Source organism: Acidobacteriota bacterium (genome assembly GCA_016208495.1).
Taxonomy (GTDB): Bacteria; Acidobacteriota; Blastocatellia; order Chloracidobacteriales; family Chloracidobacteriaceae; genus JACQXX01.
Window position 1 is genome coordinate 1 of sequence record JACQXX010000072.1, and the last position, 57,671, is coordinate 57,671.

General features: G+C 51.7%; 41 protein-coding genes and 1 tRNA gene (1 of these 42 running past the window's edge). 26 read left to right on the forward strand and 16 right to left on the reverse strand.

Translation table 11 applies throughout. From position 1 onward, the window contains the following. Nucleotides 1-118: 118 nt before the first annotated feature. The 7 genes from HY774_14095 to HY774_14125 all read left to right on the forward strand — a co-directional run bounded on the left by HY774_14095 (nucleotide 119) and on the right by HY774_14125 (nucleotide 10,095). Complete coding sequence (locus HY774_14095) at nucleotides 119-1,096, forward strand: alpha-ketoacid dehydrogenase subunit beta (GenBank protein MBI4749615.1); 978 nt, start codon at nucleotides 119-121, stop codon at nucleotides 1,094-1,096. Between the two features lie 142 nt (nucleotides 1,097-1,238). Beyond that, nucleotides 1,239-2,648 (forward strand): 2-oxo acid dehydrogenase subunit E2, encoded by a 1,410-nt coding sequence (locus HY774_14100; protein MBI4749616.1) that lies wholly within the window; start codon nucleotides 1,239-1,241, stop codon nucleotides 2,646-2,648. Between the two features lie 201 nt (nucleotides 2,649-2,849). Further along, on the forward strand, nucleotides 2,850-4,382 hold the full coding sequence (locus HY774_14105) for an HU family DNA-binding protein (GenBank protein MBI4749617.1): 1,533 nt from the start codon (nucleotides 2,850-2,852) through the stop codon (nucleotides 4,380-4,382). Further along, entirely contained in the window at nucleotides 4,379-6,862 is a 2,484-nt protein-coding gene (locus HY774_14110; GenBank protein MBI4749618.1) for a glycosyltransferase family 39 protein, read from the forward strand. The genes HY774_14105 and HY774_14110 overlap by 4 nt, the downstream gene beginning before the upstream one ends. Before the next feature lie 209 nt (nucleotides 6,863-7,071). Continuing rightward, nucleotides 7,072-8,496, forward strand: coding sequence for a phosphoglucomutase/phosphomannomutase family protein (locus HY774_14115; protein ID MBI4749619.1), 1,425 nt, complete (start codon nucleotides 7,072-7,074; stop codon nucleotides 8,494-8,496). Nucleotides 8,497-9,259: 763 nt separating this feature from the next. After that, nucleotides 9,260-9,646, forward strand: coding sequence for a VOC family protein (locus tag HY774_14120; protein MBI4749620.1), 387 nt, complete (start codon nucleotides 9,260-9,262; stop codon nucleotides 9,644-9,646). A gap of 107 nt (nucleotides 9,647-9,753) precedes the next feature. After that, complete coding sequence (locus HY774_14125; protein MBI4749621.1) at nucleotides 9,754-10,095, forward strand: hypothetical protein; 342 nt, start codon at nucleotides 9,754-9,756, stop codon at nucleotides 10,093-10,095. Nucleotides 10,096-10,161: 66 nt separating this feature from the next. On the opposite strand, the gene HY774_14130 is transcribed toward HY774_14125, so the two are convergent. The 3 genes from HY774_14130 to HY774_14140 all read right to left on the reverse strand — a co-directional run bounded on the left by HY774_14130 (nucleotide 10,162) and on the right by HY774_14140 (nucleotide 15,666). Beyond that, nucleotides 10,162-12,000: a lysophospholipid acyltransferase family protein gene (locus tag HY774_14130; GenBank protein MBI4749622.1), complete on the reverse strand. Its 1,839-nt coding sequence runs from the start codon at nucleotides 11,998-12,000 to the stop codon at nucleotides 10,162-10,164. A 216-nt stretch (nucleotides 12,001-12,216) separates the two neighbouring features. Continuing rightward, on the reverse strand, nucleotides 12,217-12,828 hold the full coding sequence (locus HY774_14135) for a DUF1517 domain-containing protein (GenBank protein MBI4749623.1): 612 nt from the start codon (nucleotides 12,826-12,828) through the stop codon (nucleotides 12,217-12,219). 276 nt (nucleotides 12,829-13,104) lie between these two features. Next, a complete protein-coding gene (locus tag HY774_14140) occupies nucleotides 13,105-15,666 on the reverse strand; it encodes a PD40 domain-containing protein (protein MBI4749624.1) in 2,562 nt (853 codons plus the stop codon). A 439-nt stretch (nucleotides 15,667-16,105) separates the two neighbouring features. Between HY774_14140 and HY774_14145 the strand changes: the two genes are divergently transcribed. Beyond that, nucleotides 16,106-17,392, forward strand: a complete 1,287-nt coding sequence (locus HY774_14145; GenBank protein ID MBI4749625.1) for a hypothetical protein — start codon at nucleotides 16,106-16,108, stop codon at nucleotides 17,390-17,392. Nucleotides 17,393-17,507: 115 nt separating this feature from the next. On the opposite strand, the gene HY774_14150 is transcribed toward HY774_14145, so the two are convergent. Together HY774_14150 and HY774_14155 are read right to left on the reverse strand one after the other, a co-directional pair. Then, nucleotides 17,508-18,902: a hypothetical protein gene (locus HY774_14150; GenBank protein MBI4749626.1), complete on the reverse strand. Its 1,395-nt coding sequence runs from the start codon at nucleotides 18,900-18,902 to the stop codon at nucleotides 17,508-17,510. Then, entirely contained in the window at nucleotides 18,902-20,176 is a 1,275-nt protein-coding gene (locus tag HY774_14155; GenBank protein MBI4749627.1) for a glutathionylspermidine synthase family protein, read from the reverse strand. Before HY774_14155 ends, HY774_14150 begins: the two co-directional genes overlap by 1 nt. Nucleotides 20,177-20,443: 267 nt before the next feature. Here HY774_14155 and HY774_14160 point away from each other — a divergent pair, with 267 nt between their 5' ends. Beyond that, a complete protein-coding gene (locus HY774_14160; protein MBI4749628.1) occupies nucleotides 20,444-21,979 on the forward strand; it encodes a hypothetical protein in 1,536 nt (511 codons plus the stop codon). 49 nt (nucleotides 21,980-22,028) lie between these two features. Here HY774_14160 and HY774_14165 read toward each other — a convergent pair whose 3' ends face one another. Both HY774_14165 and HY774_14170 read right to left on the reverse strand, forming a co-directional pair. Next, the gene (locus tag HY774_14165; GenBank protein MBI4749629.1) at nucleotides 22,029-22,196 is read right to left on the reverse strand and encodes a hypothetical protein; all 168 of its coding nucleotides are present in this window, start codon (nucleotides 22,194-22,196) and stop codon (nucleotides 22,029-22,031) included. A gap of 279 nt (nucleotides 22,197-22,475) precedes the next feature. After that, nucleotides 22,476-23,063 carry a hypothetical protein gene (locus tag HY774_14170; protein MBI4749630.1) on the reverse strand — a complete coding sequence of 196 codons (588 nt, stop codon included), beginning with the start codon at nucleotides 23,061-23,063 and terminating at the stop codon, nucleotides 22,476-22,478. Nucleotides 23,064-23,510: 447 nt separating this feature from the next. On the opposite strand from HY774_14170, the gene HY774_14175 reads away from it, so the two are divergent. After that, nucleotides 23,511-25,856 carry a VWA domain-containing protein gene (locus HY774_14175; protein ID MBI4749631.1) on the forward strand — a complete coding sequence of 782 codons (2,346 nt, stop codon included), beginning with the start codon at nucleotides 23,511-23,513 and terminating at the stop codon, nucleotides 25,854-25,856. Between the two features lie 603 nt (nucleotides 25,857-26,459). Here HY774_14175 and HY774_14180 read toward each other — a convergent pair. The 3 genes from HY774_14180 to HY774_14190 all read right to left on the reverse strand — a co-directional run bounded on the left by HY774_14180 (nucleotide 26,460) and on the right by HY774_14190 (nucleotide 29,857). Then, nucleotides 26,460-27,218: a hypothetical protein gene (locus HY774_14180; protein ID MBI4749632.1), complete on the reverse strand. Its 759-nt coding sequence runs from the start codon at nucleotides 27,216-27,218 to the stop codon at nucleotides 26,460-26,462. Between the two features lie 23 nt (nucleotides 27,219-27,241). After that, nucleotides 27,242-27,826, reverse strand: a complete 585-nt coding sequence (locus HY774_14185; GenBank protein ID MBI4749633.1) for a hypothetical protein — start codon at nucleotides 27,824-27,826, stop codon at nucleotides 27,242-27,244. A 552-nt stretch (nucleotides 27,827-28,378) separates the two neighbouring features. Further along, complete coding sequence (locus HY774_14190) at nucleotides 28,379-29,857, reverse strand: tetratricopeptide repeat protein (GenBank protein MBI4749634.1); 1,479 nt, start codon at nucleotides 29,855-29,857, stop codon at nucleotides 28,379-28,381. Nucleotides 29,858-30,057: 200 nt separating this feature from the next. Between HY774_14190 and HY774_14195 the strand changes: the two genes are divergently transcribed. The 5 genes from HY774_14195 to HY774_14215 all read left to right on the forward strand — a co-directional run bounded on the left by HY774_14195 (nucleotide 30,058) and on the right by HY774_14215 (nucleotide 34,037). Beyond that, a complete protein-coding gene (locus HY774_14195; GenBank protein MBI4749635.1) occupies nucleotides 30,058-30,663 on the forward strand; it encodes a hypothetical protein in 606 nt (201 codons plus the stop codon). A 302-nt stretch (nucleotides 30,664-30,965) separates the two neighbouring features. Further along, nucleotides 30,966-31,043, forward strand: a tRNA-Pro gene (locus tag HY774_14200). 44 nt (nucleotides 31,044-31,087) lie between these two features. Continuing rightward, a complete protein-coding gene (locus HY774_14205; GenBank protein ID MBI4749636.1) occupies nucleotides 31,088-31,750 on the forward strand; it encodes a VTT domain-containing protein in 663 nt (220 codons plus the stop codon). A gap of 175 nt (nucleotides 31,751-31,925) precedes the next feature. Next, on the forward strand, nucleotides 31,926-32,870 hold the full coding sequence (locus HY774_14210; protein ID MBI4749637.1) for a hypothetical protein: 945 nt from the start codon (nucleotides 31,926-31,928) through the stop codon (nucleotides 32,868-32,870). A gap of 117 nt (nucleotides 32,871-32,987) precedes the next feature. Next, nucleotides 32,988-34,037: an isocitrate dehydrogenase (NAD(+)) gene (locus tag HY774_14215; protein MBI4749638.1), complete on the forward strand. Its 1,050-nt coding sequence runs from the start codon at nucleotides 32,988-32,990 to the stop codon at nucleotides 34,035-34,037. A gap of 144 nt (nucleotides 34,038-34,181) precedes the next feature. On the opposite strand, the gene tsaE is transcribed toward HY774_14215, so the two are convergent. From tsaE to larE, 4 genes are all read right to left on the reverse strand, one after another. Further along, nucleotides 34,182-34,661, reverse strand: a complete 480-nt coding sequence (tsaE, locus tag HY774_14220; protein MBI4749639.1) for a tRNA (adenosine(37)-N6)-threonylcarbamoyltransferase complex ATPase subunit type 1 TsaE — start codon at nucleotides 34,659-34,661, stop codon at nucleotides 34,182-34,184. A gap of 143 nt (nucleotides 34,662-34,804) precedes the next feature. Beyond that, nucleotides 34,805-36,922 carry an OmpA family protein gene (locus HY774_14225; GenBank protein ID MBI4749640.1) on the reverse strand — a complete coding sequence of 706 codons (2,118 nt, stop codon included), beginning with the start codon at nucleotides 36,920-36,922 and terminating at the stop codon, nucleotides 34,805-34,807. 452 nt (nucleotides 36,923-37,374) lie between these two features. Then, a complete protein-coding gene (locus tag HY774_14230; protein MBI4749641.1) occupies nucleotides 37,375-38,655 on the reverse strand; it encodes a Glu/Leu/Phe/Val dehydrogenase in 1,281 nt (426 codons plus the stop codon). 178 nt (nucleotides 38,656-38,833) lie between these two features. Then, nucleotides 38,834-39,730, reverse strand: a complete 897-nt coding sequence (larE, locus tag HY774_14235; protein ID MBI4749642.1) for an ATP-dependent sacrificial sulfur transferase LarE — start codon at nucleotides 39,728-39,730, stop codon at nucleotides 38,834-38,836. Nucleotides 39,731-40,149: 419 nt separating this feature from the next. On the opposite strand from larE, the gene HY774_14240 reads away from it, so the two are divergent. Both HY774_14240 and ansA read left to right on the forward strand, forming a co-directional pair. Continuing rightward, a complete protein-coding gene (locus tag HY774_14240) occupies nucleotides 40,150-41,343 on the forward strand; it encodes an energy transducer TonB (GenBank protein MBI4749643.1) in 1,194 nt (397 codons plus the stop codon). Nucleotides 41,344-41,513: 170 nt separating this feature from the next. Beyond that, nucleotides 41,514-42,563, forward strand: a complete 1,050-nt coding sequence (gene ansA / locus HY774_14245) for an asparaginase (protein MBI4749644.1) — start codon at nucleotides 41,514-41,516, stop codon at nucleotides 42,561-42,563. Between the two features lie 65 nt (nucleotides 42,564-42,628). Here the strand turns inward: ansA and HY774_14250 are convergent, their stop codons facing one another. Together HY774_14250 and HY774_14255 are read right to left on the reverse strand one after the other, a co-directional pair. Continuing rightward, complete coding sequence (locus HY774_14250; GenBank protein ID MBI4749645.1) at nucleotides 42,629-43,438, reverse strand: Mov34/MPN/PAD-1 family protein; 810 nt, start codon at nucleotides 43,436-43,438, stop codon at nucleotides 42,629-42,631. A 72-nt stretch (nucleotides 43,439-43,510) separates the two neighbouring features. Continuing rightward, nucleotides 43,511-44,068 carry a hypothetical protein gene (locus HY774_14255; protein MBI4749646.1) on the reverse strand — a complete coding sequence of 186 codons (558 nt, stop codon included), beginning with the start codon at nucleotides 44,066-44,068 and terminating at the stop codon, nucleotides 43,511-43,513. Between the two features lie 417 nt (nucleotides 44,069-44,485). Here HY774_14255 and ubiE point away from each other — a divergent pair, with 417 nt between their 5' ends. The 9 genes from ubiE to HY774_14300 form a co-directional block, all read left to right on the forward strand. After that, nucleotides 44,486-45,289, forward strand: a complete 804-nt coding sequence (gene ubiE / locus HY774_14260; protein MBI4749647.1) for a bifunctional demethylmenaquinone methyltransferase/2-methoxy-6-polyprenyl-1,4-benzoquinol methylase UbiE — start codon at nucleotides 44,486-44,488, stop codon at nucleotides 45,287-45,289. Nucleotides 45,290-45,723: 434 nt separating this feature from the next. Next, nucleotides 45,724-46,968 (forward strand): HlyD family efflux transporter periplasmic adaptor subunit, encoded by a 1,245-nt coding sequence (locus HY774_14265; protein ID MBI4749648.1) that lies wholly within the window; start codon nucleotides 45,724-45,726, stop codon nucleotides 46,966-46,968. 375 nt (nucleotides 46,969-47,343) lie between these two features. Further along, the gene (locus HY774_14270) at nucleotides 47,344-48,009 is read left to right on the forward strand and encodes an ABC transporter ATP-binding protein (GenBank protein MBI4749649.1); all 666 of its coding nucleotides are present in this window, start codon (nucleotides 47,344-47,346) and stop codon (nucleotides 48,007-48,009) included. A 95-nt stretch (nucleotides 48,010-48,104) separates the two neighbouring features. After that, nucleotides 48,105-49,343 carry an ABC transporter permease gene (locus HY774_14275; protein ID MBI4749650.1) on the forward strand — a complete coding sequence of 413 codons (1,239 nt, stop codon included), beginning with the start codon at nucleotides 48,105-48,107 and terminating at the stop codon, nucleotides 49,341-49,343. After that, on the forward strand, nucleotides 49,340-50,536 hold the full coding sequence (locus tag HY774_14280) for an ABC transporter permease (protein MBI4749651.1): 1,197 nt from the start codon (nucleotides 49,340-49,342) through the stop codon (nucleotides 50,534-50,536). The genes HY774_14275 and HY774_14280 overlap by 4 nt, the downstream gene beginning before the upstream one ends. A 104-nt stretch (nucleotides 50,537-50,640) precedes the next feature. After that, nucleotides 50,641-52,011, forward strand: a complete 1,371-nt coding sequence (locus HY774_14285; GenBank protein MBI4749652.1) for a sigma-54-dependent Fis family transcriptional regulator — start codon at nucleotides 50,641-50,643, stop codon at nucleotides 52,009-52,011. A 235-nt stretch (nucleotides 52,012-52,246) separates the two neighbouring features. Beyond that, nucleotides 52,247-53,566 (forward strand): PAS domain-containing protein, encoded by a 1,320-nt coding sequence (locus HY774_14290; protein MBI4749653.1) that lies wholly within the window; start codon nucleotides 52,247-52,249, stop codon nucleotides 53,564-53,566. Nucleotides 53,567-53,917: 351 nt separating this feature from the next. Then, nucleotides 53,918-56,416, forward strand: coding sequence for a pentapeptide repeat-containing protein (locus HY774_14295; GenBank protein MBI4749654.1), 2,499 nt, complete (start codon nucleotides 53,918-53,920; stop codon nucleotides 56,414-56,416). A gap of 180 nt (nucleotides 56,417-56,596) precedes the next feature. Continuing rightward, nucleotides 56,597-57,671 carry the 5' portion of a VWA domain-containing protein gene (locus HY774_14300; GenBank protein MBI4749655.1) on the forward strand. It continues 557 nt past the right edge of the window, so the window shows 1,075 of its 1,632 coding nt (coding positions 1-1,075); it begins with the start codon at nucleotides 56,597-56,599; the stop codon falls past the right edge of the window.

Sequence of the window (57,671 nt, forward strand, 5' to 3'; positions counted from 1 at the left end):
CTGACTACTGACTACTGACTACTGACTACTGACTACTGACTACTGACTACTGACTACTGACTACTGACTACTGACTACTGACGAAGCAAAAACCAAGCACTCATAACCTCTAAACTCTATGGCCCTAACAACTTATCTTGAAGCAATCCGACAGGGAATTTTTGAAGAAATGCGACGCGACTCCAGTGTGTTTTGTCTTGGGGAAGACGTCGCTGTGTATGGTGGGGCGTTCAAGGTCACGGCTGGACTGCTGGAAGAATTTGGTCCAGACCGGATGATTGACACGCCGATTGCCGAAGCCGCCATTGTCGGCGCCGCTTGTGGCGCCGCCCTGATGGGCATGCGTCCCATTGCTGAAATGCAGTTCATTGACTTCATTTCGTGTGGATTTGACATGCTGACCAACTATGCGGCGACCAGTCGCTATCGCCAGGGACTGGGGATCCCGATTGTGGTGCGCGGCCCATGTGGCGCCGGTGTGAGAGGTGGCCCGTTCCACTCGCTCAACCCGGAAGCCTTTTTTATGAACACGCCAGGGTTGAAAATGGTGACTCCGGCCACCGCGTATGATGCCAAAGGGCTGATCAAAGCGGCGGTTCGGGATGATGATCCGGTGCTGTTTTTTGAGCACAAATTTTTATACCGGCGCATCAAGGAGGATCTCCCCGAAGAGGAATATATCGTTCCGATTGGGAAAGCGCTGACCCGTCGGGAAGGCGAGGATCTGTCAATCATTACCTATGGATCAATGGTCCACACGGCACTCGAAGCCGCCCAAATCCTGCAGGCAGAAGATGATCTGGAAGTCGAAGTTGTTGATCTCCGGTCATTGCTGCCATATGACAAAGAGGCCATTCTGGCAACAGTCAAGAAGACCAATAAAGTGATTTTGCTGCATGAGGCAACGCTGACCGGCGGGATTGCGGGTGAGTTTGCTGCCTTTATTGCTGAACACGCCTTTGAATATCTTGATGGCCCGATTGTCCGCATTGGGTCAATTGACACGCCAACACCTTATAGCCCCCCATTGGAAGATTTCTTTTTACCGAATGTTCCAAAAGTGGTGGCGGCAGCCCGAAAGCTGGCAGCTTACTAGGCAAAAGAAACAGGGCTGAGGGCTTGGGGCTGAGGGCTGAGGAACCAATAACTTTCGAAGAATCAGGCACCAGAACCCACGCACTCGCCCAGGCATTTTTTCACGTCTGTTTTCAATCATCGTTGTAGAAAGGTGAACCGCAATGAGTACTGATGTCGTGATGCCTCAGATGGGCGAATCCATCGCCGAAGGCACGATTGTGAAGTGGATTAAAAAGATCGGCGACAGCGTCGAGCGCGATGAACCAATTTTTGAAATTTCAACCGATAAAGTTGACGCTGAAATTCCATCCCCGGTGGCGGGTGTGCTGCTGGAAATCCTGGTGACCGAAGGCCAGACTGTGCCGATTAACACAGTTGTCGCTCGACTCGGTGATGCCTCTGAAGTTGGTGCCGCGGCACCCGCCGCGGCACCGGAACCGGCCCCAGCGGTGGAACCAGTGGCCGCTCCGGAACCAGCACCAGTTGTGATCGAAGCGCCGCCAGCTCCGGTCGTGGCTGAAGCGTCACCCGCTGCCCCGGTTGCTGAACCAGCCGAAGAGGAAGAAGATGTCGCCACCAGCGAAGAACAGCGCAAGGTGAAATCCTCACCGCTGGTTCGCAAAATTGCGCGTGAACACGGCGTTGATTTGACCCAGGTCACCGGCACCGGTTTGGGGGGGCGGGTGTCAAAAGAAGATATCCTGGCCTTTGTTGAGAGCCGGAAAGCTCCGGTTGCGGCACCTCCAGCCCCAGCCCCGGTTGTCGTGGCCCCGCCGCCACCCGTCATCGTGGCGCCGCCAGTTGTGGTGGCTCCGCCACCGCCGCCGCCCGCTCCAGCCGTCGTTTCTACCCCAACGGCTTATGGCGCCAGTGACCGGGTCGAAGTGGTGCCAATGTCACCGATGCGCAAGAAGATCGCCGAGCATATGATTCACAGCCGGCGGACTTCAGCCCACGTGCAGTCATTCTTTGAAGTTGACATGACGAATGTGGTCAAAATGCGCGAGCGCAATAAAGACAAGTTTGAGCAGCGCAATGGCACCAAGCTGACCATGACGACCTTTATTGTCAAAGCGGCGGTCGAAGGGTTGAAAGCCTTCCCGATTATGAATTCGTCGGTTGACGGCGATTACATCATCTATAAGAAGGACATCAACATCGGGGTGGCCGTGGCGTTGGATTGGGGGTTGATCGTTCCCGTGATCAAACATGCCGAGGAGAAAAACCTGCTCGGAATTGCCCGCACCCTCAACGATCTGGCTCATCGGGCCCGCAATAAACAACTCAAGCCGGATGAAGTCGCCGGCGGCACCTTTACCATCACCAATCCTGGAATTTATGGAAGTTTGATGGGCGCGCCGATTATCAATCAACCGCAGGTGGCCATCATGGGCGTTGGCGCCATCAACAAGCGTCCAGTCGTGATCAACGACGACGCCATTGTGATTCGGTCAATGGCCTATTTCTCAATTTCGTTTGATCATCGGGTAATTGATGGCGCTGTGGCCGATCAATTTATGGCCCACGTCAAAAAGACCCTGGAAAGCTTCCAGACAACTGAGCTTGAGTAACATCCAGCCAGGGGCTGAAACCAAGGGATGAGGGATGAAGGATGAGGGATGAAAGAAAGCAAATTCTTAGCCCTCAGCCCTAATCCCTCAGCCCCAAGTCTTCAGCCCCAAGCCTTCAGCCCCAAGGTCTTCAGCCCAGACACCGCACGTTTGATCCTTCCTCGATCCACACCACGCAATTTGTTCCTTCGAAGGTGGCTTATGTCAAAGCGACTTCATCAGGAAAAAGTATCGAAATCGGAATCACCCGCCAACCGGGTGACGCTGGCGGACTTCGAAGACCAGCTCACCCACCTTGGATTTTCTCCTGACGTGGCGCATCAGGTGTGCCAGTCATTTATGGAAGGACTCCGGAAGTCGTTGGTGCGGGGTGAGGAAGTGAAGCTCCGAGGATTCGGCAATTTCCGTCGAATGCGCCGAAAGCGAAAGGGAAGTGATCCCACAGCCGACGGTGGCGTCGCTGATCGCTATGCGTATTCCGTAAAATTTCGACCCAGTCGGCGGCTGATTGGGTTGCTGTATGGGAAGGACATTCCAGAAACCGGGGTTTTTCTCTCCCTTGACGAAGCCCTGCTCCAGTTTCTGGACCAACCCTCACCGAAACCAGAATCACCGAAACCGCCAAAGAAAAAACCAGTCAAGAAACTGGCGGCAGTTGACCCGGACAATGTTCCGCAGTTGCTGCCCAACATTACCCTGGTCCCGGCCCACGTCAGCGCACTCAATCGAACCGGCGAGATTGTTTTTGAACTCCCTTCGGTGGTTGAGTTTCCGGAACCTGATCCGGAGGCGGGGATGCCGCTGATTGAATTTAATCTTCCTCCTGGATTGAGTCCTGAGATTGATACTTCGTTTGAAGTTGAGTCCACGCTCAGACTTGGATCCCCACCCCCACCGCCAGGTTTTGTCGCCCCATCGTCCCCATTGCCCTCCATCGAAGAATTTACCGAGCCCGTGGTTGAAGATGACGAAGAACCGCGTGACCGGTCCCGGATGCCCCCCACGCCTGATGATTTGGAAGCCGCGGAAGGGATGGATTTCGAAACCCACTATGATTTGGGGATTTCCTACAAAGAAATGGGGTTGTACGATCAATCCGTTCGCGAACTCCATCGGGCGATTCAAAAAGTACCTCCGACTGATGAAGCCGGACGATATATGAGCTGTTGCACACTCCTCGGAATGTGTTACCGCGAAAAGCAGATGTATCTTCAGTCGGTGGATTGGTTCCAGCATGCCCTGACGCTGACGAAACCGGCTGATGCCAGTTATCTGGCCCTGCAGTATGAGCTTGGATTGACCTATGACCTGGCCGGTCAGACGTTTAATGCCCTGGCCGCCTTTTCTGAGGTGTATGCCCTGGACGTGAATTTTCGCGAGGTGGCCGAGAAGGTCCGATTCCTGCAAAACGAAGTGATTGTGCGGGCCGAGCGGATGCAAAAAATGATCCCGATTCATATTCGGGCCATTGCGTCCTCTGGCCAGCGAATTGACGAAGACACCTGGATTGTGAACATCAGCCGGCGTGGCGCCGGATTAAAAACAAATATCGAGCACGAATCCGGGTCCCTGATCGAAGTTGAATTTACTCAGGCTGGAAAGCGACACCTTGGGAAGGTTGTCTGGTGCGCTCCGTCAAAGGATCAGGACAGTTCCTATCGCATGGGAATTACCTTGATTACCGACGCAGAACTTGGTGTTGAGGATTGGCCTCGACCGATAGCACAGGGATGATTCAATCCAAAATGAATGGTGACGGTCATTTGGAACAACTTGACGGACAAACATCCGACACTGAGATGACAGTTGGCCAGCGGGCTGGCATGGGGAAGGGTCTGTCCCGAAGTGCGGGTGATCCATCCCGAAAAAGCAAACAGCAGGCCGATACCCTGGCTTCAATTTTGCTAGTGGTGGTGGTGGCAGTCTTTGTTTTTTTTATCACCCGTCGGCTGGAAACCATTTTGTCACCACTCGATGATGAATCAATGATTTTGCAATCGGCTCATAGTTTGTGGGGGGCGACTGGTGCCGGTGAGATGGTTTCCAGGCTTGGTTCCGGGACAAGCGAAAAATTATGGCTGGCGTTGCCGGGGCTATCAGTGTGCCTGGCGGTTTTTGGAAAGATTTGGGGGACCGGTCTTGAGCAAGCCCGGACCTTTAACGTCGTGGCTGCCTGTCTGGTCCTGACTGCTGTGTTTTTGATTGGACGCAAGCTGCACAGCCGTGCCGCCGGCCTGATTGCTGTTTTTATACTGGCGTTTGATGCCAATTTTTTCCACACTGCCCGCTTTCTGACGACCGATTTCCCCACGCTGGCCTGTACCTTAGCTGCCTTTTACTTTCATTTGCGATCTCAGTCGGCGGCAAAACCGGAGCGTGAATGGGCATGGGGGATCGGTGCCGGAATTCTCCTCATTCTGGCCCTCCTGATGCAGGTAGGGGCGGTATATGTCGTGGTGTTGATCCTGGCCTGGTCACTGGTGGAGCAAGGGACTGGGATTTTTCGCAGCCGTTCATTGGGTGCGTTGAGTATGGGGGCGGGAGCACTGGCTTTGCCGTGCGGCCTTTACCTGTGGGGCCATTATTCCGAATTAACAACCCAGTGGCATCCGGAAACGCTCTATTTCCGTGGGTTTGGAATCACGAATATCTTCAAAAACCTGTCAGGTGAGCACCTGCGATATGATCAGTGGGAAAGCGGAGTGTTAAAAATTGCCACGGAAGGTTTTTGGGCGGTCGGGTTGTTTCAATTGTTGATTGTCTTGAGCCTGGCATATTTGACTGTTCGCGTGGTGGTGGCCTTTACCCGCTCTCACGGGTGGCAGGAATTCACGGAAATGTTGCAGAGCATGACGCCCGAGGGTCAGACAATGGCCCAGGATCGGTCCCAGTTTTTTCACTTGGGACCCGATGAGCCGCGATACACCGGCTCGTTGCTCCGCTCGATGGCCCGTCAGGGAGGCTGGCGTCGCAAATTAACCGTTGCCCTTCACGAATTGGAAGAAGATTCCCGCCCGGTGACCACCTGGCTGGATGCACTTGGGGCGCCGTCTCATCCTGCCTGGCGTGCGTCACGAGCCGGTCTGCTCCTGATCTCAGTGCTCAGCGTGCTCTTCTTTGCCTTATTTGATGCCCAGAAAAGCGCCTTTCATCTGCCGTTTATCACCGTGTGGCTGGCCCTCTGTTGCGGCGTCGGGATTGTGGATGGAATTCGATGGGGCGTCGAACAACGGAAACGAAGCGCCCGACGGGTGCTCATGGGGCTTGGAGCACTGTTGCTGGTGATCATCCCAACGATTGGGTATGTCGGTTCGGCTTCCAGAGTCGTGTGGCGGTTTTACCGCTGGTCACGAACCTTTGAACCGGCCCCTTACGCAGATGTCACCCAGGTTTTGCGCACGATTGTTCCTCAGAATTTGCTGGTGGTGAGCCGTCCCGTTCACTGGTTATCCTTTCCGGATAATCCCAATTATGTCTGGGCCAGCAAAAAGGTCTGGAAAGACCAGGATATCACGAGCCTTCCATGTGTGTTGGTGGTGGATGACGAATTTATTGAGCGGGAAAATTTTAACCGGCTGTTTGCCAAGCAGGTCCCCAATTTCACCTTGCTGGCCGAACTGAGCGATACGCTGTATGGGAATATCAAGGTGTATTACACCGGTCTGGATGGCCGGTTTCAAAATCATACACCGGCGCACTACTACTTTATGGGCGGCTTTCATAAAGGGTATGCCCGAAAGGGATATTACAGCGAAGAACAGCGCCAGTCGGCCAAGGTGATTTGGCTGGCGGGGCCACCCGAACTGGAACGACTGGCCAGGGCTGGTACTCCGCCGGAAGCCAAGCCACCGTCGGTTCACCGGGATAACGAGCGGTCGTCTCTGCGCATCGTCACTGATCTATCGCTGTATAACACTCGGGTTCGCATTCCGATCCAAACTCAATTAAAGCCTTTTACTTTGTATCGGTTGCAAACAGCAGTCCGCGTGGCGGAGGGCGGTTGCCTGGTTGGTCCGCGAGATCAAACCGGACTGTGGCTGGCCGAGCCTCTGGCTGTTGGACCTGGGGAACAATATGTCCCAGTTGATATTGTGTTTGCCACCAATGCCCGTGGCGATGGCGAAATTGCCGTGAGCAACCGCCGCAACGTGCCTGGGAAATCATTGATTTACCTCAGTCAGGTTGAAATCAGAGAAATTGGAAAACGACCCTGATGGATGACAGGGTGACAGGGTGACAGGGTGACAGGGTGACAAGGTGACAGAATGACAGGGTGACAAGGTGACAGGGTGACAAGGTGATATTCTTCATTCTTTTGAAAACCCTGAACCCCAAACCCCGAACCCCGAACCCTGAACCCCGAACCTGAACCCCGAACCCCGAACCCTAAACCCCAAACCCTAAACCCCAAACCCCAGAGCTTATGACAATCAAATTTGGAACCGACGGCTGGCGCGGGCGCATCGCGCAGGAATTTACATTTGAAAACGTGGAAATTGTGGCTCAGGCCACGGCTGAGCAGTTTCTGGCGGATAACCCAACCCAATCGGAACAACTGGTTTTTGTTGGGCATGACCGCCGATTTTTGGGTGAAGATTTTGCCGCCCGAGTGGCCGAAGTGATGGTCGCGAATGGCTTTCGGGTGAAACTCTACGATACTGATGTCCCGACACCAATGGTTTCGTATGATTGCCACCACTTCAATGCTCGGGGTGGTGTGATCATTACGGCAAGTCACAACCCGCCCGAATTTTCCGGATTTAAAATCAAATTACCGTTTGGCGGATCAGCCTTGCCAGCCTATACCAATCAGGTCGAAGCCCGGCTTGGGGACAACCCTCCAAAACGGGTGTTGCTGCGCGAAGCCCTGGCCGATGGTCGGATCGAGCGGGTTCCGCCGTCTGAAGCCTATATCAAACGGGTGCCGGAAATTGTTGATCTGGAACAGTTAAAAGCCCAGGATCTGGAAGTGATTGTTGATTCAATGCATGGCACGGGCGGGCATTATTTGGAAAACTTCCTGAGTGGCGGAAAGCTCCGAGTGACAACCATTCGCGGAGACCGGGATGTCTACTTTGGCGGCATCCATCCAGAGCCGATGATGCCCCAACTCCAACCACTGGCCGATGAAATCGTCCGCCGAGGGGCCTTTGTCGGGCTGGCCACTGATGGAGATGCTGACCGGGTTGGTGCGGTGGATAATCTCGGAAACTATATGAACACCCACCGGTTGCTCGCGATTTTGACCCTCTATCTGGTGCGAAAGCGGAAGATGACCGGCGGTGTGGTGCGCACTATTTCACAAAGTGTGATCGTCAAACGGATTGCCGAAAAGTATGGACTGCCGCTCTACGAAGTCCCTGTCGGGTTTAAACACGTGGCCGAATTGATGCTCACTCACGACATTTTATGTGGCGGCGAAGAATCCAATGGACTTGGCTGCAAACTCCACATTCCGGAGCGTGATGGAATCTTCAGTGCCTTGTTGTGCTTTGAAGCCATGGTGGCATTTGGCAAAACTCCGTCCGAACTGGTGGCTGATATTCAGCAAGAATTTGGGACTTTTGAGTATGAGCGCATTGATGTGAAGGTAGACCACATTGAACAAGCCCATCGGATTTTGGCCCTGTTACGCAGCGACCCACCAACCTCGGTGGCGGGCTTCCCCGTGACTGAAGTCTCGCAACTGGACGGCGTGAAGATGATTTTGGAAGATGAAAGCTGGCTGCTCTTCCGGGGTTCGGGCACCGAGCCGATGCTGCGGGTTTATAGCGAAGCCACCAGCCGCGAAAAGCTGGAACAACTGCTTGGCTTTGGCCGGGAATTTGTCCGAAATAATCTGAAATAAAGAATGAAAAAAGTGGTTAGGGAGGGTTAAAAAACAACTTCCCGATTTTCATTTGGGTCGAAGCCATTTTCTTTTGAGTTCGGTGGTACTTTCCCTGACAAAAGCTCAGAACCCATTGAAGTCTTTGAATTTCTTTTTCGTGTATTTCGTGTATTTCGTGGTTTCCTGTTCTGAAATTGGATCTCTCCGGGTGACTTTCGATAAAAACGGGAAGTTGTATTTTTACAGTCCCTTAGTGGTGCGAATGAAGGGTTGGCAACAAGGACAGTTTTGAATCCGCGAAGCGGGTGACATTCTTAAAGCCTCGGGTGGAATAAGCGTCAGCGAATGGAATCCGTGGCGTCTATTACCGGGCAACGTACACTGGGCCGGGGAGGCATTCATTATTGCTGATTCTGTTTTCCACGGATTCCGCTACGCTCCACCCGAGGCTTTCACTCTTTCGCCCAGTTCCTGGGCTGAGACCCAAAAACGGCTTCAACTCTTAACTGGCACCACTAACCACTAACCACATTCTTCATTTTCTCTATACAAAATTGTATTACTGTGTTATTGTTTCGCGCGCTTAACCAGTAGCGCTCTCAACTGGTTCACATCCCAACAATTTCATCGTTCCAGGCCGAACTTTTGTTCTTGTAATACCATTTTGGAATGAAGCGGTCGTATTAGAAAACAGTCAAGTCATTCAATAAAATGAACTTAGTGAACTACTGACTACTGACTACTGACTACTGACTACAAACTGGTATAAGGAGACGTGTCTATGCCGCGAATTTGCCATTTTGAAATCCATGCCGAAAACCCCGAGCGAGCCATCACTTTTTACACCAGCGTGTTTGGCTGGAAATTCCAGCAGTGGGGAGACCAACCGTACTGGTTGATTGAAACCGGACCCAAAGGGCAATCAGGCATTGATGGTGGATTACTGCCCCGCCACGGAGCGCCGCCGGTTGGCGGTGAGCCTGTGAATGCCTTTGTCTGCACGGTTGATGTTGATAACCTGGATGCGTATAGTGCCAAAGTAACCGAACACGGTGCCACTCTGGCCGTCCCAAAAATGCCGATCCCGACGGTTGGCTGGCTGGCTTATTATAAAGACACCGAAGGCAATATTTTCGGGATGATGCAATCTGACCCCGAAGCCAAATAACCAGGCCAAACCACGGAACCAGGAAAAACTCCAGTTCTTCTTTTGAAAAGAGAGGGGCTAACCCTGGGAGATGGTGTTTCCTCTGGTTCTTTCTTGTGAAGCTGGAAATGTTTGTCTCAGATCCATTGGATATTGTTCCCTCTGGCCAGCGATGGGCAACTGCCCGGCTGGTCCGCAAAGGATTGTTGTTTCGTGAAGTGCAGGTGATGACCCAGGAAGGCGAATTTTTGGTCACCTATGATGGGCGCGGGGCAGGATATGAATCAGTCTCCATCAACCAGTGTTTGGCCCAGCGCCAATCTTCGATGGCCTGGTTCGCTCCGGAGTTCTTTTTTACCCTTGGAATGTCAAAAGCAATGCTCAAGGTGAGGGTCTGGCCATGGCTGGGCTTTCGCTCATTTAAGCTCTGGATTGATGGTGAATGTGTGTATGGGGAAGGCTGGGAGTGACAGGTGACAAAATGACAAGGTGACAGAATGACACAGTGACTGATTGACAAGGAACGCCGGTTTTCTTCATTCAACCACGTTGTCATTTTTTGCACTGTGATACTGCAAGAATGCCTGGGTCTCTTGTTTTCCAAGATACCGTTCCAGGTTTCGGCGAGGCGTTTGGGTGAGATCAACCAGAATCAATCCATCCAGTGCCTGATGAAAGCCTGGATCAACATTAAATCCGAGGAGCTTGCCACCCAGCTTTAAATACTGACGGACCAGAACTGGAACTCCCTTGTGATCAGGTTCAAGCTGGCTGATAAAGTCTGAAACAACATCAAGTGAACTCCCGATGGACTCAGCCCAAACAGCAAAATTTGAATTGCTGGTGATGGGTCGAAACGGATGTCGCGGCTGTATCAGGGGGAAAATTTCTGGGAGGCTTTCATGTCGGGTCAGGTAGTGAACCAGCATCTGGCGCGATATTTCAGTGTAGTCCTGACTCATACTGACAGCGCCAAGCAGATATTTGTACTGTGGATTCTGGCAAACAAACGCCCCAATCCCTTTCCAGAGCAGGAGTAACGGACTGAACGATTTCTGGTATTCCGGACGGACAAACGACCGGCCAAGCTCCAGCGCCTGAGGGAAATGCTGAAACAAGGTTTTTGAAAATCGAAACAGCGTCGAGGTGTACAGGCCCTTCACGCCCTTTGATTCAAGAATCTGATCAACTCTGGCCAGACGGTACGCGCCAACAACCTCGGATGTCCTTTGATTCCAGATAAATAAATGCGTGTAATGCTGGTCAAACCAATCCAGATCGAGTGCCAGTCCGGTGCCTTCGCCAGTCAGCCGAAACGTGAGTTCACGCAACCGGCCAATTTCTTGCATCACCCTGGGAATTTGGGCGAAAGGGGCCACATAGACGGCAAGTTCACCCGATTCGGCCAGCTTTTGGGATGTGTCAAGTTGATCAACTTCCAGGGCAAGCTGATCAGGAGCGAAACACTGGTTGGAAACTGGCCTGGGCTGGTGCTGAAACAACGACCACTGACTCAGTCCGGTGATCGAAGCCGGACGGAGTTGGTGTTTGAGGTGATAGGTCCGAAATCGAAGGTATTCAATCAGTTGCGAATCAGTTTCAAATCGGGTCAGGTGGTCAAATCCAATTGGTTTACCAATGGTGAACGATACTTCCGATTTTTGTTTGTTGAGGCATTCCCGTGGAAGGAGCAAGGTTCGGAGCCGCGGATGAGCCAATCCAGCCACTTGAAACAGTCCTGAATTGCGGCCTTCAAAAAAAACTGGGACGACTCCCGCTTCTGATTTGCGAACCAATCGGGCAATGGTTGGGCTCCAGGGCGGGTCTAAAACGGACCGCTGGTCAAGTGTGAGGTGCGAGACTTCACCCGCCGGGAACACAATCAACGCACCTCCATCCCGGACCCATTGAATCGCCTGCCGAAGCGGCGCCAGGTTGTGACGTGGAGAATCTGTCGATCCAAAAGGATCAACAAAAATGCAGTGTGACCGAATTGGGGCAAAAGTACTGAGCAATGAATTGGCCATCAATTTGGCATCTGGCCGCTGCTCAAAAACCTGGCTGCACAAAATCATGCCTTCAATGACACCAAAGGGATGGTTGGCGACAATCACCAGCGGGCCCGAAGGTAAAACTACAGATTGGGCCGAAGTGGCCTGATACTGAATCTTGAGCTGTGACAGTGCCTGATCGAAAAAATCTTTGGCGGAAACTTCAGGAGTGGCGGTCAGAATATGCTGGTAGTGATCAAAAATCTGATCCAGCGCAAGGACTTTTTTAAACAAACCACTCAGTGCGGGGGGCACGAGTGTGGAAACAGGTGGTGAGGGGAAGGCTTCAATTCGGGAAGCAAAGCTTGATGGGCGACTGCTCACAGGCAAGATCCTCCGGCTTGGGCATTCAACTTTGAAACCAATGCCGAGTGTGACCTGAAAGCGTTACACCTCTGAGGCTGAACCTTTAAGTTTGTGTGAGGTTGGTGTTACGGAATGAAGAATGAAAAAAATATTTAGTGGTTAGTGGTTAGTGGTTAGAACTCAATACTTTCCAAGAACCAGGAACCAACCGCTAACCACATTCTTCATTCTTCGTCAGGTGATGACGCGCAGATAGCTCCAGCCGCCGGTCAAAAGGTCTTCTTCAGAAAGACCGTCTTCGGCGCTGCCAGGAATGACAAAAACACCGTCGGCCAGAATGGTTTCAGGATCTAAGTACAACAATCCATCGAGCAAACTGCGGAGGGTTTCGCGCCGCCAGTAGAGTGTTTCTTCTGAAACATTCGCTGGTGGGTAGGGCTCGGTGAGGTGGAAAATCAGCGTCACCGCAACATAGTCTTTGGACTTTGAGAGGCGGCGCATGCCGTCTACGTCGTGGTCGAGTTCTTCGTGTTCAGTCGCGGTGTTGGCGGAAAGCTCAGTCGCCCAGGTATTAAATTCGGTTTCAGATTCCGTGTGGTCAGTTTTGTAATCCCAGAAAAGCTGGCTCCAATAGGGCTCCTGTTCCATCAGGAGTGCGATAATGCGTTTGATGTATCGCCGTTTCGCTTCAACATCTTCCAGCGTTCCATCCGGATCAGAAATCACACGGGCGAATTTGGCCCGGAGGGTGTCTTCGCCAAAGGCGCGAATCACGACTTGAATGCCAAGAAAGTAGCTTTGTTCGCCACCGCCAAAAATACGAGAAAACCAGGATCGTCGAGTCATAATTTTGAGGGTTCAGGGTTCAGGGTTCAGGGTTCAGGGAAAATACAACTCTTTCAGCGAGTTCGCCTTTTTACCACAGCGGCCATAGTGGTTCACAGCGGCAAATTGAGTTTCCATGGATGACTTTCACCATTTGGAGATTTCCCAGGTGACGCTTTTTCCTGAGCCGGATGATTGATCAGGCTCAGGAAAAGCTGCCAGACAGGTTGGAGGTTGAATAGGGCTTGCCGAAAATTGACGTTTTGATCAAGATCTGAATTGGCAAACCTTTTAGAATCAAAGAATACCTGGACTTCGAAATTGACCGATGGAACTACCCGTTCCACCCAGCAATTGACCTGTCCCTGCCGGTAACGGGAGAGCCAGAAGGCGATTGTTCCCTGTATCGCTGACAAACAGAATGCTGGTGTTGGCCAGTGGTCCAGTGATAAAGAAAGCTGGTTTGATACCTTCGGGGAGTCGCACCTGATTCAAGCCATTGCCAGTGCTGGCCAGGATGGTGGCTGTTCCTCCGCCAGACGGGATCATCTGAATCCGGTTATTCATCGTGTCGGCGACATAGATATTGCCGGCAAAGTCGGTGGCAACGCCTTTCGGACCTCTCACCTGACCGGGTGAAGTCCCTGCGATGGCAATAATGGTAGCCGTGGGCGAGGTGGTTGGGGTGGAGATTCGCTGAATTCGGTTGTTGATTGTGTCGGCAACAATCAGGTCACCGGTAATTGTGATGGTCAAGCCTGACGGTCCCCGGACCTGACCGGTAGCGCTTCCTGATGCTGCCACGACCAATGGAATGCCCGGTGTCCCTCCAATAAAACAGAGCACCCGGTTGTTGCCAGTGTCGGCGACAAAACAATTACCTTCAGCATCCAGTACCACTCCCTGAGGGGCCTTGACCTGAGATGAACTGGTGAGAACTGACCAGCTTTGTCCGCCATCGGTTGATTTCTGAACCCGATTGTTCCCCGTGTCAGCAACAAAAATGGTGAGGCCATCGGGACTGATGGCTGTACTCTTGGGATTTCGGAATTTTCCAGGTGTTGATCCGACGCCAAAGCCGACCAGTGAGAAGTTCTGACCATCAAAGCTCTGAACCCGATTGTTAAGCGTGTCAGCAACCAGCAGGCCATTATTGGAAGCTTCAGTGAAGGATGCTGAGAGGGAGACAAAAACATCAGATCCAGGGTTGAGGTGGTTGAATATCAGATTGGTTGCATTGCCTGAAAAGGCCGCCGCCCGGCCATCGCTGCTGATAGTGGGTGGGCGGAAGCCACCACTGTCGCTATCACCCGTGATCAAAGGGGATGCGGTGGTGTGAGAAACAAGGGTTGTTTCACCCACGAGCCGGTCAAAAATGAAAATATCCGACACCCCGTTTACATCGGTTAACCCGGATACCAGATCTGTTGCCTGGCTCCGAAAAACAATAAACTGCCCGGAAGCGCTGACACCTGGTCCATCTGACTGGAAATTTCCTGTTGTTGTCATCGAACCGTTTGAACCGCTGACCAGTCGAGTTGTTCCCGCAATCAGGTCAAACAAAAAGATATCGGTAAAACCATTCGGGTCGGTTTGGCCAGTGACAAGATTGGTTGCCTGGGATTGAAAGACGATAAACTGCCCGGTAGCGCTGATGACTGGCATTTCAGAGGATCCATCTCCAGTCATGGTTGTTGATCCGTTGACTCCACTGACCAGCCGTAGCAGCCCATTGGTTTGGTTAAATACAAACACATCATTTCCAACCAGGTTGAAATCTGTCTGTCCAGTAACCAGGTTGTCAGCCGTGCTTTGGAAGGCAATAAATTTTCCATCAGCACTAATGACCGGGTTGAGTGAGCTTCCATTTCCGGTTGTGGTTGGTGACGCCGGCACATGACTGGCCAGTTGGGTAAGTCCAGTCGTTTGGTTGAAGACAAAGATATCGAAACTTCCAATGGAATCAATTTGCCCAGTGACGAGGTCATCAGCGAGGCTTTCAAAGGTAATGATATTTCCATCAGCACTGATAGATGGATTTTGGGAAACTGCATTTCCGGTCACTGTGCTTGACCCTCCCGCGCTGCTTACCAGGCGGGTTGTCCCTGTATTCAGGTTAAAAAGAAATACGTCATTGCCAAAGGTATCACTCTGTCCAACCACAAGATTGGTGGAAGAGCTTTCAAAGGCAATGAATTGCCCGCCAGCACTTATAACTGCCTGTGGGCCGGAGCCTGCATCACCAGTGAGCGTGGTTGATCCATTGACACCGCTGACGAGGCGTGTGGCACCTGTTATCTGGTCAAACAGGAACACATCATAGTTGGCGTTTGTATCGGTTTGGTTGGTGACCAGATTGGTGCTGGTGCTGTAAAAGACGATATAGCGTCCGTCAGCGCTTTGGGACAACCCAATTGAGTCGCCGTCGCCAGTGGTAGTTACAGAACCATTGATTCCACTTGCGAGCCTGGTTGTATTGGTAACACGATCATAAATAAACACATCATTGGAATTGTTGGTGTCTATCTGACCAGGAACCAGGTTTGTCGCAAGGCTTGAAAAGATCGTAAACCGACCATCCTGGTTCAAGGTGGTTTTTCCTACCAAACCACTGTCGCCGATTGCCACCATTCCAGCCGTTGCCGCTGAGGCAATCATCACTGAAGTGTTAATGTGGGACTGAGGTTGGATCGTGAGCCGATTTTTGGTTTCAACCGAGCCAGTCTTTACGGTGATTTGGGGGAATGCTCCAGCTTGAGCAATGCCAAAAAAGCTGAACTGTCCAGTTACAAATTGAAAAAGAACTCCAATTGTCAAAGCACAAAACAGGCTCTGACGGAAATGTTTGTCAAAGTACATACAGATTCCTCAAAAATTTTCTATTTTTTGCGAACCGGCGAACCATACACCCGAGGAAACGGAATAACCGTTTACAACACTCCAGCCGAGATCCAGCCCAATACAGGTTTTTCTGCTCCAGGCATTATTTTGCAAGAGCAAAAGCACTGGCAGACAGGTTCTGGTCAAAAGATTGGAAGCTAGTTTTCAGGAACGGGTTCGATGGGATACTGGCTGGAGTTAAGAGGATGGAAAGAAAAATTTTTCCAACGGTGACACAACTACGGGGCAGAAAATACAATTGGATGACTTGATTGGTCAGAAACTCTGGATGATGGTGTGCTGGCAAAAAAGAATGACCGCCGTCAGTTATTGAAAGCAACAAAATCGCTGACCAAAAGTGGTTAAGGATGTCGTTGTGCCTGTAAATCCACAACTGAATCGAAAAGGAATGTAGCCTATGAACCCCAAACACCTGATTTGGATTGGAATTGGATTGAGCCTGGTCGTGGGGCTGACATTTGGCACGCCAACTGAATGTGCATCGCCTGGAAAACCATGGAAACAAACAAATTCTGCCTGGACAGTGGTACCCGATACCGGGTTTTCAGTTCCTGGAGCGACCCCCAATGTGGGCTGGGTTGATAACCAGGTGTGGCTGGTTGTTGGGACACGGGAAGGGCAGCGGCTGTACCGGTCAACTGACGGCACCAATAAAACCCAGGCTGAACCCATTGGTGGGCTGAATGTTTCGCTCACCGGCACCGATTTTGTCCCGACTGAAACCGTGCCTCGGGAAGCCGCCGATGGCACCAACGAACTGTATGTACTGGGGCTTGGGCGACCAGAGACGAACTCGGCTGTTCTGTTTCGGTTGCGTGACACTGGGCAGGGGCAGTTTGTCAGGTCACCGGAAGCCGCCGTGTATCGGGGTTCTGAGGCTGATAAAAATTTTATCGGAGTTCCAGACGTCTATCCGGCCCCAGATGGCTCGCTCCGGCTGGTTTATGTGGCGCGAGGTTCGTCAGTGAATTCCAACACCGCGCTTTCCACCGATGGCGGTGCCTCATTTCAATTCGAATTCAATAACCCATTTCAAGACTATGGATTGCCGTTGTCAGCCCAGACCAACAACGTGGATCCCGCCGTGGTCAAACTGGCCAGCGGCAGCTATCTGGCCGTCACGATGCGGGCGACCAAATTGTATCTGTTCAGCAGTTTGAACGGGCGCGAGTTCACGCCCGTGGATATGCCTGCACTTGAAGGCTCACTCTTTGGCAGTGCCTCGCTGGGGTTTTTTGACCCGACACTGGTGCAACTTCCGGATGGGAAAGTTCTGATGTTTGTCACCCTGGGAGATTTTCGGTCGCCGGGAAATGAAAAAGTGGTGCGATTTGTCCTGACTCAAAATCAGTCCAGTTCCTTGCCGCCACAGGTTCAGGTCCTTTCGCCCAACGGCGGCGAGAAAGTCAGGGCGGGGCAAAGCCTGCAAATTCAGTGGCAGGCAACCGATGACACGGTGCTTGCCAGCCACGACATCATGCTTTCGACGGATGCCGGCGCCAGTTTCCCAACCGTGCTGGTCAGTGGGTTACCAGCCGATGCACGTGAATTTGTATTTGTCGTTCCTACCAATCAGTCGAAGACCAAAACCGCCCGCATCCGGGTTGTTTCAGTGGATACCGACGGGAATCGCGGTCAGGATGAAAGCGACGGGAATTTTCGGATTGCGAAAAAACGGGGCTGAAGAAGGCGGGCTTGGGGCTGAAGACTCGCAAGCTCGGGGCTGAAGAGGTTGGGTCAGTATTCAACCCGTTTTCTTCAGCCCCCAGCCCTGAGCCCGAAGTCTTCAGCCCTCATCCTCAGCTTCCCGAATATCCGCCCCGTCCAAACGAGCCGGACCGGTTGGGTGAATAATATCCAGAGCGTCCAGCCCTGGTTCCAGCCAGTCCGCCTGATGGGTTGACGCGAACGGTGGTTCGTCCAAACCCGCTTGGTTTGGCTCTCCCAACCCCATAATTTGACCCAAGTCGTGAGCCGGCAAACATGGTGGGTCGCCGAACCGGCGCATATGTCGGCGGGGCGACCGGTGGGCGAAGGTTCGGTGTCGCTCGTGGCAACGTCCGGGCGTAGGCTGGCGTGGGTACATACAATGGATAGACCAGGAAAAAGAACCCGTGGCTGGTCGGCGCGCCGCCATAGTAATAATGCCGTTCTGCCACGGTTTGTTTTGACCCATCCGGCAGTTGTTTGACCACCTGTTCGTCAAGCGGGGTGAAATCAGACAGCGGCAACATGGCGATGGTCAGTCCGTTGTCTTTGAAGTCCACAAACTCTTCGTTCAGGTCGTCAAGTTCCGTGGTTCGGGTTCGGTCCGGCGTGAGATAGACCAGCGATTTGATGCCGTTTTCCTTTAACTTCTGGGCTGACGGCACTTTGGCCAGATAGCGATTGTCAAACTGGGTGTCGGCGTCTTTGTAGGGGGCCAGCCGGTTGGAATCGAGCAAAAACACCACCGGAGCATCTGCCGGAAGTGCCGCCTGTTTGGTCTGGATTTCCCTGGCGTAATAGAGCATCGCACCCAGAGTTTCGTGCGAAGGGGTGACTCCAAGTGGATGCGGAAAATTGTCAAACGTCGTCACCAGGCGGGCTTTGTCGGCCAGTCCGGCGCCAAATGCGACGGCATCCCGTCCCGGCAGGTCGGCAATCAGGGCCGTTTCATTTCGGTTTTGGGCGTTTTCCAGAAAATCCTTCCCGATGGTTTGACCGCGCTGGTAGCTTTCTTCCATGTCGGGAGTTGAAATCGGGTGCAACTGCCCCCGGAGCGTGTCAAATTTGAGCGACTGGATCAGCGTCGGCACAAAAAACGGCGCCCAGGCTGGCGACGCTGGTTGAAAAGCGCCCAGCATGGCATTGAAGTCAAGATAGTGCTTCCACTCCTCGGTTTTGAGTGAGTCCTGGAGCTGGATTCCCGTCAAGGTCAATGGTTTATCTTCCGAGCCAAGATTCCAGCCATGTTTTTGCTGCAATGCCAGCGAGTCATCATCAATTTCACTGGTGTCATCACGAAGCAGCCAGTACGCTCCAACTCCCGTCAGCCCCAGTGCGGCAACGCTGCCACCAATGATGAATTTTCGACGTGAGGTGGACCACCAGCCTTGTGATTGACCGTCAGGAAGTTGCTGGCGGCGGCGAAAAACTCGACCAAAGGCTCCTGGTCCGGATGAAGATTGATTGTCGTCTGCCACGATTGACATTACTCCTCTGGGGAAAGAAACGTTGGCACTGTCAAAGCTGAGTATTCAGTGCTTTGGGATGAGAGTCTTGTAAAATACCCACTGGCGCTGCCTCCGATCAAGTACACTCCGTAGTTTGGGATCCGTCCCAGATCATCGCACTGTGCCTCAAAAAACCGCTGGGCCACAAAATGCTGAGGAATTGCCAGATCCAGCGACCTTTGCCAGGTTTCGGGTGACACAAACGGCCCGCAAATCGTTTCGGCGCCTTCACAGCCATAATCACTTTTCAGAACCCATTGCGATTGTTCTTTCCGAAGTCGGTCAATCGAAAAATAGCTCAGCCGATGGGTTTCCGGCAGGTAGGTCCGGATCCACGCCTGAGCCGTTTCTGAAAAGAGCGACCGGTATTCCCAAAAGAACGCCAGTGAGAGTTTATTTTGGGTGATGACCGAGCCGAGCGGATTGACCAGCGTGACTTCGCCAGCCATTTCAGCCGAAATGAGCATTCCAAGCGGTTCAAACAGCGGTTCCGGGTCGGGGAAGTCTTCGGCATCAGCCCACACGGGGTCCCGTTCACCCCACCAGTCGGTTTTGTAATGTCGGATGATCAGGTCAACCGGATGCCCCAGAACTTCAAGTCCACGCCGGGTTCGGCGTAGATTAAACGGAGAGCCAGTGACGACGTTGATCCCGGCGGCCTGGAGCCAGCGCGTATAGAGCAGAATCATTGACAGGTCTTCAGTCAGTTCGGTTGGATAGATAATTGCGACCGATGACAGAGGCTGGTCGGTGCGTTTGGCGTGGCTTTCACGCAGCATCCGCAGAAAGCTGGCTTCAAACCGGGTATTGGGATCAATCACCGTACCGTGGGCAGCGTGCAAAAGTTGATTGAGCAAGACGGCTTCGGGTTCGCCGGAGGGGGTATCGCTGTTGAGTTCACAACATTGAATTTGGCCGTTGGGGAGCACAAACAAATCGGCGCGGGCAATGCCGTGCCAGAGTCCGCCGGATGATTCCCACATGGCCTGCTGAAATGGGGTCAGTTCATAGAAATCACTCATTAAGGTTGGGCGGTGAAGCAGGATTTCAACCAGTTCCTGATGAAGATAGGCCACGCCTTCGGCAGCTTCATCGAGGGCATCAGCCTGGTTCTGAGACAGGATAACCCCTTGTAATGAAAAGCGTTCACGGCCATCAATCCAGGGATCGGACAGAATTCCGGTGTTGTAAATGGCCTGGGCAAAATCGAAGTAGGTTGGAAAACTGAGTGGTAAGGGTGAAAGTTGAATCATAAGGCAAATCAGTCAATCGTGGGGTGTCAGTCATTCCTAAAGTTTTATTGAGTCGGGGCTTAAACAATCTGCAACAGCAAAAAAATGAATGGGACGTACCAGAGGCCGAATCTATCATCTGGTGAATGAAAGAAACAAATTGCATTCTGACCAGATCTCTTCAGAATATGAATCCAGAGGGTATCCTTAACTGATGTACCGTGTTCAGAGTTCCGTTTTCAGATGAGTACTGGTTGGATGGGAAGGTTTTTTTGACAGGAGCTTGTTATGGGGGAAAAGGAAATGAAAAACACATATCTGGAGCAGGTCAAAGCCGAACAGCAGCAAGTCGAAGTGGATTTACGCGCCAAGCGTGGGCGTCAACCGGAAATGGCCGTTCCCAATCGAGCCGCCATGGCGGCATCGCTCGCCCCGCAGGGAATGGCCGGCCCACCGGCTGATTTTGAGATGGCCTTCGTCCAGTCAGCACCGGTATTGGCCCCCGCGCTGGATGTCCGCGTGGTTGGGTTTTGGCGCTGGAAGACGGTGATTGTCCCGCCCAATGCCTACGTGGTGCACACCCGCCGGGGCTACCCCGACCCGTTGCACATCGGACTTGGCATTTCCTTTGGTTTCAATCCGTATTCTGATTCCTATCTGGTCGTGCCGTCGGCGATGCAGACGATTTTGATCAATGCCAATTGTATCTGCCGCGAATTGCAAGGGTTGCTGGTCCAGGGCTATGTCCAGTGGATCATCGGTGATTTTGCCACGGCCTACAAAAAGCTGGATTTTTCCGATCTGGTTGACCCCATGCGGATTGTCAACGTGCAGTTGCGCGAACAGGCCGAAGCGGCCATCAAAGACAAAGTCGCGACCATGAGCATTGACGATGTGCTGTCAGACAAACAGCCGATTATCCAGGAATTGACGGCTCGACTCCGGCAAGTGGCTGAAGGGGAAGGGGATAGCGATAGCGGATTGGGATTGCGGATTGTCACGGTTCAAATCAAGGAAGCCGTGGTGAGTTCAACGCGCCTCTGGGAAAACCTCCAGGAACCATTTCGCGCCGACCGTGCCCGGATTGCCAACCTGGCCAAACTCGAAGCCGAATCAGTCATTAAGGCCGAAGAACTCAAACACGAGCAAACGCGCTCTGTGACGGAAATGGAAAGCAAGAGCGAACTGGCGCGGATTCGAGCGGCCAAGGAAGCCGAAGTCTTTGACCGCGAACAGGCCGAAAAAGCCCGCCGCCACCAGAAAGAACAGGAAGTCGCGCGGGCGACGCTCCTGGAACGCAACATCACGCTCAAGCAGGAACAAAAATCAAAGCGCGAACTTGAAGAAGCCACGATTGAGAATTCAATTGCTCTGGCTAAAGCCAATGCCAAACTCGAACAGGAACGGCTGGACCACGAATTTGCCCGCGAACGAATGAAGCTCACTGAGATGTTGACCCGCCGGGACACCGAGTTTCACAACGCCCTGGCGCAGCAAGCCGCTCAAAACGAAGCCAAAAACAAACAGGCCCGACACGAACTGGACCTGAAATCAGCGGCACAAGACATTGAGAACAACCTCTCCGATGCGTTCTTGCACCGGGAATTGATCCACAGGCTGCCCGAAATGCTGGAGCACCTGCCCAAACCGGACGAATTGCGATCAGTTTCGATTGGTTCGAGCACGGATGGCGCCGCCGGACAATCGCTGGTGTCGTTTGTCGGCCAAATCCTGAGTCTGGCCGAAGCCTTTGGCTTCACGCGGAATCGTTCGACGCCGCACCCGATGGCCGACCAGCTTGCCAACCCCGAATCGGAAGAATAGCTTGGGGAAAAGTTGAGAAATCAAACTTTCGCTTGCTGAATCTGGCGAGTTATCCGGCCCAGGGATTCGTTGGCTTCAGATCAATATCCACTATCACAAGTTCACCCTGGGTCAGGTCATCGGTCAGTGCCGCTTTGGCCTTGGAAACGGCGATTTCTTTGGTTTCTGCTTCAATGTGGAAGTCAGGAAAACCAGGGGCTGATAAGTACCTTGCCATAAGTTTCCTGAGATATTGGATTGGGTAAGTGTTTGATTCTTTTCGTGTAGTTCGTGTGTTTCGTGGTTTAAAATGTCTGGAAATTTTCGGTAAGGTACTTAAGTCCTTTGGTTCGTGATGAGGAAGTTTCCAAAATCAATGTCATCACGGGATTTGTGACAGGAACAATTTTTTTTCCACAAACTGAGTTGAAACTGGAATCTTTGTGTTCCGTCAAGAACACTGGCTATTGCATTACTTTGCTACTTCACTCTTTTTGCTATTTCGCTCTTTCACTTCCTACTGCTTTTTCGGTGCCGGATTTTGCTCCAGGTAGGTTCGGGCGCCGTTCAAGGCTTCCTGAGCAACGGCGTAGGCCGTCGTCATGGCGCGGTCTTCGTCACGGGTCAGGGTGTCGCCATAAGACTTTCGGAGCAACAATAACCGGTTCATCTGTGCTTCCAGGCCGTTCTTTAAGAGTCCAACCGCTTTGTTGAGCAAGGCATTTTTGGGATCGCGGTCAAAGGCGTCATCGAGTTTGTCTTCGAGTTCTTCGATGACGTGCTGGTAGTTGGCCAGGAGTTCGGCCCGTGTTCCAGTCGGCGGCGGCCCCCATTTTTCGGCTTCCTCGGCCCGTTTGGCCTGTTCTTTTTTGGCTTTCTTTGGATCGGTCGGAAGAGGCGCTTCGGCTTTGCTCGGGTCAGCCAGAACCTCCAGGGCTTTTAAGCGGCGGTCGGCGATTTTGAGAAAAACTTCGGTGCGCCGGTCAATTTCCTGGGCTTCACGGACCAGGTCGGCTTCCTGTGGATTGAGGTGGTCGTGGTGTTTTTGGGTCGGGGTGGCAAGAGGCAGGCACAAAGCCAGAACGCAAAATAGAACGTGGAGCATACGTGAGTCCTTCGAAGGTGTGAGTGGTATTACCATTGTGCAATGACGTGCTTGTATTAGAAAATAGTCAAGTGATTCAATCAAATGAACTGAGCGAACTACTGACTACTGACTGCTGACTACAAACTGGTATGATAAATTGAAGATACCACACGAGAGTCTTCCGCACTGCAATGTGTTGCCCATCAGATCGGTTGACCTGAAATTCAAAACTGTAAAAACCTACCATCAGAAAAAAAGCACTTCACTCCAGTCGAAAAGCCAGCATCGTTTTCAAGGTTTTGAAACTCTCAGTCTAAATCCACGTGAAAAATAATACTTCAGCACTTTAAGCCTGTCTGGTGTCTCCGCCTGAGTGTCATGCCTCGCGAAAGGCTCAAGTCTCACGCTTCCGTGAACCTTGGGAATGATCAACTGTCGGTGTTTTATCATTCAAAGGGCCGATGTATGTTTAAAAAAGTGTTATTTGGGTTGTGTTTTGTTTGTCTGTCAGGCGCGATGTCCCTGACCGGACAAATCATCAGTAAACCGTCTCCACCAGTACTGAATGGAATGCCTCAAGGGAGAAACTCCCCGCTCGCTTCCAATGTCGTTATCCCTCAAGTTTCCCGTGTATTTAACACCGCCTCGGGTGAATATTCGCCCGTTGAAATCAGCGAAGTACAGGCTGATATTGGCTTGATTGAACAAATTGCCGCCACCACCTTGACCATAACACTCAAAAATATTAGTTCCACGCCACAACAAACTGAGCTGGTGGTTCCAGTTCCGGACGGTGCGGTTGTTCGGTCGTTAAGTATCGAACCTGCCGAAAAAAATACCTCTTCCACGGCAGAACCACCCAAAACATTGACCGGTAAAGTCTTGCCGTTGGAAGAAGCCAAATCTCTGTACACGGCAATCGTCAACAAAATGAAAGACCCGGCACTGGTCGAGTTTGCCGGGTACAATTTGATTCGGTCAAATGTGTTTCCAGTTCCGGCAAATGGGAGTGTGAAACTGAAACTGGTGTTTGAAAACGTGCTGAAAGCTGAAGGGAACCGTGTGGATTATATTTTGCCTCGTAGTGAGCGAATTGATGCGGCTGAAATTCCCTGGAAACTCAAGGCGGTAATCCAGTCCCGACGAACCATTGTCACCGTGTATTCGCCGTCACATTACCTTACAACCGAACAGCCGGAACCGGGCGTGGTTGTGGCTCAAACCATTGGTGACGGCAAGGGTGCGCCGGGTCCGTTTCGACTGTCATATCTCCTTGAAGGAGAGGGACTTTCCGCCACGTCCCTTGCCTATCCAAATCCAAATGGGCAAGGTGGCTATTTTATGTTGTTGGGTGGGATTCCGATCACGGCCAAATCAAAAGCCCATGAACATGCACCTGCGTTGACCAAGGAAATCACGTTTGTCCTGGATCGCTCAGGCAGCATGGCCGGTCAAAAAATTGAGCAAGCCAAAGCCGCTGCGTTGCAAGTGCTGGAGTCCATTCCAATGGGTGAGCCCTTCAACATCGTTGATTTTTCAGATCGGGTTGCTCAATTCAGTTCAAAACCAGTGGAGAAAACCGAAGAAACCGTACACCTGGCGCGACAATATATCTCAAGGATTCAGAGTAGTGGTGGAACCAACATTGACGGGGCGCTCCAAACAGCATTGAAACAACCTGTATCGGAAAAAATTTCACTTCCGGTTGTCCTGTTTTTGACTGATGGATGCCCAACATCGGGCGTAACCAGCGAAGTGGAAATTCGCCAAAATGCGCTTACCTCTAACCAGGCAAAACGCCGGATCTTTACCTTTGGTGTTGGCTATGATGTCAATTCTCCATTGCTTGACGGACTGGCCTCTGACTCAAGGGCTGCCACCACCTTTGTTCAACCCAATGAAGATGTCGAGGTCAAGGTGTCACAGTTGCTCAAGCGATTAGGAAGCCCGTTGATGGCAGATCCAAAGCTTGAAGTGTTCAGTGTCCGGGGTGATATCATGTCACAAAGCGTGCGGGAGATTTTCCCGGCCAAACTCAACGACATTTATGAAAATGATCAGTTGGTATTGATTGGAAAATACCAAACCAGCGGGCCACTGGTCTTTCGGGTGAGTGGAAATTATTTGGGTGCTCCGGAAGCATTCATTTTTAACTTTGGATTTGATCGAGCGAGTCGCCAAAATTCATTTATCCCACGGTTATGGGCCAGTCGAAAAATTGCCAGTCTGGTTCAAGATATCACCAAAGCTGGCGCCAACCCGGCGACGGCAGCCAAAGACCCACGATTGAAGGAATTGACAGACGAAATTGTCCGACTCTCGATGGAGTTTGGGATATTGACCGAATACACCGCGTTCCTGGCCACTGAAACCACCGATCTCACCCGACGGGAAGAAGTCTTGAACCGGGTTCAAAACGAACTGGTTCACAATGCTCAGCAAACCAGAACCGGGGTTGGAGGAATGACCCAGGTTGCCAACAATGTTTCTCAGCGGACGCAATCCACGTTGAACTACTCCAACGCCTATGTGACGCAGCAAAACGAGAGAACACAAATTCAAAACGTCAGGCAGGTTCACGATCAAACGCTGTTCCGACGTTCCAATGGTTGGGTTGATGCCCGGTTACTCAATATCAAAACGCTCAAAGCCGATCAGGTCATTGAATTCGGCACTCCAGAGTATTTTGGCCTGGTCGAAAAATTGAGCCGGGAGGGAAGGCAGGGACTGCTGGCTGACCCCAATGATGTCTTTTTGTCAGTGGAAGGGAAGGTCGTTCAGGTGAAAATGCCCGGTCAGAAAGGGAAGTAAGGGACTGTAAAAAACCAACTTCCCGTTTTCTTTTGGGAATCAGGTATTTGGATTGAGCATCCCGGAGGGCTGCAGTTCGGATAGCCGGTGGTTGCGAAGCTTTGTGAGCTACCACCGGGAACAGGTTCGTCCTCTCCAGTGCTCCCCCGCTTCGCCCGCGCCCCCGCAGGGGCGCGGGCGAAGCGGGGGAGCAACAAGGGGGGTAGCCTTTGGATCCGGTGGTAGGCCCAAAGCGGCCAACCGACCGGCTATCCGAACTGCAACGCTTCGCGGTGCAAGACCAAAACCTGGACGTGGCAGAACGCGCCCCAGGAACTTATTTTTTAACGCTCCCTAAGGCATTCAGGGTTCAGGGTCATAAGCGTATTTTCGCCAAGATAAGGAACTTTGAGCGTGTTTGAGACAAGGAGACAAGGGGACAAAGGGACAAAGGGACAAAGGGACAAGAAAAAACGGATGATCCCATTTCCCGCCCCCCAGCCGGGAGTCATTCCAGTTTGTAGCCGTTGATTTGATGTCTCCCTGTCTCCCTGTCTCCTTGTCTGGATCGGGTCCTTGTCTCTTAATCCTGGCCTTTATGGGAGTTACAGGTCTGAACCGATACTATTTATATACTCCGCCCACATAATCTCGATGATTCCTATCGAGCCACACCTCATCCAGCTTCCATACACCACCAGTCTCTACATAAGTTGCTCGTCCCTGATGCTCGTTCCGATCACTGTAGGGTGCCCAGAGGTTCAGTCGCTCTCCCAACGGATTGAGTGGTTTCCACTGCCACTGGAAACTCACGACGATGCGGTCAGTGCGCCCTGGAGCATTTTCATAGCGCTCAAAGCCAGGCAGGTACTCCCGTTGGGCAATGGTGATAATGTACCGATTTGGTTCTTCTTCAAGCTGGTCGGCAAAAGTTTGGCGTCCCGTGTCAGTAAGCTCAATCACTTTCTCATACATCCCCTGCGAGGTATCGTCCGAGATCGTGACATACTGGAGTCCTTCTAAAATATTGATGGCTGGGAACGGTGGCCGGGCTTCGATGCGGTCTGGGATTCGCCGTGGACAGGCTGCTTTTCGCACTTCTTGAAATGCCTCCTGGTGCTCAACGTCTTTCTGGACAACTGATGGGGCAATCGGTTGGAGCTTCTTCGCTGAATTTTGAGGAACGGCATTACCCGCCGGGTCCGATGTTTTTGGGGTGCAGGCTGCAAGGAAGATCAAGAAGGTAAGAAGAAACACACTTGCCCGTAGAAACCCGGTGATGGTCCGAATGGGAGTGTGCTTCAGGAAGTGCATTGAGGTAAAGCGAGGAAAAATAGGGGGTACCGCCGGAACTTGAATCGAAGACCCACCTGCACTTCGCACGTGGGTCTCATTCTATCGCTTCGCTATTCTTTGAACGCGTTAATGGCTGTGCTTTCACAGGGTTTGAAGAAATCGCCGCCAAAGACCACATTTAAGAGTTGCTTGCGCATTCCCTGAACCCGGCTCAGGGTCATTTCCGGCGAGTTATTGCCTTCGTCAAAGGGGCAGGTCCGGGCAATGGCTTCCAGAAGCGGGAGTTGATGCCGCAATTTGACTTCCATCAATCGAAAGAGCTTATCGCGTTTTTTTGCCTTCATCGGCGACTGGCGGGCATAACACTCCAGATAGCTTAAAAGCTGGTTATAGGCCGCGAGTGAGCCGTGAACTGAATCAAACTCTTCGGCCTGCATGGCTTGAGCCGCTTGATTGAGCCGGGCCATTCCAATTTTCAGACCAGCTTCAAGGTGATCTTCCGGGTCATCTTCGTCAATCAAAATTGATTTTTCAGCATCGGTCAGCACAGCGGGAATCTCCATCCCCGCACCGGCGGTGCCAGCGGCGGTTGCATAACAAGGGAGTGTCTCAATCCCAAGAATCACCAGGAAAAACAGCCCCCAGACCAGCCAAACCTTTCCGAGAACCAAATGTTGTGTCTGATGGTGTCGCATGGCGTCCCTCCTTGCTGCTGTGGCCGAGTTCCGTCAGGGGATTGACTGCGATCTTGCATCTTGGGGGACTGGCCTTATGGTTGGCCGTTGCACCTGAAAAGTTCACCCAGAATGTTTGATCCTGACAAGGCGACTGAGATGGAAGCTCAGCAAGTTGACGAATGAAGCGAAGTAGCGAAAAAGAAGCGAGTGGTGAGTAGCGAGTAGCGAGTAGTCAACCGTTGGGTACTTCAAATGGTTTGTTGTTTTGGTGAGCAGGAAGACCCAAATTGAATAATTCAGATTTTAGGGAGTCGGATGGAAATATCATACCACCAGGGTTCAGGGTTCAGGGTTCAGGGTTCAGGGTTCAGGGCCAGATACTCCACGTTGAGCGGTACCCGCCAGTTCCCCCGTCTTCATCTTGAGTGGGATCAGTCAACTCATCGCCGAAACCCTGAACCCTGACCCCTAACCCCGCTGAACCCTGAACCCTGAACCCGATTTCAGTGGGATTTTATTTTCTTCTGGGTCCCTTACTACTCGCTACTCACTACTCACTACTCACTAGCCTTATTTGCGTGGCCCTTGCTTCTCAACCTGGCGTTTGAGGCTGGGAAGACGAAGATTCACTTTTTCAATTTCAAGCTGATTGGTTTGTGGATTGGCTCGTTCGACAAACAACTCGTAGGCTTTCAGGGCCTGGGCATAGTCTCCCAACCGGTCAAAACAGATTCCCAGAAAGTAGTAGGTCACGGGGACATCTGGGCGTTTCTGGATCATCCACAGAAAGTGCTGGGCGGCGGTAGGGAATTGTTCAAGTTTGAACAACGCCGTTGCCAGCCCGGCGTGGGCAGCATAACTTTCCGGGTCCTGGTTGAGAATGGTGCGAAAGCTGGTGGCAGCTTCCTGAAAGCGTTGCGACTTGAGCAAACCGGATGCGACTCCGGCTTGTGCGTCAGGGGAACGGGGGTTGATGGAGAGGGCTTTTTGGTAGGCATCCAACGCAAGCGCCGGATCGGTGCCTTGTGCCGCATCTCCCAGTTTTACCCACCACGTGGCATTTTTGGGTTCTTGTTTGGTCAACTCGGAATACTGTTCGATGGCTTCGGTCGCCCGATTGCCTTCCATCAGTAATTCCCCAAAAGCGGCCCGCAATGGTCCATTGCTTGAATGGTGCTGTAATGCAGTCTGGGCAAATTGAATTCCATCCTCGGTGAGTTTGGTCGCCCGATAGAGGTCAAGCATATCACGGGCCAAAACCGGATCCGGTTCAATTGTGTACAGGGCCTGAAAATCGGCCAGTGCTTTGGGGTAATTCTTCTGGCTCAGGTAGGCAACCGCGCGACTCCGCAAGAGAAGTGGTTGAATACCTAATCGGTTGAGACCATCGGACAGAGTCTGGAAGGCGCCAGGAGCGTCGCCACTGAGTCGTTGGGCTTCGGCATACACCGCATAAAAGGACGGATCCGCAGGCGGTGTCTGGGCAAGCTCCTTGAGTAAGGCGAGGGCTTCGGCTGGAGCTTTCCGGACCAGCATGAGTTGGGCCGCGCCAAGGCGGGCAAATCCAAGGGACGAATCAAGTTCAATCGCTCGCAAAAACGCTTTTTCAGCTTCAATCGGCTTTTTGCACCGGGTCTGGGCTTCACCAAGCATGGCAAATCCGCGAGCAAAATCATCTTGAAGTTCGACACAGCGGATCAGTGCGGCTGCGGCGTCTTCAAACCGGTTGAGTGAGAGCAGGGCGATGCCGCGCTGGTAATGAACGGCAAACAACTGATCATCGAGTTGCAATGCCTCATCATAGAGCTTGATGGCATCGGTGAACTTGCCCTGGGCATGAAAATCCTGACCCGTGTCAAATTTTTGAGCCGCCAGGGCCTGCCGGTCATCGAGCGATTCACCCAAAGCGGTATCTTCCGAAGCCGCATTCCGGGTTGATTCGACCTTTTTTCCGTTTTTGGGGGAGGACGCACGTTGGGCAATCGCTGAAGTGGTGGCCAGATTGAACCACCCTGTCAGCGCCAACAGCCAGATGGAAATTTTCCACAAGACACGTTGCGACCTCATCTCATTGACCAAACTTTGAAAAACGCAATAAATGCTGAGTGTTGCGAGTAAAAAAGAGAGTGCGGAAAATGCACGAAAGGCCCTGAAACTCTAGCCCAGATACTGGTATTTGAAAACCCTAAATGTCGTAAAGAATGCTAGAATTACGGGAAAAATCATCACATTACGAAAGAGCATAGTTCATGCGAAGTTTTTATGTGCTGCGGTCACTGATTGCACCGGCCTGGGGAAACAAAAATCTGGCCTTTGTTTCGAGTAGTTTAGAGGAAATTCAAGCCAGGTTTGAATCTGAACTTTCAGATCCGTTAAACCTCTATTTGTTTACCCAATATCCTGCGACGCTCAGTTTGCGGACCATCCATTTCAACGAAGAAGTTCAAGACATTTACCTGCTGCCATTTGTGAAAATTGAATTACCAGACTATCCCGAAATCAGTTTTGACGAGGACGGGCGGGTGATTGGGTTTAGTTTTAAAGAAGACGAGCGCGAAAATTCAGAAAAAGATCAACTCGCCACCAAGTTGTTTAATCGAGCAATCCACCCAACCCAGGTGATAGTTGATTGGGAAGGGATGGCGATTGTGCCCCTTAAAGGACCGCTCCTGGAGGTGGGCGAATCAACCCGAGTTTCCGAAGGCGTTGATTGGGAGCGGTATCAGGTCCTGCATTACGGGTTAAATGATTTAGACCAGCAAATCTACTGTGACGACGAAGAAAACTGGCAACCGATAGATGCCGAGCCCACTGATGAAGAATTTGACGATGACGGGTTGGAAAGCGAGTATTGAAAGCCTGGGGCTGAAGATTCTCGGGCTGAAGACAACGAGCTGAAGAATGTGGGCTTTAGTTCATGGTAACTGGTGTTTTGGAACTAAAACTTTCCAAGCACCAGAAGTTGCTTAATTCTTAATTCTTCATTCGAAATGTTTTCCGGTAGCTCGAAAATCAGGCTAATCCATTGAAAAAATATGCCTTTCCCTGAACCCTGAACCCCGCAACCCTGAACCCTGAAAATATTTAGTGCTTGACATCGGATATCAATCCGGCTACAAAGGGCGACTTCGCTTTTCCATCTGCATTTTTGATTTTTCGGGGCGTGGCGCAGCCTGGCTAGCGCGCTTGATTTGGGATCAAGAGGTCGGAGGTTCGAATCCTCTCGCCCCGACCATTTAGCTTTCTTCTCCCGGCGTCAATTTTCTTCCTCTCGACTCTATGACCCGTTTTGCATTCTTACTCCCTGGGATTGTCAACAAGGCCAAAGCCTGGGTTGCCTTTCTCAGTCAATGGCTCATAGGATTTGGCGCTTTTGGGATTTTTGCTCTTACCCTCATAGATTCCGCCCTCATACCAACCGCTGGTGCTCCTGATCTCGCAATCGTCACATTTTCACTTGCCAAACCTGAACAATGGTGGGTTTTTGCGATTGCTGCCGCCCTTGGCTCAACGATTGGGTGTTTCATTCTCTACAGTCTGGCACAAAAAGCTGGTGAAAAACTGCTGGCCTCCGTCAGCCAGGATCGTCGCGCCCGAATTGAAAATTTACTTGGGCGTTGGGATCTCCTGACCCTGATTGTGGCTTCGCTGTTGCCACCACCCTTTCCGTTCAAACCATTTATTATTTGTGCCGGTGCGGTTCGGTTTAACCGGTTTCGCCTGTTTATCGGTCTGTTGATTGGACGTGGAATCCGCTATGGCGTTCTGGCCTATCTGGCCAGGTACTATGGCGAGCAAGCGCTGAAACTGATTGCCCAAAACAGCGGCTGGATCTTTCTCGGAGTAGCCGTTCTCGTCCTGGGAATCTGGCTCTATCAGCGTTTTTTTTCAGGCAAAAACAATGTAATCCCCCCTTCTGAAGCTCATTCGCTGGGTGACTGAAACGCTGCTTGATCACACAAAACCAGACCACTCATATACTTACCGCACTCATACTCTTTTATACCTGCATTTTACGGTGGGCCAGCGGTGGCGCGCCGTTCCAGGTCGGTTTTCGTTTGGTCCAGCGTCACGTCTTTCCAGCCTCTCACTATCCCATTCAATCTGAAACGGAGAAATTCACGTGGCTAAAAAGACAGTTAAGAAAATTGGCGTCCTGGTCGGGCGCGAACGTTCATTTCCAGACGCATTTATTGCTGAAGTCAACTCCCGCAATGCTGGTGTGGTGGCTGAATATTGTTCCCTGGGCGGAACGATTGCCTCAAACACCAGTGAATATGCGGTGATTGTGGACCGAATTTCCCATGAAGTCCCCTATTATCAAACATTTCTCAAACATGAAGCCCTCAATGGCTGCCATGTGATCAACAATCCATTTTGGAAACTGGCCGACGATAAATTTTTCGGGACCGCCATGGCCGAAAAAATTGGCGTTGCCATTCCCAAAACCGTTGCGTTGCCATCCCAGTCCTATATTGACGACATCACGGCTGAAAGTCTGTCCAACCTCAAGTTCCCAATTGACTGGCAGGCGATTGTTGATTACACGGGCTTTCCGGCCTACATGAAGCCGCACTGGGGCGGTGGCTGGAAGCACATTTACAAAGTGAACTCACTGCCGGAATTGTGGAAAGCCTATAATCAGACCGGTACGCTGTGCATGATCCTGCAGGAATCAATTGAATGGGATCAATATGTGCGCTGCATCTGCATCGGCAAAAAACATGTGTTGATCACCAACTGGGATCCACGCAAGCCGCACCACCTCCGCTATGACGCCAGCACACCGCTTCCGCTTGAGTCAGCGCTTGAAAAACGCGTCGTGGCCGATGTGATCAAACTGTGCGAAGCCCTTGGCTATGATATGAACACGGTTGAATTTGCAGTCCGTGACGGCATCCCGTATGCCATTGACTTTATGAACACGGCGCCCGACTTTGCCCTCGAATCCATCGGTGAAACCTATTTCAAATGGGTGATTGACACGATGGCCGACTACACTATCGAATGTGCCAAAAAAGGCACGAAGAAGCCGACGTATCGCTGGGACGCACTTTTGTAAAATGAAGAATGAAGAATGAAGAATGAAGAAAATAAGAAGTTGAATTTTTTTCTTCATTCTCAATTCTTCATTCTCAATTCTTCACTTTGAGTTCTTCATTCTTCATTCAAAAAAACTATGCGACATACAATCACTTTGATTCCCGGAGACGGAATTGGACCTGAGGTAACGGCTGCCACCCTGCGTGTGATCGAGGCAGCCGGTGTTGAAATTCGATGGGAGAAATATGCGGCTGGGGCCGAGGCCCTGGGTCAGTATGGAACGCCGCTCCCCGATAACCTACTGGCCTCAATTCGCCGAACCCGAGTTGCCCTCAAAGGCCCGGTAACGACACCCATCGGAACTGGGTTTACCAGCGTCAACGTTGGGTTGCGGAAAGCACTCGATTTGTATGCCAACTTGCGGCCCGTTAAATCATTGCCCGGAGTCAAATCCCGCTATGAAAACATTGATTTGATTGTAGTTCGGGAAAATACCGAAGACCTGTACTCAGGACTTGAACACGTGGTGGTGCCAGGGGTTGTGGAAAGTCTGAAGGTGATTACTGAAGTGGCTTCGACCCGCATTTCCCGCTTTGCCTGCGATTACGCCCGCAAACACAAACGTCGCAAGGTGACTGCCGTCCACAAAGCAAATATTATGAAGCTTTCCGACGGCCTGTTTCTGGATTGCTTCCGCAAGGTAAGTCAGCATTATCCGGAAATCGAACCTGAAGATAAGATTGTTGATAATGCCTGTATGCAGTTGGTGATGTATCCGGAAAAGTACGATGTACTGTTGATGGAAAACCTCTATGGCGACATCCTTTCCGATCTGTGTACCGGACTGGTTGGCGGCCTGGGGGTTGTCCCAGGTGCCAATATTGGCGACAACATGGCGGTCTTTGAAGCTGTTCACGGCAGTGCCCCGGACATTGCCGGGCAAGGATTGGCCAATCCGACCGCATTGATTATGACCGCCATCATGATGCTGGACCACATCAACGAGATCGAAGCCTCCCGCAACATTGAGAAAGCTTTGTTTGAAGTGTTGACTGAAGGAAAATCTTTGACCCGTGACCTGGGTGGCAACTCCAGCACAATGCAATTTACCGAAGCCATTGCTTCACGCCTTGAAGCCTGGCGGGCAGAGAAAGCAGATGAAGCGAAAGAGCGAAAGAGCGAGTAGCGAGATAGCGAGTAGCGAGTAGTCAATCAAGAGCGAGTAGCGAGTAGTCAATCCAACCCAAACAGTATTTTATCTGTTACCTTCGTAACGAATTGACTGAGTAAGGGATAACCTGAATGACAGTAAGTTTGGATTGACTACTTGCTATCTCGCTATCTCGCTACTCGCTTTTGTGTGCTCAAGTCGAATTTCCCGCTTTATTTCATCCACCACTCGAAAAGTAATCCGCGCACCATTTGGCCAGGAAAATCCTTTCAACCGCTCACTCCACTCGATGGCCAATACCCCAGGCTGATCAAGGACTTCTTCCAATCCAAGACTCTGCAGCAGGTCCGCACCTTCGGGCAGGCGATATAAATCAACGTGATGAAAGAGTAAACGTCCCTCTTCATAGCGATTGACCAGGGTAAAGGTTGGGCTTGAGACCTCGCGTTCGTCCACACCGAGGCCAGCCGCTAACCCTTTGACAAAGCACGTCTTCCCAGCTCCCAAATCTCCTTCCAGCAAAATCAAAAAGCAGACTCGGGCCATTTCGGGAGTAATCGCCTCCCCAAGTTCATAACCCAGATCAAAAGTTGCTTCAGGCGAATCTGAATGAAACGTTCCATTCTCCCAATGTGGCATAGTGTGAATTCTTGATTGAAAGAAAAAGGTACAGAGTTCAAGCTTTCGATTGAACTCTGTACCAATGGCATTGTTGAACAATGAGTGAAGCGACGAGTAGACGATCTGATGCTAACCCAATGGCTAGCCTTCTTCATTCTGACTTATTCGGGCCGTTTGGCGCCTTCAGGAACCACCGAAATAATAATTCGGCGATGGTTGCCAGCCGCATCTGGACGTGAATCGTCAAAGTTGCGGACTTCAACCCGATTGGCATCAATGCCTTTGGAGGTCAGGTAGTCACGCGCTTTTTCGGCCCGAGCCTGAGCCGTGCCGGCTTTTTCACCAGCTTCAGAGTGCCCGTCAATCACACACACGGCGGTCGGGTCAGATTGCAGTGTACTGGCGACTTCATCAAGCACCGCTTTGCACTGGTTATCAATGCGAGAGATGTTCCTCTTAAACATCGTGGTGTCACAGGTGAAGGTCCGCACCGGTGGCGGCGGAGGCGGTGCGATGATTTCAACCGTGGTCGAGGCTGGTGCTGAATCACAGGTCTTATCGTTGGCCACGACTGACACGGTAATCGTGCCGGCTGACACTCCCTGGGTATTAACCGTGATTTTTGATCCTCTGCCTTCGATGCCTCCGCGAGAAGCCGTCCATTTGTAGGTCAGTTTGTCATCGTCTTCATCCTTGCCAACTGCCGTGAAGGTAAACGGCTGGTCTGATCCTTCTTTAATTGAAGTTGGAGAAGCCGAGACGGTCACAGTTGGGCAATGATTGACTTTTTCGACGATGACCGAGACTTCTTTGTTGACCGAATGGCCGCACGAATCTGCGACGTTGACGGTAATCAACACGTTTCCAGGCGCCGTAATGCCCGGCGTCCAGGTAACGGATGTGCCTTCGCCTTTTAAGTCGCCACTGGTGGCAAACCAGCGATAGGTCAGCGTGGAATCCGCCGCATCCGGGTCGGTGGCGGTCACCGTGGCGGTCACAACGTCTTTGCTCTTTTCTTTGACGGCAAGTTTGTCAGCCGAGAGCGTAACTGTTGGGGCGACGTTGCCCAGACAAGGATCGGGTTTTTCGATCTTGCGATAGCCCAGGGTCACATGACCAACCATGCCGTGGAAATCACCACCATCTGCCCGGCGGTCATTGGAATTGGTCAGCATATAGCGATACGCACCGCCAAAGCTGAAGAACGTTTTGTGCTTTTTGCCAAACGGCACAAACCGGGCGCCAACGGTCACATCCAGAGGATTGACTGGATTGAGGTTTGGCGTCCCGCTACCAAAGTAATTGGTTGAAACCAGTTCCGATACAAACTGCACCCGATCATTGAAGGGAATATCCACCGCGACCGAGGCAATGGCTTTGTTCCGTCGGTCAACGTAGGTAAAGCGATCTTCCGGGTCACCCGTTTTGACCAGGCCAAAGTTCATGCTGACGGTGGCCAGTTTAAAGCGTGGCGTGACGGCCAGAATGCCGCCAAAATCAATGTCTCCGGCACCGCTTCCGCTGACGATTCCCCCACCTAACCCATCACGAAAAACCGATTCAGCGGTAAAGGACGGGATATCCACAAACCCAATCAAGGCAAAGCCGACCGGGGCATCCTGGCTGTTGAGCCGGTATTTCATCCCAACCGTGGTATTGCCGACTTTGTGCTTGCTGCGTCCAAAGAATGGATAGTCATTGAGATAGCCGGGAACTGTCCCGAACGTGCCGGGCGCGCCGGGTAAAATTCCCCCGACCGTGGCACCCGTTAACGGAATTTGCACTACATTCCCTTGCCGACCTGGCGTGAAAGTGACTGTACCAACAACAAGAGATGTAAACCCTGGATAAGAAATAAAAGGTACTCCATCAGGGTTGCCGCCAGCATAGGTGGGAGTCGCAAATCGCCCAGGATTGACAACATTGGGAAGATAAAACCCGCTAATTCCAGTGACTTCCGAGGTCGAAAGTTGTTGCCGAAAGATAGATGAGGCAAACAGTTCGATTCGATCCGTCAGCCCCACACCGACGTTGAGGATGTTCTGACTGATGTCCACATCGCCTGGGTCACGGTCGAAGTTGTTGTAAAAGTAGGAAACATTAAACTCACCGCGTTTCAACGTTGAGGCGTCATACACGGAAAATAGTCCCGTTCCACCTGTCACGGTTGCCTGCGTGCTGCGGTTTTTTTCACGTTGCGTTTCCTGTGCTGTCACGCAGGTACAACAGACCAGGAAGCCTAAAACCAAAACGGCCAGTTTTTGTGCAAATCGTTTCATGAAATATTTCCTCTTGAAGTTGAAAAAATAGGGCTGAAAAAACCAGGGCTGAAGAAGTTGGACTGAAGACATTGGGCCAGGGGGCTGAGGGCTGAAGATAAGGGCTGAAGACGTCAGGCTGAAGAAAACGGGTGAAATCAATCCTAACACTACAACGAGGTTTTAATAAAAAACCGGGTCTTAAGCCCAGGAACTGGGTGGCAGGCATGTAGCCCAGAGTGCAACCCTGGGACCAACGGCCTGCTCTCCCTCCCCGCCGGCAACCGCCTACGGCGGTTGCCGGCGGGGAGGGAGAAATTGGGGATGACCGTCAACCCAGGGTTTCGAAGACTCCACCCTGGGCTACATGCCATCACCCGCTTCGCAGGTTAAAACCGAAACCTCGTTGTAGTACTAAGCCCGATGTCTTCAGTCCCAAGCCCTGAGCCCTGGTTTTTTCAGCCCGTTAGTCTTTAGGCGTAAATTCCACGCATCTTGGTTTCATAGGCTACACGGTCAATGGCGAGCATGTAGGCTGCGATGCGCATGTTGACGTTGCGTTCTTCAGAGAAGCGCACAACTTCGTGGAACGAATCCACCATCGTGTCACGGAGTCGTTCGTTGACGACGTCTTCTTTCCAGAAGAAACCCATCCGGTTTTGCACCCATTCAAAGTAGGAAACCGTTACACCACCAGCGTTGGCCAGAATATCCGGAATCACAAACACACCATTGCTTTGCAGAATGTCATCAGCGGCAGCGGTCGTCGGACCGTTGGCGCCTTCGGCCATAATGCGGCATTTGATGCGGTTGGCATTTTTGGAGGTAATCTGATTTTCAGTCGCAGCGGGCATCAACACGTCGCATTCGAGTTCGAGCAGGTCGCTATTTGACACAATCTCGCCACCGCCAAACCCTTCAAACGTCCGGTGCTGTTTCAGATAGTCAAGCGCCGCATTGACATCCAACCCGTTCGGGTTATAGATGCCGCCTTTGATTTCAGACAGTGCTGTGACCTTAAAGCCTTTTTCCTGAAGCAATTGGGCACCGATTCCGCCGACGTTTCCAGACCCTTGAACCACCACTCGAGTGTCTTCGGGTTTGAGCTTGAACTTTTTGCAGGCTTCTTCGATCACAAAGAGCAACCCACGGCCAGTCGCTTCGCGGCGACCTTTGGACCCACCCAGTTCGATTGGTTTTCCAGTGACCACGGCATTGACGGTGTGGCGGGCGTGCATGGAGTAGGTATCCATCAACCAGGCCATGACCTGTTCGTTGGTATTCATATCCGGTGCCGGAACATCACGTTCCGGACCAATGATATCAATGAGTTCCGACGTGAACCGGCGGGTCATCCGTTCGAGTTCGGTCAGTGACATTTTGGATGGATCACAAATCACGCCGCCTTTCCCACCACCAAACGGGACGTTGACCACGGCGCATTTCCAGGTCATCCACGCTGCCAGTGCGCGAACTTCGTCCAGCGAGACATCGGGGGCAAAGCGGATACCGCCTTTGGCTGGTCCACGGGCAAAATTGTGCTGAACGCGATAGCCGACGAAAACTTCATAATGGCCATCATCCATCATTGTTGGAATATAGACCGTCATTTCGCGGTTCGGGCACCGCAAGATGCGATAGATATTCGGATCCAGATCGAGCAGTTTGGCCGCAACGTCAAACCGTGACATCATCGATTCAAACGGATTGGCTTCCTTTATATTTTTTGCGTCGTCTACAAAAGGACTGGGCATGGGGTTCCTCCTTGGGTTCAAAACCAAGAAATCAGAATGAATAAAATGGTGAAAAGAGCGTGCTGTCTCGGCAGACAACAGGTGAGCAAAAACAAAGAGCAGCGTGAGGTGTGAATGATGAAAAACCCTGGACCAATTGAGGGTTCCTCATCATCCAGGGTGATTTTGAGATCGTTCATCAATCACTTTTCAGGCAGGGGGCCGGTGACTGGCTCCCCGGTAGGGTCACGGATGTATTCAGGGCGCCAGAGCGAAACCCTTCCAAATCGAGGGCAATATAGAGAAATCCAAGTGGCTTGAGTGCCGCTACCAGTTGCTGGGCCATCACTGGATCAAGTGCCCGAGGCAGTTCGGTTGGACTGATTTCAATGCGGGCGATGTCGCCATGATGACGCAGTCGAAAAATGGAAAATCCAAGCTGACGGATGGCACGTTCGCCACGCTCAATGGCCGAAAGTTTCTGGATCGTGACCGGCATGCCATAGGGAATCCGCGACGAAAGGCAGGGGGAGGCAGGTTTTTCAGCCGTCGGCAACTTCCAGACCCGCGAGCGCTCACGGATTTCAGCTTTGGTCAGGCCAACTTCAATCAACGGGCTACGCACCCCTAGTTCACGTCCAGCCTGCATTCCAGGTCGGTAATCGCCGGTATCATCGGCATTATTGCCATCACAAATGGTTGTGAAATCCTGCTGACGGGCAATCTCAAGCAAGTGGGTAAATAACTCATTTTTACAGAAATAGCACCGATTGACCGGGTTGGAACGGTATGGCTCGCGCTCCATTTCCTGGGTGTGGATCCAGTGATGGTTGAGCTTCCACTCGGCAACCATCCGGTTAATTTCCTGATGCTGGTCCTGAGGGAAACTCGGGCTGATGGCCGTCACCGACAGGGCCCGGTCACCGAGTTCCTGATGGGCAATAAAACTCAAATAGCTGCTGTCCACACCGCCGGAAAACGCAATCAGAACTGGAGCATGGTTGGCAAACCAGTTTCGCAGTTGGTGTTCTTTGGTTTCAGCGGATGATAAAAGTGGGGAAGCCTCCAAAGTGGACCGCTCACCCAGGGCAGCCATGCTCATAGGGAAGATAAAACCCGTCGGTTGATGTGAGTCGTGATTGAATGTGAAAAAACGTGAGAAACTTTTTGAAACTGCAAACGCCTGCTGGAAAGCGCCGCCATCATACTGCAAGGGGTGCGGCAAGGCAAGCCTTGGCTTGGCGCAAATTGGCACTAACTTGCACAACCTGAGTTGCTTAGAAGGTTACCCCTGTGTATGATGGATGATCAGGATCATCCTCGCTGCAGCAACCTGTTACTGCGATTTCACATCACAAGGTGCTGAAAATCTGCAGCAAGTACCTGAAAAGTTCCAGCAAACAGATCGTTTCGCCTCGCATTCACCTGGAAAAAGTTGCAACCATATGTAACTCGCCACGTTTGTGAGGCATCTCATCCTCATAGAATAGCCTGCTCGACGGAGGATTTTTGGCTGTGCAAGACATTAACCATCTCAATAACTCACTCAATCCAATGAATAATTCAATTGAACCACCGAGCTTTTCTGGACTTTCGGAGGAATCGCTGGTCACGCGATTTTTCGGGATTGTTTCATCCAGCGCCAGGGAATTTGCGGCTGACCCAGGTGGGTTTGTGCGCGGCATTTTTGTTTCGACATACAATGAAGGCGCGTTTGGCGGTGTCCGTTCCGAATCCCTCTTCAAGCGGCTTCCTCGCGAAATCAAACAAAACGCCCGTGACTTTTCTCAGAATCCAGCAGGTTATGTGAAATCCGTCGTCACCATGACGGATCGCGAAGGACAACGGTTTGAGTTGGTGATGTGGTGTATGGCGGCGGCATTTTTCGCCTTTACCGCCACATTCGGTCTGTTTTTTGTGTTGCCGCGACTGTTGTTTCCAACCCCGGAAAATCTCTCGGTCCTTCGACCTGATGAACAAGTAATCTTCACTGTTCCGTTGCCGGAAGCTCAACCCAAGGTCAAGCCTGACACCAAACCGCTGGGTGCCGGATTTGGCGCCAAAAAGCCAGGTGGTGGTGGTGGCGGCGGTGGAAAAAATGAACCAACGCCGGCTTCAAAGGGAAGACTCCCTGAATTTGCCTTAAAAGAACCGATTATTGATCCTTCTCCAACCAAACAGGTCAAAAATCCGGAATACCAGATTCCAATGAACGTGATGGCCAACCCGGCCCAAATGCCAAAGCAGGACCTGGCACTTGATGTTGTCGGTGACCCAACCAGCAACATCACCGCACCTTCGAGCGGCACCGGCACGGGTGGCGGGATTGGCAATGGCAGTGGTCGTGGAATCGGTTCCGGTCAAGGGTCCGGCGCCGGTCCTGGGAAAGGCGGTGGGTATGGTGGTGGAGAACCCGGCGGCGGACTCGGTGGCGGCGCCCCAGACACTCGGCCACAGATCATTTCGCAATCAAAGCCGAAATACACCGAAGAAGCTCGTCAGAATAAGATCGTCGGCAAAGTGGTATTGTCGGTCGAGTTTCGGGCTGATGGTTCAATCGGCAATGTTCGAGTCGTCCGCAGTCTGGGCTATGGATTAGATGAAAATGCAATTGCGGCTGCCCGATTGATTCGTTTCCGCCCGGCAATGAAGGGTGGTTCCCCAGTTACTTTTACCTCACGAGTTGAGTTCAGCTTCAATTTGATTTAGCACCGACTCAAATTTCACTTTCCGAAAGAGCACCGAATCGAATAGATTCGGTGCTCTTTTGTTTTGGGGTTGGGGCAGTAAAAAAAGACAAAAGGACGCAAGGGACAAAAAGGACATAAATTCAAAACCCTGAACCCTGAACCCTGAACCCTGATTTCAGGAGATTTCCTATGCGAAAACGAGTGTATGTGGTCTATACCGGCGGAACGATTGGCATGCGCAAGACGGAAAATGGCTATGCCCCCGCATCTGGCTATCTGAAAGAGCAAATGTTGAATTCACCCGTGTTGCGCAATCCGGCCATGCCTGAATACACAATTCACGAGTATGACCAGCTCCTTGATTCAGCCAACATGACGCCGGATGACTGGCTGAAAATTGCTGAAGACATTGCCGCGCATCACGATGAATATGATGGCTTTGTGGTGTTGCACGGAACGGACACGATGGCGTACACGGCATCGGCGCTGCCGTTTATGCTGCAAGGGCTGCGCAAACCCGTCATTCTCACCGGGTCGCAAATTCCGCTCTGCGAAGTCCGCAATGATGCCCGTGATAATCTGATCACCAGTTTAATTCTGGCGGGAAACTACCAGATTCCAGAGGTTTGTCTGTACTTTGGCAACAAACTGTTTCGCGGCTGTCGGTCAGTCAAGGTCAACGCTGATGGATTACAGGCATTTGCTTCGCCCAACTTTCCACCACTTGGAACCGCAGGCATTGAAATCGAAATTGCCTGGAATCTGGTGCTTGAACCGCCACCGGAAAACGTTCCGCTCCGGGTTCATCCGATTGTCCATCCGCCATTTGTCGGTGCCGTGCGACTCTTTCCAGGAATTTCAGCAGAAATCATGCACAACATTTTGCAGCCGCCACTCAGAGGACTTGTCCTCGAAGCCTATGGCGTAGGCAATGGTCCGGACCGCAATGAAGATTTTATTGCCACATTGAAAGAAGCTTCTGACCGGGGGGTGGTGATCATCGGCTGTACCCAGTGTTTGCTTGGCAGAGTCAGCCTGGGAAGTTATGCGACTGGAGCTTCGATGGCACGGGCCGGAGTGGTGAGTGGATTTGATATGACCCCCGAAGCCGCACTGGCCAAGATGTTTCATCTGTTCAGCATGGGGCTGCCGCCGTCGGTCGTGAAACTCCAGATGCAACGCAATTTACGCGGGGAAATCACTGAGCCGGGGTTTTCAACTGCCACGGGAAGACTGTAAAAAGAACGAGTGGCGAGTAGTCTGACTACTCGCTATCTCGCTATCTCGCTACTCACTCTTCTGTGCTACTCTGGCGGGTCATACCCGGCCAGCAGGTTGTACCAGCCTTTGGTCATATGGTCAAAATCAGAGATCAGTTGCGCGCGGAGCAGGGAAAGTTCGGGGATTTCGGCGGCTCGCGCGCGTCCGCGACGCCGGGCCGCCTCAGAAGGGTTTTGGAGTGGGAGTGGCGGTGGATATCCTTCGGCAATCGAGTCAAAAATGTACCAGCCCTGGGCACTGTCAGAATCCGCGCCGTAAAACATGCCATATTCGCCGTTGAGCGGGTCATAGACGACAGCGATTTGCCAGGGCATTCCAAACACTTTGCGTTGGGTAGCCCGATCCGTCCCAGACATAAACACGCCAAACCCTGGATGGGTGTGATACCAGCCAACCACACGTAATTGCACTTCCTTGCCTTGTTCCTGAGCCCGGTTTTGCAGCCGTTCGATGTGTTGTGAAACGGCCATCAAGTCATCAGCTCCCATTTCAACGTGAGTTGGGCCGGCGGTGGCTTCCTGAGCCGGAATCGCATCAATAATAGTGGTATAAGTGACTTCGCGGTCGTTTTCCTTCCACGAATACACATTGCCGACCAGGATTCCACCGCATTCATTTTCACCCATAAATGCTCTGACGAGTGAAGCCTCTTCGGATTGAGTCTGGGGAAGAGCCATATCAGGTGGCGCGGCCATCAGGATTTTTTCTTCGGCCTGACGGGCCAGGTAAATCCTCAGTCCGGCTGGATCGGGCTGTCCAAGGGTTTCAAGAACGTGCGGCAGTGGACGTTCCAGAGGCTTTACGTCACGAACTTTTTTGATTACGAAGGTCATAGTCAGGGTTCAGGGTTCAGGGTTCAGGGTTCAGGGTTCAGTGAACAGGCAATTTGACAAGGTTTCTGATTCCTAGCGATTGCGGATTCGGAACCGCCCGCCTGGCCCGCCGCTGTCTTGCTGGGTGTTGACCCGTTTGATGACAAACGTGTGGGATGGCTGTTCACCAGGGGTTGGGAGCAACGCCTGGTCGCTCGGGAACAGCGTCGGGTTGGCGTAAAACCAGTCAGCGGCTTTGTAGTTGGCAATGCTATATGGATCAACAATTTGCGGGTCAAATTGAAAAATACGCGCCAGTTTGATCACAAATGAAGCCAGCCCTTCGCGGAAATCCCAGCTTCCGATACACACCTTGCCGTCCGGCCATACGTGCGGATGAAAAATCGGCGTCATCTCGTGCATCATCACAATTGGTTTTTCAAACGGATGTTGTGGGGAAAGAATGATCCGGATCCGATGTTCGTCCCGAGTGGTTGTCGGGCTGACATAACACCGAATCTTAAAGGTAATGATGTATTCGGTTGGCGGAATATCATTGCCTTGCCAGTGAATGACTGGACCGCGAATGGTTTTCATTTCTTCGAAATCAGCCGCGAGGCGGGCCATGCGCACATCGTCAGGGGTTCCCATGTTGACTTCCTCTTGCTCTTAAACTGTGGTGGATATCGTGTTTGTGTTCAGGGGCACTGTAAATTCAAATTACACCAAAACCTGGCTAAAAACACAAAAAGTTTGTTTTGCAAAAAAATGGATCGAAATTCTGACCGTGGAACTGATGAAACGCTACAACCAATTTCTTTTCAATACCATACCAGTACTGAGACACTGGCGGAGGCTTTTGGGTTCCACCCGCTGGAGCGAAATTTCCGGCATCCGGCATAGGAGAGCCTGTGCAAGATCAACTAAAGTGCTGCAAATAAAGAATGAAGAATGAAGAATGAAGAAACGCTAAATAGTTCTTATTCAATAGAATAGAATCGGAAACCACTGCTCGAATCATTTTTCAACGCCTGTCTTCAAATCAATTTTCTTCCATCAAAAAGTGCCATGCCTCACTCATCCGAATCAACCAATAAAGCCGCAAACCCGCTCGAAGCCGAAGGACAACAGCGAGCCAGACGTGTCCAGCAGATGTTTTCCGAAATCGCACCCCGCTATGACCTGCTCAACCATCTGCTTTCAATGAATATTGATAAGCGCTGGCGACGCTTTACCGTGCGCAAACTGCAGGATGTCCTTGATCAGCCTGGAGCGACCGCGCTTGATATTTGTTGTGGGACCGGCGATTTGTCGCTCGAACTTGGTCAGAAAGTGCCCACCATCGGCGTTGATTTTTGCCATCCGATGCTGGTGATTGGGCTTGAAAAAGTGCGCAAGACCGGGTTGCCGGTTCGCTTATGTGCCGGTGATGCTTTGAACCTGCCGTTTCAGGATGCCCGGTTCGATGCCGTCACCAATGCGTTCGGCCTTCGAAACGTGACCGATGTCGAACGTGGACTGGCCGAAGTATACCGCGTCCTCAAACCTGGAGGCCGGGCCGCCATTCTGGAGTTTTCTCGTCCAATTCTCCCAGGGTTTCGTGAAGCCTTTCAATGGTACTTTAACCACGTTTTGCCCCGCATTGGCGGTATGATTTCGGGCTCCAGTATGGCGTATACCTACCTGCCGACTTCGGTGAAAAGCTTCCCTGATCAAAAACAACTGGCTGACCTGATGCGCAAAGTCGGGTTTACCGACGTCAAATATCATAACCTTTCAGGCGGTATTGCTGCCCTGCATTTGGGAAACAAGCCGAAGAATGAAGAATTGAGAATGAAGAATGAAGAATTGAGAATGAAGAATGAAGAATGAAGAAATAAACTGGTGCTTGGTTCTTAGTGCCTGGTTTCGAAAACCCGGAACCCGGAACCCGGAACCCGGAACCCGGAACCCGGAACCCGGAACCCGGAACCCGGAACCCGGAACCCGGAACCCGGAACCCGGAACCCGGAACCCGGTGTATTCTTCATTCTTCATTCCCACACCGTCCGTTTCCGTACACTCCCGTACATTTGCGTACGCCTTCGGCCTGTCAAATGTCGGTTATCCTGCCTGAAATCAATCGTTGAAGTTCGGAAATAATCTTATTTAAGGTCAGTACTCTGATTATTTCAATAGAGTAAACTATTGGAAAAATTGGGTTTCCCTGAACCCTGAGCCCTAAGCCCCAGCCCAAAATGTGTTGATGTCCAGTTGTGGTCTCTCGCTTGCACTCAGTCAGGTGCGAAAGTGAGGAGACCACATCAATGGACCGTCAAATCAGTCAATCAACCAAAATCAAAAGAACGCTCTGGCGGAGTTTTTCGGTAATTCTCGTCCTTGGAGCGGCAATGGCGGCTCTGGCATACGGGCCACGGCTGCTCAAGCCCACGATTAGACGGGCCGATTTTCGCACCGCACGCGTCGAAGCCGGTCCGATTGAAGCGACGATCAATTCCACCGGGGTGGTGGTGCCCGATTTTGAACAGGTCATTTCCAGCCCGGTGAATGGTCGGATTTTGCGGGTGTTAAAACGCCCAGGTGATCCGGTCCGGCGGGGTGATGCCATTCTGGAACTGGATGTCAGCGAGGCCACGCTGGCGCTTGAAAAACTCAAACAGCAAATTGACCTCAAACAGAATCAGCAAGCCAAAGCCAGACTGGACCTGCAGAACACCCTCAACACGCTCCGCAGCCAGTGGGAAATCAAAAATCTTGATTATGAAGCCGCAAAAGCTTCGACGGGACGCAACCGGAAGTTGAAGGAACTGGGGTTGCTCTCTGCCGAACAGCTTCACGAAGCAGAAATTCGGGAAGAAAAAATCGCCTTCGAACTCAAACAACTCTCCGCCGCCCAGCAAAACGCTGAAGCCTCAACCACGACCCAGCTTGAAGGGCTGGACCTGGAAATGAAGTCGCTCCTCAACGAGCAGGCTGATATGGAACGCCAGCTTGAACTGGCGACGACCAAGGCTGACCGGGATGGCGTGCTGACCTGGGTGATTACCGAGACAGGGACTTCGGTATTGAAAGGTGCGTTACTCGCTCGAATTGCCGATCTGAGTTCGTTTCGGGTGGATGCCACCGTGTCAGATATCCATTCCCGCCGACTTTCCACTGGTTTGCCCGTGACGATCAAAATCAATGACGAATTGCTTTCTGGAACCGTGTCAGTGATTAACCCAACGATCAAAGATGGAGTGATGACGGTTGGAATCGCGCTGGTTGAAAAATCGAGCCCGCTGCTGAAATCAAATTTGCGCGTGGATGTGCTCATCGTGACTGACCGCAAAAGTCAGTCTTTAAAAATAAGAAAAGGGGTCTTTGCCGCGACAGATGGCATTGATCACGTTTTTGTCGTTCGCGGAGACCGACTGGTGAAACATCAGGTCAAGTTCGGAATCTCGGGCTTTGACACCCTCGAAGTGCTGTCCGGCCTGGTCGAGGGCGATGAAGTCGTGATTTCCGATATGAAGGAGTACCAGCACATGCGTGACATCCAGATTCGGTAGCCGCCACTGGTATCTCATAGTCAGTAGTCAGTAGTCAGTAATGCCCGTTAAGAGTTGAAGTGGTTTTTAGTTCTCATCCCGCAGGGATGGAGCAAAGTTAGCCGGTGGTCAGCGTCGCTTTGGACGCGCCACCACCGGATGCGAGTCAGTTCCAGATTTTCCCCACCCGGCCAGCCGCCGCCGTAGGCGGCGGCTAGCCGGGTGGGGGTGAGAAGGCAATCTTTCCCAGGGTTAAAACCCTGGGCTACCTGCCTTCCGCCCAGTTCCTGGGCTCAAATCCGCTCTTTTTTCAACTCTTAATTCAGATTACTGACTACTGCCTACAAATTGGCATGAATTTGGCACAACAAGACATTGAAAGAACGGGAGTTAAATATGATCCAGCTTGAAAATATTGAAAAAATCTATCGAACGGAAACGGTTGAAACCATGGCCCTGGCCAATATCAACCTGAATATCAACCAGGGGGAGTTCATCTCGATTATGGGGCCCTCCGGCTCGGGGAAAAGTACCTTGCTCAATGTGATGGGGCTTCTGGATGCCCCCTCGGGTGGGAAAGTAACGCTCAATGGGCGGTTTATTACGTCATATCGTGACCGCGATCTGGCATCAATGCGAAACGAGGAGATCGGCTTTATTTTCCAAACCTTCCATCTGATCAACGATTTAAGCGTGGTGGACAATGTCGAGTTGCCGCTGATTTACCGCAAAATGTCTGGGACCGAGCGCCGCCGGCAGGCCCTGGCTGCACTTGACCGGGTTGGATTGTCGGCGCGCACACATCATTTCCCTTCGCAGCTTTCTGGCGGTCAACAACAGCGCGTCGCCATTGCCCGCGCCATTGTCGGCAACCCAAAAATTCTGCTCGCCGATGAACCCACCGGAAACCTCGACAGCCAGATGGGTGATGAAGTGATGTCCATCCTCAAGCAACTCAATAGTTTGGAAAAAACCACCGTCGTGATGGTCACTCACGATCAGCGACAGGCTGAAAAAACACAGCGCATCGTGCGTCTGTTTGATGGCCGTCAGGTATTTTAGGAATAGGGTTCAGGGTTCAGGGTTCAGGGGGCAAAAAGGTTCATTGTACTTCTGTCGGTCTTTTTGCCCCTTTTGTCTTTTAGAGGAAAATCATCATGCTCAAAAATTATATAAAAACCGCATTGAAAGTGCTGCTTCGGCGCAAGTTCTTTACTTTCATCAGCTTATTTGGAATTAGCTTTACGTTGATTGTACTGATGGTCATTACCGCAATGGTGGATTATCTGGTGGCGCCAATGGCGCCTGACACCAAAGCTGATCGAATACTGGGAATTTACTTTTCTCAGATGACGGGCCCCGAAGCTCAATCCACCAGCCCTGCCGGGTACAAGCTCCTGGATAAGTATGCCCGGAATTTGCCGCACGTCGAATCCTTCTCGATTTGCACCATGATGCAACAGGTCAATGGGTTTCCCAATGGCGATAAGGTTCAGGCGTTTCTCAAACGGACGGATGGGAACTACTGGCGAATTTTTGATTTTCAGTTTCTCGAAGGCGGACCGTTTCTCGACGAAGACAACCAGAACGCGAATTTTGTGGCCGTGATCAATGAGGCGACGCGGCAAAAGTTTTTTGGTAATACCACAGCGGTTGGGAAGACGATGGAACTCGACGGTCAGCGGTTTCGCGTGGTTGGGGTGGTCACCAATGTCCCAATTACCCGACTCATTCCTTTTTCTGATGTCTGGGTACCGCTCACGACCGCCAAATCTGATAGTTATCGAAATGAACTGATGGGTGGTCACACCGGGGTGATTCTGGCTGAAAATGCCGCTGCCATTCCATTGATTAAAGCTGAATTTGATACCCGGATTCAGGCGGTTGAAATCCCAAACCCAAAACAATACACCGAATTTCTCAGCCGGGCGGAAACACTCTGGGAATTTGTTGCCCGAACCCTGACGGGGGACTATTCCTCCCGCGCCACCATGAAACTCCTGATGGCTGCCATGAGCTTTATGTTTCTGTTTATGTTGTTGCCGGCGATTAACTTAATCAACATCACCGTCAGTCGCATATTAGAACGCTCAAGCGAGATTGGCGTTCGCAAAGCATTTGGTGCTTCGTCTATGACGCTCATTGGCCAGTTTGTGGTGGAAAACGTGATCCTGACCCTGGTGGGCGGAATGCTGGGGTTGGTTGGATCGTGGCTGGTATTGCGTGGTATTTCGGAAAGTGGGCTGATTCCCTATGCCCAGTATCAAATCAACTGGCGGATTTTTCTGTATGGACTTGGGCTAGCGCTGGTCTTCGGCGTGGTTTCCGGGGTGTATCCAGCCTGGAAAATGTCACGCCTGCATCCGGTTGAAGCGCTCAAGGGAGGTGTCCGATGATCAAACAACTTATGAAACTCACCTGGAACCGGAAACGGGCCAATCTGTTGATTTCAATTGAGATATTCATTTCATTTTTGGTGTTGTTCGCTGTGGTGCTGATGGCTGGCGTGTATCTTTACAATTACCTGCAACCACTGGGGTTTGAATATGACAACGTGTTATGTGTTTCGGTTTCCACCAAAAACCGTTCCCATGATGCGAAAAGTGATGCCGCCGAGCGAGAACTCTTTCATCAACTTCAGCTATCCGCCCAGTCACTTGGTGAAGTCGAAAGCGTGGCGCTCTCCAATGTTGATCCGTTTGGCAATAGCCAGAATGTCTCGGGTTTTGAACGCAACGGACGGGAAATTCAGTACAGTTTGAGCCGGGTCACTGATGGGTACAAGGACGTGATGCGGCTGCAACTCATTGCCGGACGATGGTTTAACCGCGAAGACGATGGGTCGAAATTTCAGCCGGTCGTCATCAGCCAGCGTCTGGCGCGTGACGGATTTGGCACTGAAAATCCAATTGGGAAAGCGATTGAAAAACACAAAGACGGCACTGAATTGCGAGTGATTGGGATTTTCTCGGATTTTCGTCAGGACGGAGAGTTGTCTCCGCTGGAAAACTATGCTTTTTTCCGACAAGATGAAGCTAAAGAAGATGGCTTTCCGCTGACGATTTTTCTGATTCGCGTCCGGCCTGGAACTCCAAGGGCATTTGAAGAAAAACTCATCACTCAATTTCAATCGGTAGCCAAAGAATGGTCATTTGAGGCCCAATTTCTCGCCGATATGCGAGAGACAAAAATGAAAGTGTACCTTATCCCGCTGGCGGCAGCCGGCTCAATCGTGACGTTTTTAATGCTGATGGTGGCATTAGGGCTGATTGGCGTGTTATGGCAGAGCGTGACCCGGCGAACCCGCGAAATCGGGGTGCGCCGCGCCTTTGGTGCCACGGCTGGAAACGTCTATCTGCAGATTTTGGGCGAACTCCTTGCTGTAACCACGGTTTCACTGGTGGCTGGAGTAGCGGTGGTTGGGCAATTGCCGCTGATTGACATTTTTGGGTTTATCCAAGGTAAAGTGTTTATTTACAGCTTGTTAGCATCAATTGTGATAATGTATGTTCTGACACTGATGTGCGGTCTGTATCCAAGCTGGATTGCCACGCGGGTCCATCCGTCACAGGCACTGCACTACGATTAAAGTCAGTACCACCTGCGTAAGTGGGTGGGATTGTGTCTAAACGGACCCACCCGCTTACGCAGGTGGTACTGACTGTCCAAGCCCTCAGCCCTCAGCCCTAAAATATGATTCTCATTGTTGACGACGACCGTTCCATCACGACTTCGCTTGGGCTGTTGCTCAAACAGGCCGGGTATCCCGCGCAAAGTGCGGCTTCACCGGCGGAGGCACTGGAACGTCTGGCACAACAGGAATATCAGCTTGTGATTCAGGATATGAACTTTTCCCGAAAAACAACCGGGGAAGAAGGGCTGGCGTTGCTGCGTGAAATCAAAAGCCGTCGTCCGGGGTTGCCGGTCATCTTGATCACTGCCTGGGGGTCAATTCAGCTTGCGGTGGAAGGAATGCGCGCTGGCGCTGCCGATTTTTTAACCAAACCCTGGACCCATCAGCAGGTACTCCAGGCGGTAAAAACGGCACTTGGGTTGGCGGCGGTTTCGGTGCGAACTCTCGAACGGGTTCCAACCCGCGACGAGCTGGATGCCCAGTATGATTTTCACGACTTGATCGGACAGGATGCGAAATTACTGCGCATTCTGGATCTGGTCGGACGGGTCAGTGCCACTGATGCTTCAGCCTTGATTACCGGCGAAAGCGGCACCGGCAAAGAACTGATTGCCGAAGCAATCCACCGCAACAGTCGGCGCCAAAATGCCGCCTTTGTGAAAGTCAATTTGGGTGGTATTGCCGCCAGTTTGTTTGAAAGCGAGATGTTTGGGCACGTTCGTGGGGCTTTTACCGATGCGCGAACTGATCGGAAAGGCCGCTTTGAAATGGCCAATGGCGGAACGATATTCCTTGATGAGATTGGAGATCTGGATCCAAATTCGCAGGTGAAAATGCTGCGGGTGTTACAGGATCGAACCTATGAAGTGCTGGGTTCGAGCGTGACCCGCACGGTTGACGTGCGGGTCATTTCAGCCACCAATCGAAACCTGCCGGAACTGGTCGAGACCGGGATTTTTCGGGAAGACTTGCTCTATCGGCTCAATTTGATTGCGATTCATTTGCCCTCATTACGCGAACGACCTTCAGATATTCCGCTGCTGGCCCAGCATTTTGTCCAAAGTATGGCCCGTGTGTATCGTCGGAGTGAGCTTTCAATCAGTGATGCGGCCTTAAACTGGCTTCAAACTTTGAACTGGCCAGGAAATATCCGCCAGCTCAAGCAAGTGCTGGAGCGAACCATTTTGATTACCTCGAAAGACACGCTCGACGTCGAAGATTTTGCCGTTCCGGTTCAAATGGAATCCAAAGAGAAGGGAAAAACCACGTTGCCCGAAGTCGGGTCAATGACGCTCGACGACATCGAAAAAGCCATGATTGTAAAGACCATCAAGCACCACGGCGGCAACCTGACCAAAGTCGCTGAGGCGCTTGGGTTAAGTCGTCCGGCGCTGTATCGAAGGCTTGAAAAGTTTGGGATCCAGGTTTGAAAAAACAAGGGTTTCGGGTTTCGGGTTTCGGGTTTTCGAAGAGGGCGCGGTTCAAAGCAACAGCGCCCTTACTTTTTGTCACCTTGTCACCTTGTCATTCTGTCACCTTGTCATATTCATATCCTTCAAAGAAATTGGACAGCGACAGATGATTTTCCTCTGTCGCTTTTTTGTCGTCAGGGTACACAATGAACCCTGAACCCTGAACCCTGAACCCCGAACCCTAACTGCTTTTATGTCCCTTAGATTCAAATTTCTCCTCTATCTCATCATTGCGCATATGTTGTTTGCGGTGATTGGTGCGCGAGTTTTTTCAAAATATGGGTTATGGGTTTTTGCCGTGGAAGGGGTGTTTGTGATTTCCCTGGTGATTGGGCTGCGGCTGGTGGGAGAGTTATTCAACACCCTGAATTTGATTAGATCGGGTGCGCAATTCATTAAAGAACGAGACTTTACGACCAAAATTCGGGAGGTTGGACAGCCTGAACTCGATCAACTGGTGGCGGTCTATAACCGGATGATTGACTCGCTCAGGGAAGAGCGATTGCGGCTTCAGGAAAATAACTACTTTTTGGAAAAGGTGTTGTCGGCATCGCCTTCCGGGATTTTGACCCTCGACTTTGACAACCGGATCTCAATGGTCAATCCCGCCGCCGAGCGATTGTTGCAAGCCGAGAAATCAACCCTGGTTGGGCTGTCTCTGGAGGCAGTTGATTCGAGTTTTGCCAGAGAGCTTGGGGAATTGAAACCCGGAGAGGCACGTGTCATCCCCTATCTTGGCCGCCGAAAAGTGAAATGTCACAAGTCAGAGTTTATTGATCGAGGATTCCCGCGCCATTTCATTCTCATGGAGGAACTGACCGAAGAACTTCGTCAGACGGAAAAAGCCGCCTACGAAAAACTGATTCGGTTAATGAGCCATGAAGTCAATAACACGATTGGCGCGGCAAATTCGCTCCTCCATTCCTGTTTGAACTATCAAGATCAGCTCCGACCCGATGACCAGAAAGATTATGGAATGGCGCTCCAGGTGGTCATTGACCGAACCGATCAACTCAATGCTTTTATGCGGAGTTTTGCCGATGTGGTGCGGCTCTCACCACCAAAACGTGAATTGTGCGAAGTAAAAGTATTGTTGGAAACTGTCGCCCGGCTTCTCAAAGCCGAGTGCGACAGGCGCGGAATCGTGGTGAAATGTGAAATCGAAGATCAACCGGATCGGGTCAGCCTGGATCGTGGGCAAATCGAACAGGTACTGGTCAACCTGATGAAAAATGCAGTTGAGGCAATAGGGGAAACCGGTCAGATTACGATTCGAACAGGCTACAACCTGGGTCGTCCGTTTGTGACGATTGAAGATACCGGCGCCGGATTTCCTCCCGAAGTGAAAGCCAATTTGTTTTCACCGTTTTTCAGCACGAAAGAGCATGGGCAGGGAATTGGACTCACGCTGGTTCAGGAAATTCTCGACAACCACGGGTTTGATTTTGCATTGGAAAGTGAACCGGGCAGTCCAACCCGATTCACTATTTTTCTGAGCCCGAAAGCACTTTAGGGTTTGGGGTTCAGGGTTCAGGGTTCAGGGTTCAGGGTTTTCGAAAAATCACCTTGTCACCTTGTCACCTTGTCACTTTGTCACTTTGTCACTTTGTCACTTTGTCACCTGAAACCAGACTCCGCTTGCCAAAGGGCGGCGAAATGCGTTAAACCTAAGTCTCGCTTTTTCTACACGCAAAAACCCTTTCAATTATCCTGTTCCCTGGCTGTTTTCAACTTTGTCGGTCTGACAGTAAACCCCAGCCCTGGTGTTTTTCTGGCGGATATGCACGCATCGAAGCGGTCAGGAAGTTCACCCCGACGTCTCAAACAAGCAGCATTTGACCTTTGAATCTGGAGGACACCTCACATGGCGGCCAAAGACGCCCCCCCTCAATCCGGACATGCGCAGCCAATGCGTGCCAACCTGCAAGGTGCTCGCTTGCACCGGGCCAGTTTTATCGGCGCTAACCTCTCTGGAAGCAACCTGAGTCACGCTGATCTGACCGAAGCCAGGCTCATGAAAGCCAACCTGTCATCAACCAATCTGGCTGGAACGAATCTCACCCGGGCTGACCTTTCTGAAGCCCAATTTCATGCGGCGATTCTCTCTCAGGTTCAACTGACTGATGCGAATTTAAGTCATACCAATTTTGACGAAGCGAATCTTTCTGGAGCCGACTTGGCTGGGGCCAAATGTCCAACAGCCATTTTTAACCGGGCACAAATGGGAAAGATCAAGGCCAGTGGCGCCAATTTTGATCAGGCCCAGTTTGCCGGTACAGTCCTTGATCAGGCTGATTTGCAAGGGGCGAGGCTGACCCAGGCCAACCTGACCCAGGCATCGCTGGAAGGCGCCGATTGTCAACAGGCCAATTTGTCCGGAGCAAAGCTGGACGGGGCCGCGCTCGCCTATGCTCAGTTCAATCAAGCCAACCTGAGCCAGACCTCGTTGGTGGGTGCCAATTTGCACAAAGCCAACCTGTCTGAAGCCAATTTCGAAGGCGCTTTGCTCACTCAGGCACGGTTGGATGAAACAAATTTGACCCAGGCCACGCTGACCCAGGCGACGCTGGATGGCGCCAGTGCCAATCAGTCAATGTTGTCTGGCGCCAACCTGACCGGGGTTAAAGCGACTGGCGCTTCGCTGGTTGAAGCCATCTTGGAAGGCGCCAACCTGACTGGGGCCACCTTTTCTGAAGCGAACCTTTCAAAGGCGAATCTCAAAGACGTGAATTTGACGGGTGCCACTCTGGCACGAACCAACTTGACCGGAGCTGATCTGACGCGTGTCATTTTAGCCAATGCCCGGTTGCATTCCGCCAATCTGTCACAGGCCAATTTGCAACAGGTTCAGGCCGCTGGGGTTGATTTATCCGAGGGGATCCTCAATGAAGCCCAGGCCGCAGGGTCAGTTTTTGACCGTGCGATCATGATCAATGTGCAGGCGGCCAAAATCAATTTACAGGGCAGTTCACTCCAGCAAGCAAACCTGGAAAAAGTCAATTTTTCACAGGCCCAACTCGGCCAGGCCAATCTGGACGGTGCCAATCTCAATCAAGCCAATTTGGAAAAGGCACAGGCGCCAAATATTCACTGCACAAGCGCGAAAATGACGGATATGGTGGCCACCGGAGCTGATTTCAGCGGCGGCAATTTTGAAGGTGCCGACCTGTCAGGTGCTGAATTAGCTGAAATCAACGCTCAAAATGCCTGGATGGCCGAAGCGCAACTCATTTGTGCCAATCTGGCAGGTGCGAACCTGCAAAATGTGAACTTTGCCGGTGCCGATCTTTCTGGGTGTAGCTTGGTCGGTGCCAATCTGGCGGGTGCGAATTTATCGGGTGCTTCGTTGGAGAAAGCCGATTTAACTGATTCAAGTTTGGAAAATGCCATTTTGGCCGGAGCCAACCTGGAAGACGCCAATCTGTCTGGGGCCGATATGAACGGGGCTGATTTCTTTGGCGGGGACGCCACCTGGGAACCGCCACCTCCGCCACCGGCCCCACCGGTTGCTGAAATTCCACCTCCGATGGAGCTTCAGCCTGATGTCGAGACGGCTCCAACTTTAAGTGGTCAAGAACCGGTCATCCAGGCGGTTGTCGTCGAAGAGGCCCCACTTGATCTTGAACCACCCTCCCTTGAAGAAATGGAGGTTCAGGCTGTTGAGCCTGCCACTCGGGACATGCACGCTGAAATAAAGCCCGCGGAGCATACCGAACCCAACACCATTGATATTGAGACCAAGGTGACTCAGGAAGTTGAAGGGGTTGAAATTGCCATTGACTCGACTTCACCAGTGGTGCCCGAAGCGACTGAAATTTCTTTGGAAAGCGGATTCCAGCCATCAGAAACCGAACCGCCCCAACCATTGACCGAATCAGCCGAAACGGTTGAGGTGCGGCTGGTCGAACCAGCGGAAATTGACCTTGGTGCTGAGTTCCAACCCAATCCGCAACCAGTTGAAGCTCCTTCCCCAACCAAGACAATTCCGCTCAAAGGCGCCACCAATGTCCTGGGCAGCAGCCAGGAAATTGATGAGGAAGACATGATTGAGGCGCAATTTGAGCGGATTCAAATGAAAACCACCCCGAAGATCTCCGGCGCCAACCGAAAATTTACCCAGGTTGACATGGATCCGGCGGAGGCAAAGAAGATTGCGGGTGATTTAATCCGAGTCCTGTTCCAGTCAAACCGTGGGCCAATTCTCGAAGGGCTGCGGCGAGGGACATTTAGCGACGCCATCAAAGCCGAAATCAGCAAAGCGAAAAAGGAGTATGAAAAGCGCGTTCCGCGTGCCTCTCGTCAGGACTTCTTTAAACAGGAATTGGAAGAACAACTCCGACACATGAAGGAATCTTCGAGATGAATTGAGGCCCGGGGACCGAAGAAAGCGGTCATATTAGAAAATAGTCAAGTTATTGAACCCAGTGAAGGTAGTGAACCATTGACCACTGACCACTGACCACTGACTACTGACTACTGACTACTGACTACAAGCTGGCATAACAGATTTCCACCCAAAGCCTGATACCAAACGAGGAAACCCATGCCCCACGACTTGCGGCTTTCCGTCGCCAACGAAAACAGGTCGCGCCGCCATCCTGCCTGGTTGTTTGGGGTTGCCTGTCTGGTTGCTCTTTCGATTGCCGTCGCCTGTACGACCACGTCGTCATCCCAATCAGAACTGGTTGTCTTTGTGGTTGAAAATTCGGCTCAATTGCGGGGCAGCGCCAGTCGGGAAGGATTTCAAGCCAATCTCAAAACCTGTCTTGATACCTTTCCAAAAAATCGGTTTGAGTCACACTTGATACTCTTTGGCAGTTACGCTGAACGAATTGCCCCGGCAACGCTCACCCAACTGACTGGCAAATCTCACCATGTGGATTGTACCGCCGGGTTGGGAATGGCAGTCCAAGCCGTGAAAGGGCAGCCTCAGCGGTCAAAACGGGTTATTCTGGTAACTTCTGGAAAACAAAATGTAAACACCGATGAATGGATGACCCTGACCCAGGCTGGAATGGATCAGGTTTCCCCCAAACCTACCTCTCAAACCCAGGTTCCCGAAATCGCCCGCCAATTTGCAGTTGAGTTATGTCGCCAGTTACATTGCCCGCTTTACATCGTTGCGATTGGTCCGAATCAGGAGTCAGATTGGCTGCGTGAACTGGCCCAGGCCGCCAACGGAAAAATTGCCGCTTCTGGCATTTTGGAGCTGGTGGTCAGTCGCGTTCCATTTCGCAGCCACCTGTTTCAGCAATACCTGTATTCGGTTGACGGACTAACCACTCCGAAACAAACCAAACAGGTCCAGGGATATTTCAAGCAACTGGCGCAACCCATATCTTCCGCACCAGACATTGGGCTTGGGGCCTTTGGGGGAACCGTGGCCTTGTTGGTTCTGGTTCACTCACTTCGAAAATTTCCAGGACCCGGTGATCTTGAATATTTTGAAGTGATTGAAGGGACACCGATGTATCTGGCAACAGGCATTGAAAACACCATGGCCCTCCAAAATAGCCAGATGACCAATCTGGCTACCTCGGTTCAGGTGTGTCGTGGCGCTGAAATGGCTTCGCTGGGCGTTGTCTATCGAACTCGAAGTGTGCACGTGCTTGGGTATT

Coding starts and splice junctions, on each gene's coding strand:
- HY774_14225 (MBI4749640.1), bottom strand. CDS start 36,922: ATGAAACGATTTGCACAAAAACTGGCCGTTTTGGTTTTAGGCTTCCTG.
- HY774_14105 (MBI4749617.1), top strand. CDS start 2,850: ATGTCAAAGCGACTTCATCAGGAAAAAGTATCGAAATCGGAATCACCC.
- HY774_14175 (MBI4749631.1), top strand. CDS start 23,511: ATGTTTAAAAAAGTGTTATTTGGGTTGTGTTTTGTTTGTCTGTCAGGC.
- HY774_14280 (MBI4749651.1), top strand. CDS start 49,340: ATGATCAAACAACTTATGAAACTCACCTGGAACCGGAAACGGGCCAAT.
- HY774_14270 (MBI4749649.1), top strand. CDS start 47,344: ATGATCCAGCTTGAAAATATTGAAAAAATCTATCGAACGGAAACGGTT.
- HY774_14295 (MBI4749654.1), top strand. CDS start 53,918: ATGGCGGCCAAAGACGCCCCCCCTCAATCCGGACATGCGCAGCCAATG.
- HY774_14120 (MBI4749620.1), top strand. CDS start 9,260: ATGCCGCGAATTTGCCATTTTGAAATCCATGCCGAAAACCCCGAGCGA.
- HY774_14095 (MBI4749615.1), top strand. CDS start 119: ATGGCCCTAACAACTTATCTTGAAGCAATCCGACAGGGAATTTTTGAA.
- ansA (MBI4749644.1), top strand. CDS start 41,514: ATGCGAAAACGAGTGTATGTGGTCTATACCGGCGGAACGATTGGCATG.
- HY774_14215 (MBI4749638.1), top strand. CDS start 32,988: ATGCGACATACAATCACTTTGATTCCCGGAGACGGAATTGGACCTGAG.
- HY774_14230 (MBI4749641.1), bottom strand. CDS start 38,655: ATGCCCAGTCCTTTTGTAGACGACGCAAAAAATATAAAGGAAGCCAAT.
- HY774_14185 (MBI4749633.1), bottom strand. CDS start 27,826: ATGCGACACCATCAGACACAACATTTGGTTCTCGGAAAGGTTTGGCTG.
- HY774_14160 (MBI4749628.1), top strand. CDS start 20,444: ATGGGGGAAAAGGAAATGAAAAACACATATCTGGAGCAGGTCAAAGCC.
- HY774_14255 (MBI4749646.1), bottom strand. CDS start 44,068: ATGGGAACCCCTGACGATGTGCGCATGGCCCGCCTCGCGGCTGATTTC.
- HY774_14140 (MBI4749624.1), bottom strand. CDS start 15,666: ATGTACTTTGACAAACATTTCCGTCAGAGCCTGTTTTGTGCTTTGACA.
- HY774_14195 (MBI4749635.1), top strand. CDS start 30,058: ATGCGAAGTTTTTATGTGCTGCGGTCACTGATTGCACCGGCCTGGGGA.
- HY774_14275 (MBI4749650.1), top strand. CDS start 48,105: ATGCTCAAAAATTATATAAAAACCGCATTGAAAGTGCTGCTTCGGCGC.
- HY774_14100 (MBI4749616.1), top strand. CDS start 1,239: ATGAGTACTGATGTCGTGATGCCTCAGATGGGCGAATCCATCGCCGAA.
- HY774_14290 (MBI4749653.1), top strand. CDS start 52,247: ATGTCCCTTAGATTCAAATTTCTCCTCTATCTCATCATTGCGCATATG.
- HY774_14110 (MBI4749618.1), top strand. CDS start 4,379: ATGATTCAATCCAAAATGAATGGTGACGGTCATTTGGAACAACTTGAC.
- tsaE (MBI4749639.1), bottom strand. CDS start 34,661: ATGCCACATTGGGAGAATGGAACGTTTCATTCAGATTCGCCTGAAGCA.
- HY774_14135 (MBI4749623.1), bottom strand. CDS start 12,828: ATGACTCGACGATCCTGGTTTTCTCGTATTTTTGGCGGTGGCGAACAA.
- ubiE (MBI4749647.1), top strand. CDS start 44,486: ATGCCTCACTCATCCGAATCAACCAATAAAGCCGCAAACCCGCTCGAA.
- HY774_14250 (MBI4749645.1), bottom strand. CDS start 43,438: ATGACCTTCGTAATCAAAAAAGTTCGTGACGTAAAGCCTCTGGAACGT.
- HY774_14205 (MBI4749636.1), top strand. CDS start 31,088: ATGACCCGTTTTGCATTCTTACTCCCTGGGATTGTCAACAAGGCCAAA.
- HY774_14170 (MBI4749630.1), bottom strand. CDS start 23,063: ATGCTCCACGTTCTATTTTGCGTTCTGGCTTTGTGCCTGCCTCTTGCC.
- HY774_14115 (MBI4749619.1), top strand. CDS start 7,072: ATGACAATCAAATTTGGAACCGACGGCTGGCGCGGGCGCATCGCGCAG.
- HY774_14150 (MBI4749626.1), bottom strand. CDS start 18,902: ATGTCAATCGTGGCAGACGACAATCAATCTTCATCCGGACCAGGAGCC.
- HY774_14125 (MBI4749621.1), top strand. CDS start 9,754: ATGTTTGTCTCAGATCCATTGGATATTGTTCCCTCTGGCCAGCGATGG.
- larE (MBI4749642.1), bottom strand. CDS start 39,730: ATGGCTGCCCTGGGTGAGCGGTCCACTTTGGAGGCTTCCCCACTTTTA.
- HY774_14145 (MBI4749625.1), top strand. CDS start 16,106: ATGAACCCCAAACACCTGATTTGGATTGGAATTGGATTGAGCCTGGTC.
- HY774_14285 (MBI4749652.1), top strand. CDS start 50,641: ATGATTCTCATTGTTGACGACGACCGTTCCATCACGACTTCGCTTGGG.
- HY774_14155 (MBI4749627.1), bottom strand. CDS start 20,176: ATGATTCAACTTTCACCCTTACCACTCAGTTTTCCAACCTACTTCGAT.
- HY774_14265 (MBI4749648.1), top strand. CDS start 45,724: ATGGACCGTCAAATCAGTCAATCAACCAAAATCAAAAGAACGCTCTGG.
- HY774_14165 (MBI4749629.1), bottom strand. CDS start 22,196: ATGGCAAGGTACTTATCAGCCCCTGGTTTTCCTGACTTCCACATTGAA.